Origin of the sequence: Chelativorans sp. M5D2P16 (assembly GCF_034427935.1) — a bacterium.
Taxonomy (GTDB): domain Bacteria; phylum Pseudomonadota; class Alphaproteobacteria; order Rhizobiales; family Rhizobiaceae; genus Chelativorans.
The window spans coordinates 276,523-331,964 of the sequence record NZ_JAXQNM010000038.1; the positions used below are offsets into that span (position 1 = coordinate 276,523).

The window sequence follows — 55,442 nt, forward strand, 5'->3', positions numbered from 1 at the left end:
GGCACGCGAATAGAAGGGAAGAGCAAGGCCGGAGCCGGCGACAAGGCCGACGGCACTGGCTGAAGCGATGAAGCTGCGACGGGTGAGCTTCGTTCTGTTCATGGCTGTCTCCTGGATGGCTGAACGTGACCGATCAGCCATCGCGCGGAAACATTGCAGGACCACTGCGCTTCCGTGACAGTTCGCTGACGCTTCTGCGACTGTGGAAAATATCCGCCAGACGCGGGGCGCCCGGTCGCGTTCAGTCAGCCGGCTCTCCTTGCCCCTGGCACCGGCGCCACCTTTCGATCCCTGCCTCGACCTCCCGCGCGGATTCGTCGCCAAGCCAGCCGATGAAGATCGCCGCCGGGACAAGGATGAAGAGATTCACGGCCCGCGCATAAAGGAGGAGTAAGAGGAGCATATCCAGGAACGCGTCAGATCCGGCGGGCAGGGATGATGATGCCAGGAAGACATCTCGAAAGACGATCACGTTATGAGCCAGGACCGCGGCGGCCCCGAACAGGGTGATCACCGGCTTCGAGAAATGGCCCGCGACAATGCATACAACGTAGGGAAGGCACGACCACAGTAGATACACAGCAAGAAAAACGTTGATATTTCCTATCGGAGAGAAAATGGAAATTTCAAGAAAGATTCCCGAAATCGACACAGTGTATAACAATACATATGATAATTTTCTCATAAAACTCTGAAGTTATAAAAAAAGTTGTAATTATATATCATAGGATTAAATAAAGTATACAAAAGGCCTGCGCCTATGCCAACCTCTTCTTCTTCATCATCGCCTCCGGGTTCGGCAGCTTGCCGCGGAACGCCGTATAGAGTTCTTCCGGATCGGCCGAGCCGCCGGCGGCGTAGATATAGCGGCGAAGCCGTTCCGCCGTCTCCGGATCGAACGGGTCGCCCGCCTCCTCGAAGGCGCGGAAGGCGTCGGCGTCCAGCACCTCCGACCACATGTAGGAGTAGTAACCCGCCGAATAGCCGTCGCCGGAGAAGACATGCAAGAAATGCGGCGAACGGTGGCGCATGGGAATAGCCGCCGGCTTGCCGAGCGTCTCCAGGGTCTCCCGTTCGAATTGCAGCGGGTCTTCCGGTGCTTCCTGCCGCGCATGGAACGCCATGTCGACCAGCGCCGAGGCGGTGAACTCGACCGTAGCGAAGCCGGAATTGAAATTGCGGGCCGCACGCATCCTCTCCACGCGCTCCGGCGGAATGGGCTCGCCCGTCTCCACATGGCGCGCATGGCGGGAGAGCACCTCGGGCACGGTGAACCAGTGCTCGAAGAGCTGCGAGGGAAGCTCGACAAAATCGCGCGCCACTGCGGTTCCGGCAATCGAAGGCCAGGTGACCTCACTCAAAAGCCCGTGCAAAGCGTGGCCGAACTCATGGAAGAGCGTGCGTGCATCCTCCGCCGAAAGCAGCGCCGGCCTGCCTCTCGGCGGCTTGGCGAAGTTCATCACGTTGAAGATAATCGGCTCCTCGCCGCCACCGAGGCGATAGCCGGTGCGCAACGCGCTCATCCACGCGCCGGAGCGCTTGGAGGAGCGGTTGAAATAATCGGCGAGAAAAAGCCCGCGCCGGCTGCCGTCGGAATTTTTCACCAGGAAGACCCGCACGTCCTCGTGCCAGGCGGCGACACCTTTCTGCTCCTCGAAGGTGAGACCGAAGAGGCGATGCGCCACGTCGAAGGCGGCGGCGATCACGTTTTCAAGTGCGAGGTAAGGCCCGACCCCGCCTTCATCGGAGCCGAAGCGCTCGTCCCGCAGCTTCTCGGCATAGTAGCGCCAGTCCCATGGCGCGATCGGATGGTTGTGCCCCTCGCCGGCGGCAATGCGGCTCAGTTCCTTTTCGTCCTCGGCTGCCTTTTCGCGCGCCTTTTCCCAGACGGGCTTCAAGAGGTCCATCACGGCGTCGGCCGTCTTGGCCATGGTGTCGTCCAGCTTGAACGCGGCATAGGTCTCGTAGCCGAGCAGCCGCGCCTTTTCTGCACGAAGCTTCAGAGTCCCCCGGATGATCTCCGTATTGTCGGTCTCGCCCCCGTTCTCGCCGCGGCCGATGAAGGCGCGAAGCACCGTCTCGCGCAGATCCCGTCGCTCGGAGAAGGTGAGAAACGGTTCGGCGACCGAGCGCGACAGGGTGACCGCGTAGCGGCCTGGCCGGCCGCGTGATTGGGCCGCTTCGGCCATTGCGCTCCTGAGCGAGGAAGGCAGGCCGACGAGGTCTTCTTCATCAAGAAGAAGCACCCAGTTGCTCTCGTCGGCCAACACGTTCTGCCCGAAGCGTGCGCCGAGCTCCGCCAGTTTCTCGTTGATCTCGGCCAGCCGCGCCTTGCCCGACGGATCGAGCTTCGCCCCGCCACGCACGAAGCGCTTCCACGTCTTCTCCAGTACCCGCGCCGTCTCGTCGTCGAGGCCGAGCGTTTCGCGCTCCGCGTAAAGCCGGTCGACGCGCGCGAAGAGGTCCTCGTTCATGTAAAGCCGCGAATAGTGGCGCGCCATGCGCGGCGACATGGCCCGCTCTATCTCCTGGATATGCGCATTGGTATGCGCGCCCGCCCTGCACCAGAAGATCGCCGCCACGCGCCCAAGAGCCGTTCCCGAAAGCTCCAGCGCCGCCAGCGTGTTGTCGACGGTCGGTGCCGCCGGGTTCCCGGCGATAGCGGCGATCTCGGTCTCGTGCGCGGCGAAGGCCGCCTCGAAAACCGGCGTGAAATCGGCATCGGTGATGGAGCCGAAACCGGGCAAGCCAAGCGGATCGCCCCAACTCGTGAGCGGGTGTGTCGACAGGTCGATGGCGGACGAATCGCAAGTCATGAAAACCTCGAACAAAACGGGCGGGAGGCCGGAGCCGGTTCGGATGTAGGAGCGCTGCCGCCGGCGCGCAACGCTTGACTTGACCACGCGGCGGTCCCAATTTAATAAGGCTGACTTACTATTTTTCGGAAAAATGGCATCATGACACCCCGGTTGGATCCGGATTCCTTCGGCTTTCTGGTCACCGATCTGGCACGGCTGATCAGGGCGGACCTTGACCGGCGCATCCTGTCCGCCGGGATCGGGGTGACGCCCGGCGAGGCCCGGACCCTGGCCTATGCGGTCCGTTTCGGAACCCTGCGCCAGAACATCCTGGCCGAACGCATGGGGCTCGAGGCGATGACCCTCAGCACCTATCTCGACCGGCTCGAACAGAGAGGGCTCATCGAGCGCAAGGCGGATCCGAACGACCGGCGCGCCAAGCTGGTGCGCGTGACGGCGGAAGGCGACAAGGTCCTGGAATCCGTCTTGCGCGTGGCCGACGAAGTCCGCCGGCGCGCCCGTGGAAAGCTGAGCCAGGAAGACTGGTCGAGACTTCAGAAGCTCCTGAAGGTCGTCCGCGCCAATATTTCCGATCAGCCGTAACACGAGGAGTGCCGGCTGGCCGCCGGCCGCAGCCTGGAAGGCGTCATGCACGATCACGACAAAACCGCGGCAACGGCAAGCCCCGTCATGAGCGAACGCCGGGTAAGCCTTCTGGGCGCGATGCTGATCGCCATCGGCCCCCTGTCCATGGCGCTCTATACCCCGGCCATGCCGCAGATCGTCGAGTTCTTCGGCACGAGCGAAGCCGCCGTGAAGATGACGCTCTCGCTCTATTTCGCCGGCTTCGCCGTGGCTCAGCTCTTTTGCGGCCCGCTCTCCGACGGCCTCGGGCGCAAGCCTGTCACCCTCGCATTCATGGCGGTTTACGCCGCCGCCAGCCTGCTGGCAGTCCTCGCGCCGACGATCGAGGTGCTGATCGTCGCCCGCTTCCTCCAGGGCGTCGGCGCGGCGGTGGGGATCGCCGTCTCGCGGGCACTGGTGCGGGACCTTTTCACGCACGAGCAGTCCGCCCGCATCATGAACCTGATGGGCATTATCCTGGCGATCGGGCCGGCGCTCGCACCGACCATCGGCGGCCTGACCATGGAGTTCGCGGGCTGGCACGCGATTTTCCTGATCATGCTCGCCGGCGGTTTTCTCGTCACGATCGTCGTGCAGTTGGCCATGCGCGAGACCGTTTCCCGTGATCTCGCGCGCATCCGCCCGCGCGGACTAGCCCGTGCCTACGGGACATTGCTCGCCAGTCCGTACTTTATGACCTCCAGCCTGGTGGTGGCCGGCAGCGTGGGCGCCATGTACACGCAGGCAACGGTCCTGCCCTTCATCCTCATGGAGCGGGTCGGGCTCTCCCCGTCGCAGTTCGGTGTCGGCATGCTCATGCAGTCGGGCATGTTCTTTGCCGGGTCGGTCTCGGTGCGCTTTCTCATGCGCCGGACCAGCGCCTATCGCCTGGTTCCTGTGGGGCTCGGCTTCATCGCCCTGGGCAGCACGTTGCTCGCCTACGGGCTCAACACCGCCTCGCCGAGCTTCCTGAGGGTCATGGGGCCCGTCGCCTTCTATGCCTACGGGATCGCCTTCGTCATGCCGGCGATGATGACCGCCTCGCTCGCCCCCTTCCCGCACATGGCGGGTGCGGCCTCCGCGCTCGCCGGCTTCATGCAGATGGGCGGAGGGCTCCTGGGCGGTTCGGTCGCGGCGCTGATCGGCGAGCCGGTGTTCGCCATGAGTGTCGTCATCCCGGCGATGGGCGCAAGCGCCATCCTGTCCTGGATTTTGTGGCGAGGACTGCCGGAGCCGGCGCAGGCGGTCCGCCTGCCCGAAGAGGCCTGAACGGTCTATTTGTCCCTTCGCGCGACAAAACGGGCCGCGTCACGCAGAATGGCCCCATTCTCCCCGAAGGGCTCCAGCAAATCTTCGGCCTGGGCAATCAGGCCTGCAAGCTGGCGTCGGGTCCAGTCCTGTCCGTGAAGCGCGGCGAGCGTCGCCTTGCCTGCGGCGGCGTCCTTGCCCGTCGCCTTGCCCAGGGTCTCTGCATCCGATGTCAGGTCCAGAAGATCGTCGGCGAGTTGGAAGGCCAGCCCGATCGCTGCGCCGAAGGCCGATAGACGCTCCCGGTCGGCCGCCGCGGCGTCGCCGATCACGGCACCCGCCTCGCAGGCAAAGCGTATGAGGGCGCCGGTCTTCATGGCCTGGAGCCTTATGACGCCGTTCTCGCCCGGCCTCTCGCGCTCGGCGGCGAGATCGAGCGCCTGCCCGCCGGCCATGCCGCCGACCCCTGCCGCACGCGCAAGGCGCGCTACGAGCTCAAGGCGAATACCGGCCGGAAGCTCGGTCTCGTCCTCGGCGATGATACCGAAGGCGTAGGTCAAAAGACTGTCACCGGCGAGAATGGCCGTCGCCTCGTCGAAGGCGCGGTGCACCGTCGGCTGCCCGCGGCGCAGATCGTCGTCGTCCATGGCGGGAAGGTCGTCGTGGATCAGCGAATAGCAGTGCACGCATTCGAGGGCCGCGGCGACCCGCAGCACCGCCTCGCCCTCCACCCCGAAGACCCGCGCGCTCTCGATGAGCAGGAAGGGCCTCAGCCTCTTTCCGCCGTTGAGCGCCCCGTGCCTCATGGCCGCGAGCAGCCACTGCGGCCGCGCGATCTCACCCTCGCGCACACGTTCGTCCAGGAGGCGGCGCAGCATGGCCTCTACGGCTTCGCCCGAAACCGCAAGCAGGCCCTCGAATGGGATTGACGGTTCTTCCATGGCGGCAGCGATGCCGGTATTCGCCGCAAGGGTCAAGGCCTCCGTCCCGCATTGAGCGTTGCCAGGCCCGCCCGCTGCCGGTATGCGAGGGCAGGGAAGCCGATCGGGGGCATGCTGTGCCGGCACCTTCAGTGAAAGCGGAGAAACGATCGCACGCTGCGCTAAAGCGCAAGCGGGCGCGCCGGCACACCTGGCGGCGCTGGCTGCGCCGGATCATTGCCGTTATCGTGATCCTCGTTCTTCTGCCGCTGGGCCTGACCGTCCTCTATCGCCTGTCCTTCGTGCATCCGGTCTCGACACTGATGCTCGCCGACCTCGTCAAGCTCGAGGGATACGACCGGCGCTGGATCCCGCTCGACGAGATGGGCAACGTCGTGGTGCACTCGGTGATGATGTCGGAGGACGGCCAGTTCTGCGCCCATTCCGGGGTCGACTGGGGCGCGCTCAACACCGTCGTCAGCGAGGCGCTTTCGGGAGAGCGCACGCGCGGCGCCTCCACCATCCCCATGCAGACGGTGAAGAACCTTTTTCTCTGGCCCGGGCGCTCCTTCGTACGCAAGGCGCTCGAGGCGCCGCTGTCGATCTATTTCGACGCCGTCGTGCCGAAGCGCCGCATCATGGAAATCTACATGAACATCGCCGAATGGGGCCCGAACATCTATGGCGTCGAGGCGGCGGCCCGGCACCATTTCGGCCGCCCCGCCAAGGATCTCACCCGGCGGCAGGCGGCCCTTCTCGCCGTCACGCTGCCCAACCCGAAGGGACGCGACCCCGCAAATCCCTCGAGCGGCTTGAACCGGCTTGCCTCCATCATCCAGGAGCGCGCGCGCATGGCGGGCGCTTATGTTGGCTGCCTCGACCGAGCGGGAGGATAAGATGGTCAAGCGCGGTTCTTCGATCGGCTTCTTCGGCATGTTCGGTCGTTCGCAGGACCTGCGCCGGCTCGATGCCGCCCTTCGGGAAGCGGGATTGCACCCGGTGCAGGTTTCCGAGGGCGCCAAGTTGGCCGCCATCGGGCTCATGGCCAGCGGCCGTGCCGCGGACCCGCCGGCAACCGCCTATCCGCCGGTGGGCGCGCTGATGGCCTATTGCGCGTTGGGGGAAGAAGCGTTCGCGCGCGAAAACGGCGGCGAACGCCTCTCCGAGACGCGCGGGCGCCTGGAGGCGGCGCTGGAGGCGGGCGAGGGGCTCGACGCGGAAATCGTTCTTCTCATGCTGCACGCCAACCTCGTCCACCCGGAGCTTGTGGAGCGCTACGACATCCGCGCGGAAGAGGGATGATCGCGCCGTGGAGCGCGAAAAATCGCCGCGACCCACTGGCCAAAGAGGCAATTGCGGTGTATAGGCGGCGCGAATTTCTCGTTACCCGGCCGGATTGCGGGGTCCCTGTCGATCAGGGCCGCAGGGGCCTTTGACCGAACAGCGGAGAGTACGATGGCTGTACCCAAAAGGAAGACGACGCCGTCCAAGCGCGGCATGCGCCGCTCGGCCGACGCGCTCAAGGCGCCGAAATATGTCGAGGACAAGGATTCCGGCGAGCTGCGCCGCCCGCATCACATCGACCTGAAGACGGGCATGTATCGCGGCCGCCAGGTGCTGGAGCCGAAGGAAGCTTAAGCACTACAGATCTCAGGCAGCACGCGGAAAGGCCGGCCTCGCGCCGGCCTTTCCCTTTTTTGGGAACCGGTTTTTCGCTCGTCTGCACGCTGCGGTGCCGGCACCGGCGCTTCAGGCTAATCCTTCGACATCGAGTCGATCTTGCGCTGCATGGCGGCGATCTGCTCGCGCATCTCGTCGAGATCGTCCTTCCTCTCCGTTCCGCCCTGCGCCTCCTCCCGCGCTCCGTTGCCGCCGGCCGCGGGGACCTGGAACATGCGCATGGCGTTCTGGAACATCTCCATGTTGCGGCGTGTCTGCTCCTCGATCATCTTCATGGGCGCGCCCATTTGCATCATGTCCCCCATCGGCGTGTTGCCGAAGGCATCACGCATCTGTTCGCGCATGCGCTCCTGCTCCTTCGCGAACGCCTGCATCGACTGTTCGAGAAAGGTCGGCACCACCATCTGCATCTGGTCGCCGTAAAATGCGATCAGCTGGCGCAGGAAGGAACTGGGCAGCATGTTCTGCCCGTTCTTGTCGCTCTCCAATTCGAAGATGATCTGCGTGAGGACCGAATGGGTGATGTCCTCGCCCGATTTGGCGTCCTGGACGACAAAATCCTCATCGCGGCGCACCATCTGTGCCAAGTCCTCCAGCGTCACATAGGTGCTGGTGCCGGTGTTGTAGAGGCGCCGGTTGGCATATTTCTTGATAACCACGGGGTCATCCTTTGCCGCCATTTCAGACCTCCCCCTGACGCGACTTCAAGGCGGAGCCCGGCTCCACCAACCCGCAGGATATGCGAAAGTCTGCCGCAAATGAAAGCGCTTTTCGCTGCAACCGCTAACACGCTTCGTTGCGCCGCAATTTCTCGGCGCGAATTCATTCGCCTTGACGCGCCGCCCATTGGACGCAAAAAAAGTGGATCGATTATCCTCGTCCAATCAGGGAGTGAGTTCATGCCGTCCTCCAACGCGATCGTTATCGCCAGCGCGGCACGCACCGCCGTCGGCGCCTTCAACGGCTCCTTCGCCCAGGTGCCGGCGCATGAGCTCGGCGCGGCCGTCATCCAGGCTGTTCTGGAGCGCGCGGGCGTTTCGGCGGAGGAGGTGGACGAGGTCATTCTCGGCCAGGTGCTGACCGCTGGCCAGGGCCAGAACCCCGCCCGCCAGGCGTCCGTCGCCGCCGGCCTGCCCAGGCAGACCACTGCCTGGGGGCTCAACCAGGTGTGCGGCTCGGGGCTGAGGGCGGTCGCCATCGGCATGCAGCAGATCGCCTGCGGGGACGCGAAGATCATCGTCGCCGGGGGCCAGGAATCCATGTCGCTTTCGCCCCATTGCGCGTACCTGCGCGGCGGCGTGAAGATGGGCGACCACGCCATGATCGACACGATGATCCGCGACGGGCTCTGGGATGCCTTCAACGGCTATCACATGGGCGTGACGGCGGAGAACGTCGCCCGCGCCTTCCAGATCACCCGCGAGGAGCAGGATGCCTTCGCCCTCGCCTCGCAGAACAAGGCCGAGGCCGCTCAGAAGGCAGGCCGCTTCAAGGACGAGATCACGCCGGTCACGGTGAAGACGCGGAAGGGCGACGTGGTGGTCGAGGATGACGAGTACATCCGCCACGGCGCCACTTTGGACGCCATGCAGAAGCTGCGTCCCGCCTTCGACAAGGAGGGCACCGTGACGGCCGGCAACGCCTCCGGCATCAACGACGGGGCCGCCGGCGCCGTGCTGATGAGCGAGGAGGAGGCTTCGCGGCGCGGCGTCGAGCCGCTGGCGCGCATCGTCTCCTGGGCAACCGCCGGCGTCGATCCGGCGGTGATGGGCACGGGGCCGATCCCCGCCTCCCGCCGTGCCCTCGAAAAAGCCGGCTGGCGCGCAGAGGAACTCGACCTCGTCGAGGCGAACGAGGCATTCGCGGCGCAGGCCTGTGCCGTCAACAAGGACATGGGCTGGGATCCGGAGATCGTCAACGTTAATGGCGGCGCGATCGCCATCGGCCACCCGATCGGCGCCTCCGGTGCCCGCGTGCTCAACACGCTGCTTTATGAAATGCGCAGGCGCGACGCCAGGAAAGGGCTGGCCACCCTGTGCATCGGCGGCGGCATGGGGGTGGCCTTGTGCGTGGAGCGCTGATCAGGAACCTGCAGGAGCGGTAGGCCGCAGAGATGGCCACCGCCTTTTTCTCGATGGGAGGGAAAAATGGCCAGAACGGCACTCGTGACCGGCGGGACGCGCGGCATCGGCGCGGCGATCTCGGTGGCATTGAAGGATGCGGGATACCGGGTGGCGGCGAATTACGCCGGCAATGAAGAGACGGCCCGCCATTTCACCGAGGAAACCGGCATTCCCGCCTATCGCTGGTCCGTCGCCGACTATGGCGCCTGCGCGGCGGGCATTGCCGAGGTGGAAGCGACGCTGGGCCCGGTCGACGTGCTCGTCAACAATGCCGGCATCGCGCGCGACGCCATGTTCCACAAGCTCTCGCCCGAGCAGTGGCGGGAGGTGATCGATACCAATCTCAACGGCGTCTTCAACATGACCCATCCGCTGTGGCCGGGCATGCGGGAGCGCCGGTTCGGCCGCATCATCACCATCTCCTCCATCAACGGGCAGAAGGGGCAGGTCGGGCAGGTGAACTACTCGGCCGCCAAGGCCGGCGACCTCGGCTTCACCAAGGCGCTTGCCCAGGAGGGCGCGCGCGCCGGAATTACGGTCAACGCCATCTGCCCGGGCTACATCGCCACCGATATGGTGATGGCCGTGGCCGAGCCCGTGCGCGAGAAGATCGTCGGCCAGATTCCCGTCGGGCGCCTGGGGGAGGCCAGGGAAATCGCCCGCTGCGTGGTCTTTCTCGCTTCCGACGAGGCCGGCTTCATCACCGGCTCCACGCTGACGGCGAACGGCGGCCAGTACATCGCCTGAAACCTCCCTGTCCCGCGATGGAACGGATTCGTTAACAGCCCCCTGTCCGGAAGCTGTGTGAATCCTGTGGACGTCGGTGTACAGGTTGTGGAAATCACAATATCTGGTGCGGAACATAAACAGAACGAGAGTTGATCGCTGATTCGTCGCCTGTTCGTTCCGGGTTTGGCCGGAACGTTAACGAATGACAGGCGGACACCGTGATCTGCATTAAGATTTGGTTCATAAAGGTCAATGAAATCTTGGAGTTGTGGCCATAACTGGCAGGGCGCGGCACACGCGCGCACAAAAGGTTAACACGGCAGGCCGGACTCGCCTCCGGCTTCTCCGCCACGATTCATCATCTTCGGCTGCACACCATTCGTCGCGCTAGATGTTGTGGTGCACAAAGCAGGAACACGGACGAGTCAGTGATTCGTCGCCGATTCGTTCCAGACTCGTTCCAATGATTAATTTCGCCCGGTTTTGCCTTTCGCTCCGCCCGACTTTTCCTATATGTCTGCGGTGGTGGCGGTCGACTTGCGCTGCTGCACGGCACGCGACAAGGAACATCCGGGTCCCTTCAAGCACATGAACATTCAGCCAAGAGACAGCGGAACTGCCGTCCTCGACGGACGCGACGTGACGGCGGTTCTGGGGCCGACCAATACGGGCAAGACGCATCTGGCGATCGAGCGGATGATCGCCCATGAGAGCGGCATGATCGGCTTGCCGCTGAGACTGCTTGCCCGCGAGGTCTATGGCCGCGTGGCGGCCCGTGTCGGCGAGGAAAATGTGGCGCTGATCACCGGCGAGGAGAAGATCGTGCCGCCCGGTGCGCGTTATTCCGTGTGCACGGTCGAGGCCATGCCACGCGAGACGGACGTCGCCTTCGTGGCGATCGACGAGGTGCAGCTCGCCGCCGATCTGGAGCGCGGCCACATCTTCACCGACCGCATCCTCAACCTGCGCGGCCGTCAGGAGACCCTGCTCCTGGGCGCGGCGACCATGCGCGGCATCCTGGAAAAGCTGCTCAAGGGCATTTCCGTCGTCACGCGCCCGCGCATGTCGGTGCTCTCCTATGCCGGCTCCAAGAAGATCACGCGCCTGCCGCGGCGCTCGGCCGTGGTGGCCTTTTCGGCCGATGAGGTCTATGCCATCGGCGAGCTGATCCGCCGCCAGCGCGGCGGCGCGGCCATCGTGCTGGGCGCGCTCAGCCCGCGCACGCGCAACGCGCAGGTCGCTCTCTACCAATCCGGCGACGTGGACTATCTGGTGGCCACCGATGCCATCGGCATGGGACTCAACCTCGACGTCGATCACGTGGCCTTCGCCCAGAACCGGAAGTTCGACGGTTTCCAGTTCCGTGATCTGTCGGCCGCCGAACTGGGCCAGATCGCCGGACGCGCCGGACGGCACGTGCGCGACGGCACCTTCGGCGTCACCGGACAGGTCGATCCTCTGCCCGATGCCCTGGTGGAGCGCATCGAGACGCACCAGTTCGAGCCGGTGAAGATGCTGCAGTGGCGTTCCGCCCAGACCGACCTGTCCAGCATCGACGCGCTGAAGGCCTCGCTCGAGGCCCTGCCGCCGGTGGACGGGCTGACGCGGGCGCTGCCGGCGGCGGACCTGCGCGTGCTCGACCATCTCTCGAGAGACGATGACGTGTGTGCGCTCGCTTCCGGGCGGGAGACCGTGGCCCTCTTGTGGGATGCCTGCGCGCTGCCGGACTACCGCAAGATCGCGCCGGCCCAGCATGCCGAACTGGTCGGCTCCATCTTCTCTGATCTTGCGCGCAGCGGCCATGTCGACGAGGATTACATGGCCGAGCAGGTGCGCCGCGCCGATTCCACCGAGGGTGAGATCGACACACTGTCGCACAGGATCGCGCAAATCCGCACCTGGACGTTCGTTTCCCACCGCCCGGGATGGTTGTCCGATCCGACACACTGGCAGGAAAAAACGCGAGAGATCGAAGACAGTCTGTCCGATGCGCTGCACGAGCGATTGACGAAACGCTTCGTGGACCGCAGGACTTCCGTGCTCATGAAGCGCCTGAGAGAGAATGCGATGCCGGAAGCAGAAATCAGTCCCGCGGGAGAGGTCCTGGTCGAGGGCCACCACGTGGGCGAGATGCAGGGATTCCGTTTCACCGCCGACAGGAACGCGGAAGGCGAGGATGCGCGCGCCGTCAAGGCGGCGGCACAGAAGGCGCTGGCCGTCGAGTTCGAAACCCGCGCGGAGCGCTTCGCGGCCGCGCCCAACGGCGACCTGGCGCTCGGCTCCGACGGTGTCCTGCGCTGGCTGGGCGCACCGGTGGCCACGCTGACGGCCGGCGACGACGTCCTGAAGCCGCGGGCGATCCTTTTGGCCGACGAGCAGTTGACCGGTCCCGCGCGCGACAAGGTGGCCGCGCGCGCCGAGCGCTTCGTCAATTATCAGATCGAGAGCCAGTTGAAGCCGCTGGTTGATCTCAAGCAGGCGGAGGCGTTGAACGGCATGGCGCGCGGGCTGGCCTTCCAGCTCGCCGAGAATTTCGGCCTTTTGAACCGGCGCGACGTGGCCGAGGAAGTGCGCGCGCTCGACCAGGAAGCACGCGCGGCGCTGAGGCGCCTCGGCGTGCGTTTCGGCGCCTACCACATCTTCGTGCCAGCACTTGTCAAGCCGGCGCCGGCGAGCCTCTCCACGCTCTTGTGGGCGCTCAAGAACGACGCCAAGGACAAGCCCGGCTACGGCGATGTGGTGGCCGCGCTTGCCGCCGGGCGCACCTCGATCGTCACCGATCCGACCTACGAGCGCGCCTTCTACCGGCTCGCCGGCTTCCGCAATCTCGGCCGGCGGGCGGTGCGCGTGGACATCCTCGAGCGGTTGGCCGACCTCATCCGGCCGGCGCTCGCCTGGAAACCCGGCACGGGCAAGCGGCCCGACGGCGCCTTCGACGGCGGGACCTTCATCGTCACCCCGGCCATGATGTCGATCCTCGGCGCAACGGCCGAGGACATGGAAGCGATCCTCAAGGCACTCGGCTACCGCTGCGAGGCGAAGCCGGCCGCAGAGGTTGCCGCGCGCGTGGAGGCGCTGGACCGCAGCGCCGCACCGGAGCCAGCAACCGCGGGCGAGGCGCCGACAGACACCGCCGCCGCGACGGAGGAAGAGGCCGTCGGCACCGGGCCGGCATCGGATATGTCCGCCCCGACCGGATCACCGGAAACGCAAGTTGAAACTGCGGCACCCGTCCGCGAAGCGGTCGGGGCCGAGCGGGACCAGGCCGCCGCACCGTCCGACAAGGACACGGCGGACGAGGGCCTGGCCGGCGGCACGGGCCCGGCCCAACCTGTCGACGTGGATGAACCGCGGCAGGAGGCCGGAAGCGCCGGGGAAGCTCGGCCGGATGCGGCGGCGCGAGAGGACACTGGGGAGGAAGAAGAGCCGAAACCGGTTCTCGTCTGGCGGCCGGCCCGTTTCGAGCGGCGCCAGGGCCGGCACCCCCGCGACAACAAGCAGGACGGCGGGCGGCAGGCGAAGGGCAAGGGACGGCCGCCGCGCGATGCGGAGAACAGGCCGCCGAGGGACCGGCGCAAGGGGGGCAAGGACGGTTACAAGGGCGGACCGGCAAGGCCGCAGCGCGAGGAACGGCCGCCGAAGGTCGATCCCGACTCGCCCTTCGCGAAGCTGGCCGCACTCCGAGATCAGCTCAGGAAATAGGCGGGCCTCGCGTGGGCGCGGACGGACGGCAGCGTATCGACAAGTGGCTGTTCTTCGCGCGGGTGGTCAAATCCCGCTCGCTCGCCGCCCGGCTGGCCCAGGCGGGCCGGGTGAGGGTCAATCGCAACAAGATCGACCAGGCCGCCCATCAGGTGCGGCCGGGCGATGTGCTCACGATCACGCTCGACCGACGGATTCTGGTCTATCGCATTCTTGCGCCGGGCGAGCGGCGCGGGCCGGCCGACGAGGCCAGGCTGCTCTATGAAGACCTGACGCCGCCCGCACGGCCCGGCAGTGCCGAGCCTCCGGCCCTCCGGCCCCTTCGCGAGCCGGGCGCCGGGCGCCCCACCAAGAAGGACAGGCGGGCGCTGGACAGGTGGCGCGGCGAAGAATAGAGGCCGGCACCGCACCGCCGTTTCCCGGCATTGCACCGGTGAAAAGCTGTTCTCCTGCGACGTTCGGCGGCGGAATGGCGACCCTTGCCACGGCGCTTTAAAGGGTCTACCTCACCCGCCGAAAGTGATTGCGGCCCGAAAGGCCGGGGAGCCCGATATGACCTATGTCGTGACCGACAACTGCATCAAGTGCAAGTATATGGACTGCATCGAGGTGTGCCCCGTCGACTGCTTCTATGAGGGCGAAAACATGCTCGTCATTCATCCCGACGAGTGCATCGACTGCGGTGTGTGCGAGCCGGAATGCCCCGCCGAGGCGATCAAGCCCGACACCGAGCCGGGTCTCGACCAATGGCTGCAGGTTAATACCGAGTATGCCGAGAAGTGGCCGAATATAACAGCCAAGAAAGAACCGCCCGCCGACGCCAAGGAATTCGATGGCGTCGAAAATAAATTCGAGAAGTATTTCTCGTCCGAGCCGGGCGAAGGCGATTGATCTAACGACGCGGCCGTGCAAGGGTCGCGTCACCGTGTCGCATGCTGGGCAGGCGGGCATTTTGCCTTCCGGCCATGAGTGTGCACGTGCAGCAAATTGTTGATTCTTTCAGCCTTTTGTGTTAGATTCCTTTGACATGCCGGTGACAACACGTCTTTTGATGGCGCAGACGCGATAATCACTGAAAGGTGGGGCCTATTTCCGGACCAAGGCGACTTGGGCCAGGCAAGGATGCACGAGCGGCAACCGCTGGCTTCCGGAAGCCTCAAGACCTGCGCACACTTCGACGATAGCCGGCCTGCGGCATGGGCGGGGCGAGGGCACGACTCCGCCCCCAACAAGAACAGGAGTGTTAGGCGTATGGCAACCCAGCAAAAGAAGTCGGCACAGCGCCAGGGTTTCAAGACGGGCGAATACATTGTCTATCCCGCGCACGGGGTTGGACAGATCGTCACCATCGAGGAACAGGAGGTGGCCGGCCACACGCTGGAGCTGTTCGTTATCGATTTCCAGAAGGACAAGATGCGGCTCAAGGTGCCGGTCGCCAAGGCGACTGCCATCGGCATGCGCAAGCTTTCCGAGACGGATTACGTCGATCGGGCGCTGAAGGTGGTTCAGGGGCGCGCACGCGTCAAGCGCACCATGTGGTCGCGCCGCGCGCAGGAATACGACGCCAAGATCAATTCCGGCGATCTCATCTCCATTTCGGAGGTGGTGCGGGACCTTTACCGCGCCGAACACCAGCCGGAGCAGTCCTATTCCGAGCGCCAGCTCTACGAGGCCGCGCTCGATCGGATGGCGCGCGAGATCGCCGCGGTTAACCGCATGTCGGAAACCGAGGCGGTGCGCCTCATCGAGGTGAACCTCAACAAGGGACCGCGCCGCGGCAAGACCGAAGCCGATAACGAGGAAACGGAGAAGGAGGAGGCGGCGTAAGCCACCCTCTTTCACCACCGACAGCTTCGAACCCGGCCGCTTGCGGCCGGGTTTTTTCATTTGTCGGAGTGGTTCATGGCCTGCATGCAGCCATCCACGAAGGGGCTGCAGGCGCAAAAGGGGTCAGGCGAAGGAACGCCGAGGCGATCACAATTGCGCGAGGCATCTCGCGCCATAACCGCTGTGCTCCGTTTCGACCCTCCTACCGGTGGAACTTTTGGCGTTCCACACGGGTTAAGCGATGCGACGTCCGAACGGCCCGGCTCCGGCCGGCCACCGGCCCGCGAGGAGGCTTGGGAGCGCGAGATGCAGCAAGACGCCAGGCGCAAGCTGATCAAGGCGGCGATGAAGGCGCCATATTTGGCCCGGGAGGAGGAGCACGCGCTGGCCATCCGCTGGAAGGAGCGTCAGGACCAGCAGGCGCTGCACCGCATGACCATGGCACACATGCGGCTCGTCATCGCCATGGCGGCCAAGTTCCGCCATTTCGGCCTTTCCATGAGCGATCTCATCCAGGAGGGCCATGTCGGCCTCCTGGAAGCGGCGGCACGCTTCGACCCTTCACGCGAGGTCCGCTTCTCGACCTATGCCACCTGGTGGATACGCGCCTCCATCCAGGATTACATCCTGCGCAACTGGTCCATCGTGCGTGGCGGCACGAGCTCGGCCCAGAAGGCGCTTTTCTTCAATCTGCGGCGCCTGCGCACCAAGCTGCAGAAGGCCGGCGGCGACACGCCCAGCCAGGACGTCTATCGCGAAGTGGCGCAGGCACTCAGGGTTTCGGAAGCCGATGTAGCCCTGATGGACGCGCGCCTTGCCGGCTCCGACACCTCGCTCAACGCGCCCTTGAAAAGCGACGGCGACATGGCCTCCGAGCGCATCGAGTTTCTCGTCTGCGACTCCCCGGCACCGGACGAGGTGGTGGGCGAGGCGATCGACGGCGAGCGCCGCGCGCAGTGGCTGAACCAGGCACTGGGCACGCTCAACGGGCGCGAGCTGACGATCCTGCGCGAAAGGCGCCTGTCGGAGGACGGCGCGACACTGGAATCCCTCGGTGCGACGCTGGGCATTTCCAAGGAACGGGTGCGCCAGATCGAGTCGCGCGCCATGGAGAAGCTGCGCACCGCGCTCGTGAAGCGGCACCCCGAGATCGCCCCGCAGGCCGGCTGAACGCTATTCGTCGGTAACGATCTTGACGCGGTCGCCGGCCGAGATGGTCGACCCGGATCCCAGGCCGTTCAACACGCGGAAGAGCTCGAGCTTGCGGTCCACCCCTTCCATCCGGTTGGCGAAGGTGGCGACGGATTCGCCCGGCCTGACGGTTATCACGCGGATCTTGAGTGGCTTCAGCGCGGCGATCTCGGCCTTGTCGAGGACGCGGAAGCTGCCGGTGATCGCACGGGCCGTGCGTTCGAGCGCATCGCTGTCGCGCGGGGCGCCGGTCAGGAGACGGTAGACCTGCTCGCCGACGCGCACCACCGTCACGTCGAACTGCCATTCCGCCGTATGGGCGCGGGCCGTCGCCGCTTCGCGGCCGTTGATCGTCGTCTCGCGGATAGAGCTTGCATCCAGCCCGCCCAGCCAGTCACCCTGCAGGTAGTCCCTGAGGGAAACGCTGCGCGCAACCGTGGCCCCATCGAAACGGAAGGCCAGGTCGTTCGGCCCGGAGGCAACGACCTCGCCGGCTGAATTGTCGATCACGAACCCTTCCGGCACGGCAAAGGCAACCCCCAGCGTGGGGTGCAGGAACTGGCGCCCGCGCACATAGCCCTGGTCCGCCCGATCGCCGAAGAGCAGTCCGTCGAGCCCGTCGAGGAACGTGTCGCGGTCGCGGGCGCCGGCCCCTGGCGCGCCATGGCCTTGCGCGTGTTCCTGCGCCAGCTCGATACGACGCGGCGCGTTCGGATGGCTTGCCAGGAAATCGAGGCTCTGATCCCGTGCGCCGCTGACGTTGCGATAGCTCTGATAGGCATCCATGGAGCGCAGGAAACGCGCCGCCGCGTAAGGATCGTAGCCGGCGCGCCAAATGGAACGGATACCGATCTCGTCTGCCTCAAGCTCCTGATTGCGCGAGAACTGGGCAAGCCGCAGTTTGCTGCGCACCGCGGCCGCCCGTGCATTGCTGTCGGAGCTTAAAACCCCCTCCACCACGCGCGAGGTCAGGTTCACCTCCGCCTCCCAACGCTGGCGCTCGATCCCGTGATTGGCCGTCACATGCGCCATTTCGTGGGCGAGAACGGCGGCAATCTCCGCCGAATCGTTCGCAAGCGCCAGAAGCCCGCGCGTGACATACAGATAGCCGCCCGGCAGGGCGAAGGCGTTGATGCTGGGCGAATCGAGAATGGTGATGCGGTAGGTCTGGGATGGATTGTCCGGGTCGAGCGTCAATTTGCCGACGATCCGCGCCAGCATGCGCTCCAGCTTCGGATTGGAGTATTCGCCGCCATAGGTCTGCAGGATCTTCGGATGCTGGCGCCGCGCCAGGTCCGCCAGCCGGTCGCCGCGCGTCACCGTGTCCACCGTCACCGGATTGGGGGACGGCACGAAGCCGACCTCCGTCAGTTCCGCCGGCTGGCAGCCGGCCAGACCCGACACCAAGCCGGCGAGCAGCACCTTGCGCAAGGGCTGTATTCCCGCCCCGGAGGTCACGGCCATTCTCGTGGGTAGACGGGGGAACAGGACGATATCCTTTCGACAGCTTTCCGGTTGGCACCTGCGCTCGTTGCCGAGCTAGCCACAGACTTCCCGACAAAACAAGAATCCGCATGCGGAGCCTGCACCCGTGACGGTAAATAATGACCAAATCGGGTTAGGCAACTCAACTTTTGGAAAAGGACCGCTATCTGCGCGCGCCCAGATAGCGGTCGAAAGCGGGCGACTTGCCGCCGGACAGGAAATCGCGCGTGGAGCCGACGGCTGCAACGGTGCCGCTTTCCAGGAAGACCAGTGTCCGGGACAGGCGCTCGGCGTCGCGCGGATCGTGGGTAGCCATGAGCACCGTCATGCCCTGCTCCCCGTGAAGATCGGTGATCAGATCCAGCATCTCGTCGCGCAGCGCCGGTCCGAGCGAGGCGAATGGCTCGTCGAGCAGAAGGACGGGCCGCCGGCGCACCAGAACGCGCGCCAGCGCCACGCGCTGGCGTTCGCCGCCCGAAAGCGCATTCGGCAGCCGCCCCTCCTTGCCGGAAAGCCCAGTGCGCGCCAGGGCCTCGCCCACCGCGGCCCGGTCGCCGGCCGTCAGCCGCAGCGACGGTGAACGGCCGAGCCCGACATTCTGGGCAACGGTGAGATGGGCGAACAGATTGTTCTCCTGAAAGACCATGGAGACCGGCCGGCGATGCGGCGGAAGCGCCGTCACATCATCGTTGCCGATGGTCACGCGCCCCGAATCCGGGCGCTCGAAGCCGGCGATCAGGTTCAACAGCGTCGACTTGCCCGAGCCGCTCGGCCCCATCAGCGCGACGATATCGCCGGCCGCGGCAGACAGCTCGAAGCGCATGCCCGGGCCGCCGGGATAGGCGAAGTCGAGCTTTTCAGCCCGGACCGCCGCGCCGCTGGGTTCTTGCCGCGGTGTCATGGCCGTTCCCTACCCCAACGCGCGGCCGCGAACATCAGCCCGAGGCAAAGAAGCCCCAGGAAAAGCGCAATTCCCGCCGCGTCGGCCGTGCGGTAGCTGCCCATGCGCTGCAGCAGGAGATAGGGCAGGGTCTGCACCTGATCGCTGCCGAACAGCGCGATCACGCCGAGGTCACCGAGCGACAGTGCCATGGCGAAGGCGAACGCGGTGGCCGCCGGCCGCCTGAGGGTGGGCCAATCCACCAGGCGCAGACGGTTCCAGCCGGAAATGCCGAGGGCGGCACACAGTTTCTCGTGCCTGGCGCTCGCCGCGTCATAGGCCGGGCGGATGGCGCGGATCGCAAAGGGCATGGCCATCACCGCATTCACCGTCACCACCATCACGGGCGCGAAGGCGAAAACATTCCCGAAGTGGCGCAGCAGGATGAACCAGCCCGCGCCGATGACGACGGGCGGAACGATGAGCACCATCGCCGCGCCGGTGTCGCTCATCCGCTCCAGGACGCCGGGCACGGGGCCCGCACGCGCGAGTTCCAGCGCCCGCCGCGCCATGACAAGCGCGATCGACAGGGCGAGGCAAAGGCACGCGGCAAGGCACGCGAGCACCAGGCTCGTCGCGGTCGCCGCGCGCACGGCCTGCTCACCAGCAAGCCGCGTGAGGTCTGCCGCGAGCCCGGCGATCACGGTCGCCGCCATCGGCCCCGCTACGAAAAGAAGCGCAAGAACGACGATCGCGGCATTGACGCCCCGCTCGCAACGCCCGGGAAACACCGCCCGACGCGGGGCGACCGGCAGGCTCGCGTCACCCCGCATCGAAGCGCCGAGGCGCGCGAGCCCCATGACGACCAGGCCCGTCAGCGTGATCTGCACCAGGGTGAGCGCGATGGCGCGCGCCGGATCGAAGTCGAAGCGCAACGCCTGGTAGATGGCCACTTCCAGCGTGGTCGCGCGCGGGCCGCCGCCGAGCGTCAGCACGATCGTGAAGGAGGTGGCGCACAGCATGAAGACAAGGCCGGCCACCCCGGGCAGGGCGGCGCGCAGGGCGGGCCACTCGACAAAGCGGAAGGCGGCGAGCGGCCCCATGCCCAGTTGTGCGGCAAGCCTCCACTGGTCGGCCGGCACGGCTTCGAGCGCCCCCAGGAAGAGACGTGCCGAAAGTGGCAGATTGAAGAAGACGTGAGCGACGAGAATGCCGGAAAGCCCGTAAATGCCGGGCCAGCCTTCGCCGGAAAGGGCCGAAAAGAAGGGTGCGAAATAACCCGCACGCCCATAAAGCGCCAGCACGCCGAGGGCGGCGACGATCGCCGGCAGCGCCAGGGGTACCGCAAAGAGCTGGAGAATGAAGGCGCGCCCGGGAAAGCGCGGATGGCGCGCCAGAGCGCGCGCGACGAGGATCGCCGGGACAACCGACAGCAGCGTCGACAGGGCGGCCTGCCAGAGGGTGAAGCGCGCCACGCGCAGAAGGTAACCGTCGAAGGCGTCGAGCGCCCCGCGCCAGTCCGCAACACCCTCCCGGACAAGCCCGAGAAAGGCACCCACGATGAGAATGCCGATCGCCGCCAGCGCCAGCGCGCCGGCCGCAACACGGCCCCGCCCCGCCAGAAACGGCGCTACCGGCTCATCACGGACAGCCACTCGTCGACCCAGGCTTCGCGGTTTTCGGCGACCTCGCGCGGCGAGAACCGGAGGGTCTCGGCGGGCTCCACCAATTCGTTGAAAACCGGGTCCAGCGGTTCGGAAGTCTCGCCTGCCGGGAACATCCAGTTCGTCTCCGGAATGATGTCCTGGAAGCCGGGACCGGTCATGAACGAAAGGAACTCTTCGGCGAGCGGATTGTCTGCCCCCTTCACCGTCCGCGCGGCGACCTCCACCTGAAGATAGTGTCCTTCTTCAAAGCTGGCGGCGCGGTAGCGGTCCGTATCCTCGGCAATGCGGTGATAGGCGGGCGAGGTAGTGTAGGAAAGCACCATCGGCACCTCGCCGCTGGTGAACAGGCCGTAGGATTCGCTCCAGCCGGGCGTGACGGTCACGACATTGTCGCGCAGCTTTTCCCAGGCGCCCGCCGCCTCGTCTCCATAGACGGCCTTCACCCACAGGAGAAGACCGAGGCCCGGGGTGGAGGTGCGCGGATCCTGGATGGCGATCTTCGGATCGCTGCCGGATTCCACCAGTTCCTTCAGGCTTTGCGGAGGCGCCTCGATTGCTTCCGTGTCGTAGACGAAGGCGAAGTAACCGTAATCGTAGGGCACGAAGACATCGTCCTCGAAACCGCTGGGCACCTCGATCCTGCCGGGATCGATGCCGTGCGGGGCGAAAAGCCCGGTCTCCTTCGCCGCGTGGATGAGGTTGGTGTCGAGCCCGAGGACGATATCGGCCTGCGTCCCCTCGCCCTCCAGCCGGACCCTATTGAGGAGTGCCACGCCGTCGGCCACGGAGACGAACTCGAGGTCGCAGCCGCACGCGGTCTCGAAGGCCTCTTCCACCCGCGGGCCGGGCCCCCACTCGGCGGTGAAACTGTCATAGGTGTAGACGGTCAGGGTCTCCTGCGCGTGTCCGCTGTTCATCGCGAGAAGGCCGAAGACAAGGGCAGGACAGGCAAGCAACAAACGCATAGGACGCCTCCTCTCATGGTTCCAGGGGAATGAGGCGCCTGACGGTCAGCGTCTAATCCCTCCGCCGGTGCGAGCCGGATCAGGTTCAGCGGGTTGGCGGGCAAAGCCGTGTCGCCTCTCAGCCGAACCGCCGCATGCGGCCGGCACCCCGTTAGAGCAGGCGCGAAAATAGAGCGCGTCGCCGTGTAACGCAAGGTGCCCCGGCGAGCGCGGACCGCCGCACTTTTCGGCGCCTGGTCTGAAACGGCGGCGGAAACCGCCCATTCTGCCAGCCCGGCCATGCGTCCCGCCGCGCACGGCACCATTGACATTTGCGCGCCGCTTCGCCACCTCACGGGCAACGCGTTGAACATGGGGCGCAGGTCCATGACCGCCGCAGCCGTCTCCGGCTACTTTTCCTCTCCCTTCCCGCGCCGACGCGCCGTCGGCGTCGATATCGGCGGCGTCGTCGTTGGCGGCGACGCCCCGGTCGTGGTCCAGTCCATGACCAACACGGACACCGCGGACGTGGATGCAACCGTCGCCCAGGTCGCCGCCCTCCACCGCGCGGGCTCGGAGATCGTGCGCATCACGGTGGACCGCGACGAGGCCGCGGCCGCGGTGCCGAAAATCCGCGAAAGGCTCGAGCGGCTGGGCCATAACGTCCCCCTGGTCGGCGATTTCCACTATATCGGCCACAAGCTTTTGGCCGACCACCCTGCCTGTGCCGAGGCACTCGCCAAATACCGGATCAATCCCGGCAATGTCGGCTTCAGGGAGAAGAAGGACCGGCAGTTCGCGGCAATTATCGAGACGGCGATCCGACACGACAAGCCGGTGCGTATCGGCGTCAACTGGGGCTCCCTCGACCAGGAGCTCCTGACGCGGCTCATGGACGAGAACCAGGAAAAGGGCTCGCCCATGACGGCCCAGGAGGTCACGCGCGAAGCCATCGTGCAGTCGGCGCTGCTTTCGGCGGAGCTGGCCGAGGAGATCGGCCTGCCGCGTGATCACATCATCCTGTCGGCCAAGGTGAGCCAGGTGCAGGACCTGATCGCCGTCTACACCGAACTTGCGCACCGCTCGGACCACGCGCTGCATCTCGGCCTGACGGAAGCCGGCATGGGCACCAAGGGCATCGTCGCCTCAGCGGCGGCGATGGCAATCGTGCTCCAGCAGGGCATCGGCGACACGATCCGCATCTCGCTCACCCCGGAACCCGGCGGCGACCGCACCCGCGAGGTGCAGGTCGCCCAGGAACTGCTGCAGACCATGGGCTTCCGCCAGTTCCTGCCCGTGGTGGCCGCATGCCCGGGCTGCGGAAGGACGACGTCGACCGTCTTCCAGGAACTGGCCCAGAAGATCCAGGACGATATCCGCAAGAACATGCCGGTCTGGCGCGAGAAATATCCCGGTGTGGAAGCGCTGCAGGTCGCCGTCATGGGCTGCATCGTCAACGGGCCCGGCGAATCCAAGCACGCCGACATCGGCATCTCGCTTCCCGGCACCGGCGAAACGCCGGCCGCTCCCGTCTTCATCGACGGCAAAAAGGCCGCCACGCTGCGCGGCGCAAATATCGCCGCCGAGTTCGAGAAGATGGTGGCCGACTATATCGAACGCCGCTTCGGCGCCGGCCGGGCCGCGGCGGAGTAGCCGTCGCACGGCCCCTGGAGTGGCATGCGATCAACTGGATAGCAGTCATCCCGGAAGCCGGAGCGAGAGCGCAGGCTGTCCGGGATGACGCGCAACAGGATAGGATGCTGCTAAACGCGATCCCTTACCCGTCGATCTCCCGACCGATGATGGCGATGGCCTGCTGGTAGACGCTTGCCGCGTTCCAGCCTTGCAGCGCGACGAAGCTCGGTTCGCCCGGCTGGTACCCCGCGCCGGGCTGCCAGCCATGGGCACGCAAAAAATTGGCCGTCGAAGCCAGTGCATCCGGGATCGAGCCGATCATGTCGACGCGCCCGTCGCCGTCGCCGTCGACGCCGTAGCGCAGTGCATTGCCAGGCAGGAACTGCGTCTGGCCGATTTCGCCATGCGCAGCGCCGACCGCGGCGGGGTCGAGCGTGCCGCGCTCCACGAGCGCCAGCGCGGCATAGAGATGGCCGGTGAAGAACTCCGAACGCCGGCAATCATAGGCGAGTGTCGCCACCGCCGAGAGGATGTTCTGGTTGCCGAGGAAACTGCCGAAGCCGGTTTCCATGCCCCATATGGCGAGAAGCGGTCCGGCGGGCACGCCGTACTGGCGCTCGAGCGAGGCGAGCAGCCCGGCATGGCGTTCCTTCATGCGCCTGCCACGCGAAATGATTGCATCCGCCCCGCGCTTTTGCATGAAGGCATCCAGCGTCAGCTTGAAGCTCTTCTGCCCGCGATCGGCCGCGATCGTCTTCGAGGCGTAGCGGGTGCGCATGAGTGCATCGAGCGCCCCGGGGGAGACCCCGTGCTGCGATGCTTCCTGGACGAACTGTGATTTCCAGTTTTCGAACCCGCCGGCCCCATCGCCGCAGGGCGCGGCAAACGCAGCACCACCTAGAAGAAGCAAGGCGGCGCCCGCCACCGCCGCGAGAAATCGTCCCCTGCCTGCTGAAACCATGCCGTTCTCCCAAAAAACCCGCTCGTTTCACCGGTCATAGCAGAAAATGATTGCGATCACCTTTACCGGCGCACGGCTACGCACTGCTCCTTTCGGGAACGAAACCACGCCCATTTTGTTCGTAGGTCCGAAGCGGGGACAGATTGAAGGAGACCGAGAATGAAGCACTCGAACCTGAAGGCGGCGATCGCAGCGGTCGCTCTGTTTGCATTCACCGGCGTCGCGGCGGCCCAGATGTCCGCCACCGCCACTACGGACCTGAACATACGCTCCGGCCCAGGGCCGCAACACAACGTCATCGGCGTGATCGGAGCCAATGAGCAGACCACCATCAATGGCTGTCTCGAAGGCAGCAAATGGTGCCAGGTCACCCACGCCGGCACCGAAGGCTGGGCCTATTCGGACTATCTGACCGCGAGTGTCGCCGGCCAGGAGCAGATCATCCTGTCCGAGCGCCCGGCGCAGGCCGAAATTCCGACCGTGACGTATGAGACCACGGCAAGCACGGATGACGGCAGCGGCGCACTCGCCGGCGGGGCAACCGGCGCCGTGGCGGGCGCGCTTATCGGCGGTCCCGCGGGCGCGGCGATCGGCGGCGCAGCGGGTGCGGTCGCCGGCGGTGCGATCGACACCGTCACCCCGCCGCGGGAAGTGGTGACCTACGTCGAACAGAATCGCGTCGACCCCGTTTATCTCGAGGGCGAGGTGGTCGTCGGCGCTGGCGTTCCTGAAACCGTCGAGATACGCGAGATTCCCGACTATGACTACCGCTATGTCTATGTGAACGGACAACCGGTTCTGGTCGAGCCGGAAAGCCGCCGCATCGTCTACGTGGTTCGGGACTGAGAACGGAACGAAACGAGCCGGCGCCGTCGAACGGGCGGCGCCGGCTTCCCTGAGCGGCCAGACTTGACTCTTCCCCGCTTTTCAGGGTAGACGCGCCTACTTTCCGCGACGAGTTGTAAACTCCGAGCAGCCGACCGGGACGCCCTTGGCATGCAAGGGTACCGATCCCGGAGGTCAACACCCGGCAGCGCGATGCGCCCCCGGGTGCTTTTCGGCTTTGCGCGAGGTTTAAGCGCGGGCGCGGATATATTACCTCTCGTATCTGAAGTGATGCGAGACCATGAGGAACGCGGATGTTTGAGAACCTGCAGGAGCGCCTTGGCGCAATCCTGAACAATCTCACCGGGCGCGGGACGCTTTCGGAGGCGGATGTTTCGGCTGCGCTCCGCGAGGTGCGCCGGGCGCTGATCGAGGCCGACGTGGCCCTCGACGTCGTGCGTTCCTTCACCGACCGCGTGCGGGAGAAGGCCGTGGGCGCGGAGGTCCTGAAGTCGGTCAAGCCCGGCCAGATGGTCGTCAAGATCGTCCATGACGAGCTGGTCGAGATGCTGGGCGCGGAAGGCGAGACGATCGATCTCAACGCTCCCGCTCCCGTCGTTCTCATGATGGTCGGCCTGCAGGGCTCCGGCAAAACCACCACCACCGGCAAGATCGCCAAGCGGCTGTCCGAGCGCCAGGGCAAGAAGTCCCTCATGGCCTCGCTCGATACCCGCCGTCCCGCCGCCCAGGAGCAGCTCAAGCAGATTGGCGAGCAGACGGGCATCGCCACGCTGCCCATCGTACCTGACCAGAGCCCGGTGGACATCGCCCGGCGCGCCGTCCAGGCGGCGAAGCTCAGCGGCCATGACGTCGTTATCCTGGATACGGCCGGCCGCACCCACATCGACGAGCCGCTGATGGCCGAGATGGCCGACATCAGGCGCGCCGCGAACCCGCACGAGATCCTTCTGGTCGCCGATTCGCTTACGGGTCAGGACGCGGTCAACCTGGCGCAGAATTTCGACGAGCGCGTCGGCATCACCGGCCTCGTCCTGACGCGCATGGACGGCGACGGGCGCGGCGGCGCGGCCCTTTCCATGCGCGCCGTCACCGGCAAGCCGATCAAGCTTATCGGTACCGGCGAGAAGATGGATGCGCTCGAGGAGTTCCACCCCAAGCGCATCGCCGACCGCATCCTCGGCATGGGCGACATCGTCAGCCTGGTGGAAAAAGCCGCCGAGACCATCGACCAGGAAAAAGCCGCGGCGATGGCGAAGAAGATGCAGGCCGGCAAGTTCGACCTGAACGATCTCGCCGACCAGCTTGCGCAGATGCAGAAAATGGGCGGCATGGGCGGCATCATGGGGCTGATGCCCGGCATGGGCAAGATGAAGGACCAGATGGCCGCCGCCGGCTTCGACGACAAGACCTTTGCCCGCCAGATGGCCATCATCCAGTCGATGACGCCGAAGGAGCGCGCAAACCCGGACCTTCTGAAGCACAGCCGCAAGAAGCGCATTGCCGCAGGTTCCGGCACGGATGCCGCGCAGATCAATAAGCTCCTGAAGATGCACCGCCAAATGGCCGACATGATGAAGGCCATGGGCGGCAAGGGCAAGAAGCGCGGCATGATGCAGGGCATGATGGGCGGCATGGCCCAGAAGATGGGCCTTGGCGGTATGGGTGGCATGCCGGACCTGTCGAAGATGGACCCGAAGCAACTCGAAGCCCTGCAGAAGGAGGCGGAGGCCGCGGGCCTGTCGCAGGGCGGCGGATTGCCGAAGGGCCTGCCCGGCCTGCCGGGTACGGGCGGCGGATTGCCGGGTCTGCCGGGCGGCGGTGGCGGCTTGCCCGGCCTGCCCAGGAAGAAGTGAGGGCACGGGCGTGGGCGCGGATACGAGCGAAGTCCGGGCGCAGCTTCATGAGCTGCGCGCATCCATCGACAATATCGACGCCGCGCTGCTCCACATGCTGGCGGAGCGCTTCCGCTGCACCAAGGCCGTCGGGGTCCTCAAGGCGAAGCACGATCTGCCGCCGGCCGATCCCGCGCGCGAGGAGCAGCAGATCGCCCGCCTGCGCCGGCTGGCCGACGAGGCCAATCTTGATCCCGATTTCGCGGAAAAGTTCCTGAACTTCATCATCAAGGAAGTGATCCGCCATCACGAGGCGATCGCCGAGGAGCACGGCAACAGCACGGTCACACCGAAAGAGGCGGAGGCATGATCCCCGTGCTGGAAAGCGAGCGCCTCGTGCTGCGCGGCTGGCGCAAAGACGATTTTCCCGCTTACGCGGCCTTCCGTGCCGACCCTGAGCGCACGCGCTATATCGGCGGGCCGCAAGCGGAGTGGAATGCGTGGACGCGCTTCACCTCCATGATCGGCGAGTGGGCGCTCAACGGCTATGGTCTTTTCGCCGTCGACCGCAAGGAAGACGGCGCGACGGTCGGCTTTGCCGGATTGTGGCATCCGCCATACATCGACGGACCGGAGCTGGCCTGGTCGCTGTACGCGGGCTTCGAGGGCAAGGGTTATGCGCTCGAGGCCGCCCGGTGCGCCCAGGTCTGGGCGCGTGAAAAGGGCCTGCCGCCGCTGATCAGCTTCATGCATCCCGAGAATCTGCCGTCACAGGCGGTAGCCAATAGGCTGGGGGCCACGCCCCTGCCGCCAACCACCCTGCGCGGCGAGCCGCGCTTGTGTTTCCGGCACGTCGTGCCGGTCTGATCGCCATTATCGAAAGGAAGAAGCATGGCACTGAAAATCCGACTGGCCCGCGCGGGCTCCAATAAGCGACCCTACTACCACATCGTCGTGGCCGACGTTCGTTCGCCGCGCGACGGCCGCTTCATCGAGCAGCTGGGCTCCTGGAATCCGATGCTGCCCAGAGACGCCGAACGCGTGAAACTCAACGAGGAGCGCATCAAGCACTGGCTCGACAATGGCGCCCTGCCGACCGACCGTGTCCTGCGCTTCCTCGACCAGGCGGGCCTTGCCAAGCGCCCGGAACGCCAGAACCCGAAGAAGGGCGAGCCGGGCAAGAAGGCCCAGGAGCGCATCGCCGCCGCCAAACAGGCCGAGGAAGAGGCGAAGGCGGCTGCCGCCGAGGCCGAAGCGGCCGTCGCCGAGGCGCCCGCCGAAGAGGCGCCGAGCGAGGAAGCCGCGGGCTGAGAGGAATTGCCGAACAGGCTGTTTCAATGGCGGGCTTCAGCCCGCCATTTTGCTTTCGGCACGCCGAGGTTAGCCGGCAATTCCTCAAGCTTTAGGAACGAAGGTGCTCGATGATCCTGTCCGCACGTTCGACCAGAAATGCGCCGCAGAACAGGTAACCTGCCGGCACCAGGTTGGAATAGAAAACACTTCTGAAGGAGCTGAAAAGAGTAATGGCATCGATAGAAGGGCCCCGCTGAAAGCTCATCATATAAAAATGTATGCCGAAGAGAACGGGCACGAATGCGGCAATGAGCATCACCAGTGCGCCGAAGAATAATATTCGCGGGCCGAGAATCATGCCCGATTTGTAAATTCGCTCAAACATTTATACCTCATAATTATTCAACAATTACCGATCTGATAGGGCAATGCCGCGATCAACCCGTAAGGCCAAGCGGAGAAGAAGGCAAGATATCCGGCCGTGACGCGCCACCGGGAATGCTCGCCTGAACAGGTTGCGAGCCTACGTCTCCTATGGTTCCGTTCGAAGCAATGCCGCTTTTCTCCGTCATGGGCGAATTGCGCAAACTAAGACCTTTTTCCCCGGCGTGATTTGAAATAGGTCTTCACCATCGCTAGCTGCGTGTCGAGGCATACCATACAAGGAAACGTCGAATGAGCACTGCCGCGATGCAGAAAACCGAAGCCGATCAGGATCTGGAATTCCCGATTCCGCCCGGGGTCTTCGCCGAGCGCGTGGTTTCGGTCAAGCATTACACGGACCGGCTTTTCGCCTTCCGCATCACGCGGCCGCAGAGCTTCCGCTTCCGCTCCGGCGAGTTCGTGATGATCGGCCTGCCCAATGCGGCAAAGCCCGTCTTCCGCGCCTATTCCATCGCCAGCCCCGCCTGGGACGAGGAGATCGAGTTCTTCTCCATCAAGGTCCCGGACGGACCGCTCACCCAGCACCTGCAGAAGATCCAGCCGGGCGACACGGTGCTCATGCGCCAGAAGCCGACCGGCACGCTTGTCAACGACGCGCTGACGCCGGGCAAGCGGCTTTACATGATCTCGACCGGCACGGGCATTGCCCCCTTCGCCAGCCTGATCCGCGATCCAGAAACCTACGACAAGTTCGACCAGCTCATCCTCACCCACACCTGCCGCGACGTGGCCGAGCTGAAATACGGCGAGGAGCTGATCGCGGCCACGCGCGAGGATCCCCTGATCGGCGAGCTCACCGAGGGCCGCCTGCACCACTTCACCTCGACCACGCGCGAAGACTCGCCGCAGATGGGCCGCGTCACCACGTTGATCGAGAACGGTGAACTGTTCAAGGCACTGGGCACTCAACCCTTCGATGCGGCGGAAGACCGGGTGATGATCTGCGGCTCCATGGCCATGCTGAAGGACGTGAAGGCGCTGGTGGAGAAAGCGGGCCTTAAGGAAGGGTCCAACGCCGAGCCGGCGGATTTCGTGGTCGAGCGGGCTTTCGTCGGATAACGGCCCGCCGTTCCAGCCAGGAGGCGAGGATGACCGTCACCATCTACCACAACCCGAAATGCGGCACTTCCCGCAACGTCCTGGCCATGCTGCGCCAGGCAGGGGAGGAGCCGGTGGTGGTGGAATACCTGAAGAATCCGCCGAGCCGCGAGAAGCTGGTCGCACTGATCGAGGCAATGGGGATTACCCCGCGCGACCTCCTGCGCCGCAAAGGCACACCCTATGACGAGCTGGGACTCGGCGATGAGAAATGGAGCGATGACGATCTCATCGACTTCATGCTGGCTCATCCGATCCTGATCAACCGGCCGATCGTCGAAACACCGCACGGCACGAAACTGTGCCGCCCCTCGGAAACGGTGCTCGACCTGCTGCCTGATGCGAAGATCGGCACTTTCCGGAAGGAAGACGGCGAGGTGGTCAAGCGCTAGCGTCAATGGCCAATTGTGACCCGATGCGCCCCGGGCGGATCAAAGCGCCCCCTTACGCGTTCATGCCGGGTGTCTACCATCGGAGCCGGCCATGGACGTTTTACGCATACTGCTCGCCATCCTGATTCCGCCACTTGGCGTGTTTCTGCAAGTCGGCATCGGGTTGCAGTTCTGGATCAATCTTCTGCTGACCCTTCTGGGCTACATTCCCGGCATCATCCACGCGGTGTGGATCATCACGCGGCGTTGATACGGCTGGAAACGGTCTTGCACAGCAAAAGCGAAGATGAACGGCTGGCCGAAATGGAGCGGCTGGCAGGGCTGCTCGATTCGCGCTGGCGGATTCCGGGGACCCCGATACGCTTCGGAGTCGACGCTGTGGCCGGCCTGATCCCCGGGATCGGCGACGCGGCGACGGGCATCGTCTCCGCCTATCTTCTCTATCGCGCCGCCCGAATGGGCGTTCCACGCACGACGCTGGCCGCGATGGGCGGCAATGTTCTGCTCGACGTGGTTTTTGGCGCCATCCCGCTGCTCGGATCGGTGTTCGACGTGTTCTTCAAGGCCAACAACCGCAATATCAGGCTTCTGCAGCGCCATCTGGACCGGCAGGCGCGCTCTGAGAAATAGTGGACCGCCGGCGGCTTCCAGCGGGCGGGATTTTATGCGATGCCTTGGGAAATGACGGAGATCCGCACATGGCCGAAACATTCGTCATCGCACAGGGCGGCGGGCCGACCGCCGTCATCAATCAGACGGTCGCCGGCGCGACGCTTCAAGCGCGCAAGCGCTTCCCCGGCGCCAGGGTGCTCGGCGCGCTGCACGGGGTGCGTGGCGTGCGCGACGGGCGCTTCGTCACGCTGTCGGATCTTTCCGATGAAGAGCTGCGAAGAATCGCCGCCACGCCGGGCGCCGGCCTCGGCTCGACCCGCGACAAGCCGGACGAAGCCTATTGCGAGAAAATCCTGAAAGGGCTCGAAAACGCCGGTGCCGACGCCTTCATCTATATCGGCGGCAACGACACGGCCGGCACCCAGGGAATCCTGTCGAAAGCATCGGGCGGGAAGATGGCCTGCGTCCACGCGCCCAAGACCATCGACAACGACCTCGTCGAGAACGATCACACGCCCGGCTTCATCTCCGCGGCGGCCTTCGTTGCCGGTGCGTTCCTCAGCGTCGACCTCGATTTCCGGGCGCTGCCGGGCGTCTATGTCGGCATTGTCATGGGCCGGCACGCTGGCTTCCTCACTGCATCGTCCGCCGCCTGGTCGCTCGATGGCGACGGCGCGCCCCATCTCGTCTATGTGCCCGAGCGGCCTTTCGAGCGCGCGCGCTTTATCGACGACGTGCGCGCCACCCTCGACCGTCACGGCCGCTGCATCGTCGCCATGTCGGAAGGCGTGGTGGGCCCCGACGGCCGCTCGCTCATCGAAACCCTCGTGCCGCCGGAACTGCAAGAGCGCGACCAGCACGGCAATCTGCGCTTGTCCGGCACGGATCTCGGCCAATCGGTCGAACGCATCCTGACGGAAGACCTGCCCGGCACACGGGCACGGGTCGACACCTTCGGTTACCTGCCGCGCGGCAACATCGCCACCATCGAGGCGACCGACGCCCGCGAGGCCTTCCAGGCAGGCGCCTTCGCCGTCGATGTGGCGGAACAGGGCAGCGGCTCGGTAGCGCTGCAGCTCGACGGCGGTCAGACCGTCTGCCGGCGCGTTCCGCTGGACGCCGTAGCAGGCAAAACGCGCCACATGCCCGACGATTTCCTGCATGCCTCCGAAAGCCGGCTTTCCGGGGCCTGTCTCGACTATCTGGCCCGCCTCTTACCGCGCCGGCACGACGTGGCGCGGCCATTCGTCTGAACTCTGTCGAGACTGCGCGGCATATCCGCCGCAGGTGCGTTCGCGCGTTGATGTTCAATACCTGATATCAGGACCGCGGCGGCTCAGGAAAACAGCGCCCGTTCCCGCTCCACGAGCTCGCCGACAAAGGCGGCGACGGCCTGGATGCTGCGGGTCGGGCGCATGGACTCGTGATAGACCAGCCAGTAGCTGCGGCGGATTGGCCGGGCGAAAGGCACGGCAACGAGATCCGGATGCCGGCGCGCGATGAAGGTGTGAAGGATGCCGATGCCGGCACCGGAACGAACCGCCTCCACCTGTCCCATGGCCGAGGAGACGGCAAAGGCCGCCTTCCACGTCTCCGAGACCTCGGCGGCATAGTCGAGGGTCGGGCTGATGACGAGATCCGGCACATAGCCGACAAGCCGGTGGTGGGACAGAGCCTCCGCGCGCTCCGGCAGGCCGTGCGCGGCCGCATAGCCCTTTGAAGCATAAAGGCCCAGCGTGTAGTCGACCAGCTTGCCGGCCACCAGGCGTCCCTCCGTCGGACGGTCGACGGTAATCGCGATATCCGCCTCGCGCCGCGACAGCGAGAACGAGCGCGGCACCGGCACGAGCTGGATGGCAAGGCCCGGATGACGCTCGGCCAGCCCGCCGAGCCTGGGTGCCAGAAAGGCAACGCCGAACCCGTCCGGCGCGCCGATCCGCACGGTCCCGGAAATCTCCTCCGTCTCGCCGGCGATCTCGGCGCGTGCGGAGATCATGTCGGCTTCCATCCGCTCGGCGACCGGCAGCAGCCGTTCCCCCGCTTCCGTCAGTTCGCTGCCCACGGTGGTGCGGCGGATGAGCTTGGCGCCAATCGCCGCCTCGAGCGCGGCGATCCGGCGCGAAACGGTCGCGTGGTTCAAGCCGAGCCGCCGCGCCCCGCCCAGGATCTGCCCGGTGCGCGCCACGCTCAGAAAGATGCGCACATCGTCCCAGTTCATCGCCGGCCCAGTGTCGTGTTTCGCAAAGCCTACTCTATTCGACCTATAATTTCCGCACAACGGATACGCTTTCCCTCGCGTTGCATTCGACCCCGGCAAGCGGGACAATCAAGGCAAGGTCAACGAAGGGAGAGCTTCTCATGGAGGAGATCGGTCATTTCATCGGCGGCAAGCGCGTCGCCGGAACGAGCGGGCGCATGCAGGACGTCATGCAGCCCATGGACGGCTCCGTCCGGGGCAAGGTGGCGCTCGCCTCAGCTGTGGAGGTGCGCCAGGCGGTGGAGAACGCCAAAGCTGCCCAGCGGGCCTGGGGTGCCACGAACCCTCAGCGGCGGGTGCGCGTGCTCATGAAGTTCCTGGAGCTGGTGCACAAGGAGTACGATTCGCTCGCCGAGTTGCTCGCCCGCGAGCACGGCAAGACCATCCCCGATGCCAAGGGCGACATCCAGCGCGGCCTGGAGGTGGTGGAGGTGTGCCTCGGTGCACCGCACATGATGAAGGGCGAATACACCGAAGGTGCAGGCCCGGGGATCGACACCTATTCCATGCGCCAGCCGCTCGGGGTGGTGGCCGGCATCACGCCGTTCAACTTCCCGGCGATGATCCCGCTGTGGAAGATCGCGCCGGCGCTCGCCTGCGGCAACGCCTTCATCCTGAAGCCGTCCGAGCGCGACCCGGGCGTGCCCATGCGGATTGCCGAACTCTTCATCGAGGCCGGCCTGCCGGAGGGTGTGCTGAACGTGGTCAACGGCGACAAGGAAGCCGTCGACGCCATTCTGGACGACCCGGACATCGAGGCGGTGGGCTTCGTCGGCTCGACGCCGATCGCCCAGTACATTTACGGCCGGGCGGCGGCCAACGGCAAGCGCGCCCAGTGCTTCGGCGGCGCCAAGAACCATCTCATCATCATGCCCGACGCCGATATGGACCAGACGGTCGATGCGCTGATCGGCGCCGGCTACGGCTCGGCGGGCGAACGCTGCATGGCTGTGTCCGTCGCCGTGCCGGTGGGTAAGGAAACGGCCGATCGGCTGGTGGAGAAGCTCGTCCCGCGCGTCGAGAGCCTCAAGGTCGGCCCCTCGACCGATGCCTCCGCCGATTTCGGCCCGCTGGTGACCAGGCAAGCGCTCGAGCGCGTGAAGGGCTATGTCGATCTCGGTGTCGAAGAAGGCGCCAAGCTCGTCGTCGACGGGCGCGGCTTCAAGATGCAGGGCTACGAGAACGGCTATTATATGGGCGGCTGCCTGTTCGACGAGGTAACGCCCGACATGCGCATCTACAAGGAGGAGATCTTCGGACCGGTTCTCTCCGTCGTGCGGGCGAACACCTATGAAGAGGCGCTGGCGCTGCCGAGCGACCACGAATACGGCAACGGCGTCGCCATCTTCACCCGCGACGGCGACGCCGCGCGCGATTTCGCCGCCCGCGTCGATGTGGGCATGGTGGGCGTCAACGTGCCGATCCCGGTGCCGATCGCCTATTACACCTTCGGCGGCTGGAAGGCCTCCGCCTTCGGCGATCTCAACCAGCACGGCCCCGATGCCTTCCGCTTCTACACCAAGACCAAGACGGTCACCTCGCGCTGGCCGTCCGGCGTCAAGGACGGCGCGGAGTTCGTCATTCCCACGATGCGGTAGAGCATGATGAAGTGAATTGGAATCGGCCGTGCGTGCCTTTGCCCACGCCCTTCGACAAGCTCAGGATGAGGGCAAAGGCAGATCGGCCTCCATGCAAGCTTCGCGAGCAGCGGCGCAAAACCAGCCCTCATGGTGAGCCTGTCGAACCACGAGGGCGGCCGTGCCTTCCCTCGCCCCTCAGGACATTTCCGCCAGCACTTTCTCGATTTCCGGCCCCAGCTCGTTTTTCAGGCTCGCCGGCGAAAAGGGGCCGACATGCTTGTATCGGATCGTGCCGTCGGGACCGACGAGAAAGGTCTCCGGCACGCCGTAAACACCCCATTCGATGGCCGCGCGGCCGCTTTGGTCCACACCGATCGCATCGAAGGGATTGCCGAGTTCGCCCAGGAAGCGGCGGGCGTTTTCCGGCTTGTCCTTGTAATTGAGCCCGACCAGCCGGATGCGCTCGTCTCCGGCGAGCGCCATCAGGAGCGGATGCTCCTCGCGGCACGGCACGCACCACGACCCCCAGACATTCACCAGCGTGACATTCCCGGAAAAATCCTCCGGCGAGAGGCCTGGCAGGCCGGTCCCCTCGAGCGGGGGTAGTGTCGTCTGCGGCGCCGGCTGGCCGATGAGCGCCGAGGGAACTACGGAGGTGTCGCGGCCCGAGAAAAGCTGCGCCAGGAACACCGCCGACAGCGCCAGGAAGGCCAGAAGCGGCAGGATGAGGAGAAGGCGGCGCCCTTGCGGCCCTCTTTCCTGATCGACGCTCACCGTCGCGCCTCCCGGCCGGCTGAACGGCGCCGTATGCCCCGCACTTCGAGGCCATGAAAGGTGCGTTTCTGCACCCGCTGGTCAATGAGGATCCAGATGACCAGGCCGGCGATCGCCGAGGCGGAGATGGCGTAGGCCGCCATGACATAGGCGAGATGGCTCATGCGGAACCTCCCTCCATGAGCCGCGCTTCAGCCGCGCGCGCCGACATGCGCTGCATCGCCTTCACGCGCCGCCGCCAGATTTCGGCCCGCATGGCCATCAGATGCAGCGTCAGGAACAGAAGCGTAAAGCCGAGCGCAGAAACGAGCAGCGGCCACAACAGGCTCGGATGGATCGTCGGCCCGTCGAGGCGGAAGACCGAGGCCGGTTGGTGCAGCGTGTTCCACCAGTCGACGGAGAACTTGATGATGGGAATGTTGATGAAGCCGACCAGCGTGAGGATGGCCGCCGCGCGCGCCGCGCGGCTCTGGTCCTCCAGCGCCCGCGTGAGCGCGATGATGCCGAGATACATCAGGAACAGCACGAAGACGGAGGTCAGCCGCGCGTCCCAAACCCACCATGTGCCCCACATGGGCTTGCCCCAGATGGAGCCGGTGATCAGCGCGAGCGCGGTGAAGGTCGCGCCGATGGGCGCCGCCGCCTTCAGGGAGACGTCGGCCAGCGGATGGCGCCAAACCAGCGTACCGAGGGCGGACAGCGCCATCACCGTGTAGCAGAACATGGCCAGCCACGCGAAGGGCACGTGGATATACATGATGCGTACGGTGATGCCCTGCTGATAGTCCTCCGGCGCGGTGAACGCCATGACGAACCCGGCCGCCAGCGCCGCGACGGCCATCCCGCCCAGCCATGGCACGAGCCGGTCGGCGAGCGCCAGGAAGCGCGTCGGGTTGGCGAGCGCCGTCAGGCGCGCTGTCACGGTGACATTCTCATTCATTCCGTCGTAAATAGACCTCACCGGCCCTTCCCGCAATTCTTCCTGTTGCCGCAGGACCGTTCAGTCCGATGTGCGCAGCGCGAGCGCGGCCGCGACCGGCCCGATCACGGCGAAAAACAACGTCAGCGCGGCGAGAATGAGGAAGGGCGGCAGAAACGGATCGGGATCGGCCACCGCACCGCGGCTCGCCGCCACGCCGAAGATGAGAACGGGAATTGTCAGCGGCAGGATCAGGACGGAGACCAGAAGCCCGCCGCGCGGCAGCGCCACCGTCAGTGCCGCCCCCACCGCGCCGATGAAGGTGATGGCCGGGGTGCCCACCGCCAGCGTCAGCGTCGCCGCCGCAAGCCCGGCAGCCGGCACGTTCATGAACAGCCCGAGCAGCGGCGCCACCGCGACCAGCGGCATCACGTTCGCCGTCCAGTGCGCAAGGCACTTCACGAAGACGGTCGCTGCCAGCATGTGCCGGTCCTCGGCCATGACGAGCAGATCGAGCGCCCCGTCCTCCCGGTCGGCCTGGAACAGGCGCTCGAGCCCGAGAAGGCTGGCAAGCAGCGCGCCGATCCACAAAACGGCCGGTCCGATGCGCGCGAGCAGGTTGAGGTCCGGCCCCACGCCGAAAGGAATGACGGCAACGACAGCGAGGAAAAAAAGCACGCCCGTCAGCGCCCCGCCCCCGGCGCGCACGCCGAGCCGCACCTCGCGGAGATAAAGGGCGAGCATCAGGGAGCGCTCCCACTGACGAGGAAGCGCCCCGTCGCGCGCGCCTCTGCTCCGAGCTTGTCGAAGGGGGCGCGAAACGCGCGCACAGCGAAGAGCGTCATTCCCGCGCCCCCATCCTCAACTCCGCCGCCCCTTCCAGCCCCAGCGGCAGATGCGTCGCCGCGACGATCATCCCGCCTCCTTGCAAATGCGCCTGCATCAATTCGGAAAACCGCGCCTCGGAAGCCCGGTCGAGGCCGGCGGTCGGCTCGTCCAGGAGCCAGACGGGCCGGTGCGTGGCGAGCAGCCGGGCGATCGCGGCACGCCGCCGCTGCCCGGTGGAGAGATAGCCGAAGGGCAGATGTCCGATCTCCGAGAGCCCCACCGTCTCCAGAGCCGCTTCAACCCCCATCTCTCCTGCACCGAGGAAACGGCGCCAGAAGACAAGGTTCTCCTCCACCGTCAGTGTGTTCTTCATCGCGTTGAGATGGCCGAGATAGTGGGCGGCGGCGGGCAGGTCGGGCCATTCCGCCCCGCCGCCCGTGAGGGTGACATGCCCCTCCACGGGTCGCAGCAATCCGGCCAAAACGCGCAGCAGGGTCGACTTGCCGATCCCGTTCGGCCCCGTGACGACGAGCGCCCGGCCCCCTTCCACCGTGAAGGACATGCCGGAGAAGATGCGCTCCCCCCCGCGCTCGCCGCTCAGATCTTCGGCGGCAAGCCGCATGTTTTTCTGTCCGACGGGCAACGCGCTTTCCTGAAACCTGTTGGAGAACTGTTTTGCAAAAACTCGCTATGGAACTCTCATACGAAATTCTCTATACCCCGGACAACCACGCCAGCGGTCGGCGTGTCAGACTTTGTGCCGATGCCCGCGCGCGCGCCGCCTTGACCGGCCGGGACGCAGGGGAGCGGACACGCGGAAATGACCGTACCCGCACCTACGCGCCTGTCGCCTCAGGAGTCCGTTCCCGTTTCGGATGAACAGACCAGGATAGGATCGCCCGTGTCAAATTCCCTCGACAGTTTCAATTGCCGCCGTACCCTCGAAGTGGGGGACAAGGAATATGTGTATTTCGATCTGAAGGAAGCGGAGAAGAACGGCCTTTCCGGCATCTCCAGGCTTCCCTTCTCGATGAAGGTGCTGCTCGAAAACCTGCTGCGCAAGGAGGACGGGCGCTCGGTCACCAAGGAGAGCATCCAGGCGGTGGCGAGCTGGCTGGAGGACAAGGGCACGGCGGGCGTGGAGATCGCCTATTCGCCGGCCCGCGTGCTCATGCAGGACTTCACCGGCGTTCCGGCGGTCGTCGACCTGGCCGCCATGCGCGACGCGATGGCAGCGCTCGGCGGTGATCCGGAGAAGATCAATCCGCTGGTGCCCGTCGATCTCGTCATCGACCACTCGGTGATCGTCGACGAGTTCGGCTCGCCGATGGCCTTCAAGCGCAATGTCGAGCTGGAATACAAGCGCAACGGCGAGCGCTACCGTTTCCTGAAGTGGGGCCAGCAGGCCTTCAAGAACTTCCGCGTCGTGCCCCCAGGCACCGGCATCTGCCACCAGGTGAACCTCGAATATCTGGGCCAGGTCGTCTGGAGCAAGGACGAGGACGGCGCCACGGTGGCCTATCCGGACACCTGTGTGGGCACCGATTCGCACACCACCATGATCAACGGGCTTGGCGTGCTCGCCTGGGGCGTGGGCGGCATCGAGGCAGAGGCCGCCATGCTCGGCCAGCCGGTCTCCATGCTCCTGCCCGAGGTCATCGGCTTCAAGCTGACCGGCAAGCTGGGTGAGGGCGTGACGGCCACCGACCTCGTGCTCACCGTCACACAGATGCTGCGCCAGAAGGGCGTGGTCGGCAAGTTCGTCGAGTTCTACGGCCCCGGCCTCGATTCGATGACACTGGCCGACCGGGCGACCATCGGCAACATGTCGCCGGAATACGGCGCCACCTGCGGCTTCTTCCCCGTCGACGGGGAGACCGTGAACTACCTCACCACCTCCGGCCGCACGGAAGAGCGCATTGCCCTGGTCGAAGCCTATGCCAAGGCGCAGGGCATGTGGCGGGAATCGGACGCGCCGGAGCCGGTCTTCACCGACACGCTGGCGCTCGATCTCGGTGACGTCGTGCCCTCCATGGCCGGCCCGAAGCGGCCCGAGGGCCGCATTCCGCTCGGCAGCATCGCCTCGGGCTTCGAGGAGGCGCTGGAGAAGGAATACAAGAAGACCGTCGACACCGATAAGCGATATCCGGTCGAGGGCGAGGACTTCGACATCGGCCACGGCGACGTGGCGATCGCCGCCATCACCTCCTGCACCAACACCTCCAACCCGAGTGTGCTGATCGCCGCCGGCCTGCTCGCCCGCAACGCAAACCGCCTCGGCCTCAAGCAGAAGCCGTGGGTGAAGACCTCGCTGGCGCCGGGCAGCCAGGTGGTTGCCGAGTATCTGGAAAGGGCCGGCCTGCAGAAGGAGTTGGACCAGCTCGGCTTCAACCTGGTCGGCTTCGGCTGCACCACCTGCATCGGCAATTCTGGTCCGCTGCCCGAGCCGATCTCCAAGACCATCAACGACAAGGGCCTGATCGTCGCCTCCGTGCTTTCGGGCAACCGCAACTTCGAGGGCCGCGTCTCTCCGGACGTGCAGGCGAACTATCTCGCCTCGCCGCCGCTGGTGGTGGCCTATGCGCTGGCCGGCACCGTGACCATGGATCTTACCAGCGAGCCGCTGGGCGAGGACAAGGACGGCAACCCAGTTTATCTGAAGGACGTCTGGCCCTCCAATCACGAGGTCCAGGAGTTCATCCAGAAGAACGTCACGCGCGAACTCTTCGCCTCCAAATACGCCGACGTCTTCAAGGGCGACGCGCTGTGGCAGGAGGTCAAGGCGCCATCCGGCCAGACCTATGCCTGGGATGCCGAGTCGACCTATGTGCAGAATCCGCCCTATTTCGAGGGCATGGGACCGACGCCGAGGCCTGCCGGCGACATCAAGGGCGCGCGCGTCCTCGGCCTCTTCGGCGACAAGATCACCACGGACCACATCTCACCGGCCGGTTCGATCAAGGCGGCCTCGCCCGCCGGAAAATATCTCATGGACAACGGCGTGGGCGCGGCCGACTTCAACCAGTACGGCACGCGGCGCGGCAATCATGAGGTGATGATGCGCGGCACTTTCGCCAATATCCGCATCCGCAACCACATGCTGGGCGAGAACGGCACGGAAGGCGGCTACACGATCCACTATCCCTCCAAGGAGGAGATGTCGATCTACGACGCCGCCATGCGCTACAAGCAGGAGGGCGTGCCGCTGGTGGTGTTCGCCGGAGTCGAATACGGCAATGGCTCCTCCCGCGACTGGGCAGCCAAGGGAACCAACCTCCTCGGCGTGCGTGCCGTCATCGCCCGCTCCTTCGAGCGCATCCACCGCTCAAACCTCGTCGGCATGGGCGTCATCCCCTTCGTCTTCGCCGAGGACACGAGCTGGCAGGAACTGGGGATGAAGGGCGACGAGACGGTGACCATCGAGGGCCTCGACGACATCAGGCCGCGTGTGTCCCTGACGGCCAGGATCACCTATGCCGACGGAACGGTGAAGGATGTCCCGGTGCTCTGCCGCATCGATACGGAGGACGAGCTGGAATACTTCAAGAACGGCGGCATCCTCCCCTACGTCCTGCGCGACCTCGCCGCCTGACCGGAACCTGTTCAAGTCTCGCGGGAGGAAGCCGCCGGTGCGCCGGCGGCTTCCTTGCGTTCGGGCCTCCCTCGCGATCTAACAATTTGATTCCACGCAATTCCGGACAGAAAACCGTCCTCCACTTTTCCTGGAATTGCTCTCACGGTCGGGAGGGCGACGCAACCGGCGCTCCTACTGGATCACGCCGCAGGCGATGCGGTCCCCAGCATCACCCGAAGGCTGACTGCTGTAGTCATCCGCGCCCGCATGTATGACAACGGCCGAGCCGTCTTCATCCTGCAGCGGGTTCTCGCCGTCTTCACCGATGGAAACCCGGTCCGTGAAGAATTCGACCTTCAGAACGCCGTTCTCCCCGACATGCACATTGGGCAGGTCACCGGGATGCGGCCCGTTCTCGCTCAGGACACCGTGCTCCATGTCGCCGGCATAATGACCGCCAGCCGATTCGAAATTGTTCTCGGTGCTGCATTCGCCCGTCTCATGGATATGGAATCCGTGCGGGCCCGGCGGCAGATCCGTCATCTCCACCACGATGTGCACCATGCCGGAGGGCGTGGCGTTGAACGTCACCGTCCCCACCGCGCTCTCCTCGGTGTTGACCATATTGGCGGAAAGGCTCTCCGCCTCCTGCGCGTGTGCTGCCGTGAGCGGCAGCAATGCCGCCAGCATCGCCGTAACCGTTGCTCGCATGAAAAACGCTCCTGTCTCTCGTGGTCTCTGCTACAGGGCGAACAGACGGCACGGCTTTTTGTTTCATCGCGGGGGCCGGCGATCGGCCCTACAGCCGCTCGCCGGAGGGGTCTTTCATCAGGCGAAGCGGGCAGGACGGCATGGTTTCCAGAACGGCCTCGAGGTCCCTCTCCTCAGCCGCCTGCCGCAGGAAAGCCCGGCGCTCCCGACTGATCAAGGGATCAAGATGGCTCGTGTCGCGTGGACCGACTTCTTCCAGGAAAATCGGCGTCGTCAGATGATGGAAGTAATAAGCGACGTCTGGACTGAGTTCGACATAATCCGACAGTTCATTGGCCAGAAGCAACGTATCGACAGGCCCCTCGATGGCCGATTGCGCGTAAACAAAAAGCTCCTCCATCAACCCAACCAGCTTCTCCTCGAACGCATTGGCGGCCCGGCGCGAGAAACGGCCGCAGAAGTAGAGATCGGTGGGAACCGTCGGAAGTTCGATAAGCGTGTCGACCGCTGCGGCCGATAGGCATTGCGTGAGAGGCCCGCGCCTGTCGAGCGCAATATGGAACTTCCACCTTCTGAACCGCTCATCGAGATCGCTGGTTTCCAAAAATGCGGGATAACGTCGCTGGTATAGGTCAAATTCCGCCTTGGCCCATGCGGTGCAGGCGTCGTCTTGCCTGTTTGCTTTCGTCAGGCGCTCGACCCGCGCGCGTTCTTCGAGGGTTCTTTCGTCATGGGAGGGGTGTGGATATTCGGCAAAGGACCAGACCGCGCGCTCCGCCCTCATCGACGCTGCGAAATGCCCCCCAAAGCCGGCAAAAATCGCGAAGATCAGCGCCGCAAACAGCACGCGCCAGGATGGCAATTTATCCACGCCCGTCAGACCCGCCTTATCCTGCAGAAGGAAGGAAGGCTAACAGGAGACGAAATTGGAGAACAGGGAAAAAGATCCGCAGCGATGCCGCATTCTTCGGCAAAACCAACGGTATGTCACGGGAGAACTGGGCAAAGTGAGCCGGCAGAAGCTCTCTACAGCCAGCACAATCGAGACCATCCGCGTACGCTTAGGGCAGCTGCGCGAGAAGCTTTCCAGGTTGCAGGCGATGAAACGGGCATTGGAGTCCGCTTCCTTCCTTCCGGGCGCGCGGGGTGCGGCGACCGGCTTAAGCGCCGCAACCGTGTCGGTCCAGATATCAACCGTCGAGGCACAGATCAGCATTGCCGAGGCCAAGCTAGGCGAATCCGAGTTCAGATTGGCCGGACTTCGCGAGCAACAGCAATGGCTTACGCAAAGCTTGGGCGAGAATGGGCGTGAAATGACCGCGCTTGAATGCGTCGGCTAACCAGCAGCTCCGTCACGCCGGCAGGATGGCGCCTTCCAGCGTTGTCAGCTGGTCCAGAAATTCCTCGGCCCGCGTGCGGGTCTCGTGATCTTCGGCATCCTGAACGTCCTCGCGCGCCTCCTGAATGCGGCGGGCGAGATCCTCGCGGTTGAGTTCGTTCACATGCACGGCCGACTCGGCAAGGAGCGTGCAGCCTTCCGGCAGGACGTCGGCAAAGCCGCCGAAGACGACGTAGCGGTCTTCCCTGCCGCCGTGGGAAATGACGATGACCCCCGGTCTGATGTTGGTCATGGTCGGCGCATGGTTGGCCAGCACCGTCATCTCGCCCTCGGTGCCTGGGATAACCACCTGATCGACGTCCTGCGAAAACAGGAGCCGTTCGGGCGAGACCAGATCGAACTTGAATGCTTCTGCCATATGCAACCCAGTGAACAGCGAACGGTGAATAGTGAATGGCCGGAAAGACCGGCCGTCACCAAGCCACGATTCCCTATCCGCTACTCCCTATTCACCATTACGATTGACCGTCGGCCCAAATCACGCCGCTTCCGCCGCCAGGCGCTCGGCCTTCTCAACCGCATCCTCGATCGTGCCGACCATGTAAAAAGCCGCCTCCGGCAGGTGGTCGTACTCACCGGCCACCAGGCCCTTGAACCCCTTGATCGTATCGGCGAGGTCGACCAGCTTGCCGGGCGAGCCGGTGAACACCTCGGCCACGAAGAAGGGCTGCGACAGGAAGCGCTCGATCTTGCGGGCGCGGGCCACCGTCAGCTTGTCCTCTTCGGAAAGCTCGTCCATGCCCAGGATGGCGATGATGTCCTGCAGCGACTTGTAACGCTGCAGCGTCTGCTGCACATCGCGCGCTACCTGATAGTGCTCTTCGCCGACGATCATCGGGTCGAGCATGCGCGAGGTGGAATCGAGCGGATCCACCGCCGGGTAGATGCCCTTCTCGGAGATGGCGCGGTTGAGCACCGTCGTCGCGTCTAGGTGGGCGAAGGAGGTGGCCGGCGCCGGGTCGGTCAGGTCGTCGGCCGGCACGTAGATGGCCTGCACCGAGGTGATCGAGCCGGTGGTGGTCGTCGTGATGCGCTCCTGCAGGGCGCCCATGTCGGTGGCCAGCGTCGGCTGATAGCCCACGGCCGAGGGAATGCGGCCGAGCAGCGCCGACACTTCCGAACCCGCCTGAGTGAAGCGGAAGATGTTGTCGACGAAGAACAGCACGTCCTGGCCCTGGTCGCGGAAATACTCGGCGACCGTGAGCCCCGTCAGGCCGACGCGGGCGCGGGCGCCGGGCGGCTCGTTCATCTGGCCATAGACGAGCGCGGCCTTGGATCCCTCGCCGCCGCCGGCCTTGTTCACGCCCGATTCGATGAACTCGTGATAAAGGTCATTGCCCTCGCGGGTGCGCTCGCCGACACCGGCGAACACCGAGTAGCCGCCGTGGGCCTTGGCGACGTTGTTGATCAGCTCCTGGATGAGCACCGTCTTGCCCACGCCGGCGCCGCCGAAAAGGCCGATCTTGCCGCCCTTGGCGTAGGGCGCGAGCAGGTCGAGCACCTTGATCCCCGTGACCAGGATCTCGGACTCCGTCGACTGCTCCACATAGGTGGGTGCGGGCTGGTGGATGCCGCGCATCTCCGTCGCCGTGATCGGCCCGGCCTCGTCCGTCGGCTCGCCGATCACGTTGATGATGCGGCCAAGCATCTCCGGCCCGACGGGGACGGAGATCGGTGCGCCCGTGTCGGTGACCTCCTGGCCGCGGACAAGCCCTTCCGTGCCGTCCATGGCGATGCAGCGCACCGTGTTTTCGCCGAGGTGCTGCGCAACCTCAAGCACCAGCCGGTTGCCGTGATTATCGGTCTCCAGCGCGTTCAGGATGGCGGGCAGATGATCCTCCTCGAAGCGCACGTCGACGACGGCGCCGATCACCTGCCGGACGGTCCCGACGGCACCGCTCGACTTGGCGCGGGTCGCGGGCGTGGAGGTGGTCGCACTTGCCTTGGCGGCGCCTCTTCTGGTCGGCTTTGCGGCCGGCTTGGACGCGGCTGTGCTCCTGGCGGAACCTTTGCTCGCCGCGGTGGTCTTGGCCGTACCTGCCGAGGCCCTCTTGGGGGTCGCTGCTTTAGCCATTCTTCTACCCTTCTTCAGTCCGTTAAAGCGCCTCGGCGCCCGAAATGATCTCGATCAGTTCCTTGGTGATCTGCGCCTGACGCTGGCGGTTGTAGGTGATCGACAACTTGTCGATCATCTCACCGGCATTGCGTGTCGCGTTGTCCATGGCGGTCATCCTCGCCCCCATCTCGCCGGCGGCATTCTCGAGCAGCGCCCGGAAGATCTGCACCGCGATGTTGCGGGGAATGAGATCGGCCAGGATGGAAGCGGCATCCGGCTCGTACTCGTAGTGCGCGTCCGTATCCGCGCTCTGCGTTTCCGGGACGGCCGCCGGGATGATCTGCTGTGCGGTCGGAATCTGGCTGATGACCGACTTGAACTGCGAGTAGAACAGCGTGCAGACGTCGAAGCCACCTTCCTGGAAGAGTCCGATCACCCGCTTGGCGATCTCGTTGGCGTTGCCGAAGCCGATCTGCTTGACCTCGCGCAGGTCGATCCGGTCGATGATGAGCTGGCTGTATTCCCGACGCAGGATGTCGTAGCCCTTCTTGCCGACGCACAGGATCTTCACCTGCTTGCCGTCGGCGAGAAGCTTGCGCACATGCTCGCGTGCGAGCCGCGCGATCTGACTGTTGAAGCCGCCGCACAGCCCGCGCTCGGCGGTGCACACGATCAGAAGATGCGTGTCCTCCTTGCCCGTGCCGGCCATCAGCGGCGGCGCATCGCTGCCCGACACCGAACCGGCGACATTGGCGAGCACGTCGTCCATGCGCTCGGCATAGGGCCGGGCGGCCTCGGCCGCGTCCTGCGCGCGGCGCAGTCTCGCCGCGGCGACCATCTGCATCGCCTTGGTGATCTTCTGCGTCGACTTGACGGAAGCGATCCGGTTGCGGAGGTCCTTGAGCGAAGGCATGCGCGATCAGCCCTCTTAAGCGAAGTTCTTGGCGAAAGCGTCGATCTCGGCCTTGAGATTGCCGCGCAGTTCGTCCGAGAGCGCCTTCTCCTTGCGGATCGCCTCAAGCACCTCCTTGCCTTCCGAGCGCATGTGCGACAGGAGGCCTTCCTCGAAACGCGTCACATCGTCGAGCGCCAGCTTGTCGAGATAACCCTGCACGCCGGCAAAGATCACCGCCACCTGCTCCTCGGTCTTGAGCGGCGAGAACTGCGGCTGCTTCAAAAGCTCCGTCAGGCGGGCGCCGCGGTTGAGCAGGCGCTGCGTGGCCGCGTCGAGGTCGGAACCGAACTGGGCGAAGGCGGCCATCTCGCGATACTGCGCCAGCTCGCCCTTGATGGAGCCGGCCACCTGCTTCATGGCCTTGATCTGCGCGGCCGAACCCACGCGGGAGACCGAGAGGCCCACATTCACCGCCGGACGAATGCCCTGGAAGAACAGGTTCGTCTCGAGGAAGATCTGGCCGTCGGTGATGGAAATCACATTGGTCGGGATATAGGCCGAAACGTCGTTGGCCTGCGTCTCGATGATCGGCAGCGCCGTCAGCGAGCCCGCGCCGTTGTCCTCGTTCATCTTGGCCGCGCGCTCCAGAAGGCGCGAATGCAGGTAGAACACGTCGCCGGGGTAGGCCTCGCGGCCGGGCGGCCGGCGCAGGAGCAGCGACATCTGGCGGTAGGCGACGGCCTGCTTGGACAGGTCGTCATAGCCGATCACGGCATGCTTGCCGTTGTCGCGAAAATATTCGCCCATGGCGCACCCGGCAAACGGCGCCAGGAACTGCAGGGGTGCGGGGTCCGAGGCCGTGGCAGCGACGATGATGGAGTATTCGAGCGCGCCGCGCTCCTCCAGCACCTTCACGAACTGGGCCACCGTCGAGCGCTTCTGGCCGACGGCGACATAGACGCAGTAGAGCTTCTGGCTCTCGTCGTCGCCCTCGTTGAGCGGCTTCTGGTTGAGGAAAGTGTCGAGCACGATGGCGGTCTTGCCGGTCTGGCGGTCGCCGATGATCAGCTCGCGCTGGCCGCGGCCGATCGGGATCAGGGCGTCGATGGCCTTGAGCCCCGTCGCCATCGGCTCATGCACGGATTTGCGCGGGATGATGCCCGGCGCCTTCACGTCGACGCGGCGGCGCTCGACGCCCTTGATCGGGCCCTTGCCGTCGATCGGATTGCCGAGCGGGTCGACGACGCGGCCGAGCAGATCCGGTCCCACCGGCACGTCGACGATGGCGCCGGTGCGCTTGACGGTGTCGCCTTCCTTGATGTCGCGGTCGGAGCCGAAAATCACGACGCCGACATTATCGACCTCGAGGTTCAGCGCCATGCCCTTGATGCCGCCGGGGAATTCGACCAGCTCGCCGGCCTGGCAATTGTCGAGGCCGTAAACGCGAGCGATGCCGTCACCGACGGAAAGCACCTGGCCGACCTCCGAGACCTCGGCCTCCTTGCCGAAATTCTTGATCTGGTCCTTGAGAATTGCGGAAATTTCCGCCGCGCGGATATCCATCAGCCGACCTCTTTCAGTGCAAGCTTGAGCGAATTGAGTTTGGTTTTGAGCGACGTGTCGATCTGGCGCGAGCCGAGCTTAACGACGATGCCGCCGAGCAGCGAGGGATCGACGGTCAGCTTCACCGCCACGTCCTTGCCGGCAACCTCCTTGAGGCTTTCTTGCAGCTCCCGCTCCTGAGCGGCGGTCAGCGCATGAGCGGAGGTCACCTCCGCAGCCACCTCGCCGCGCGCGTCCGCGGCAATCTCGCGGAAGGCGCGAATCATCTGCGGCACGGCAAAAAGGCGTCGGTTTCTCGCCACGACACGAAGAAAATTGCCGGTCAGCCCACCGATCTCCGCCTTGTCCAGGACGGCGCCGAGGGCCCTGAACTGATCGTCGGCTGAAAAGGCCGGGCTCCTGACCAGCCGCTGGAGATCCTCGCTCTCCTCGAGCAACGCCTCAAAACGGGCAAGATCGCTCTCCACGGAGGCAACGGCGTTCGATTCCTGGGCCAGTTCGAACAGCGACCGCGCGTAGCGCCCTGCCACTCCGGAGATCATCGAGCCAGATTCTGCCACGGGATGGTCTCTTCTCTTGAGCTTGGGTCGAGAGATCCGATGCTGGAGCGCGAAGACTCGGGCTAAATCTCTGACCTTGTTGATAGTTATTCAACACAGGCGAACGGGCGCCGCCGTCCCCCGGCCGAAAGCCGAATGCCGTCTAGCACAGGCCCGCGGGACTCGCAACACGCGGGCCCCCGGGATTTACGGCCCCATTGTCGCATCCCCGTTTCGCGGCCGCGCGCGGCAATCAGGGCACGAAACCCAACGCGAAGGCAAGCGGCAATGCCGCCAGCGCGAGCATGAGGGCGAGCCCACCCCAGTTGCGCAGGGTGTTACCACGATCGGACATCATGGAGACGATGCACCCGAAGGCGGCCAGCGCCCAGGAGAGCCCCAGGGTCAGATAGATGAGCGGCTGAGCGAAAAGGATCGCTGAGGCCCCAACGCCGATATAGAAACCTCCGAGCTGCGCCCGCGATGCGGCAAGGGCATCCGGGCGTCCCTCCATCGCCGCCAACCGCAGCGCGCGCAAGGCCAGTCGCGGCGCGAACATGGCGACAAGACCGAGGAAAATGGTGAAAGCAGCCGCCCCCCAGGCGAGCCACTCGCCCTGGCTATAGGGCCAGGGAAAGGCGAAGTTCATCTGCAACATCTCCGAGCGCAAGTTGAGGCCCAGCCTAATACCCCGTCTGGGCCTTCTCTGTCAGCGGACGAATAAGATGAATTCTTTAAAGAAAGCTCTGCGGATCGATATCCACCTGCACGCGCACCGACCCCCGCGGCTTCGGCGCGGCCTCCAAGAGCGTCCGCAAATATGCCTGAATGTCGGCACGCCGCGTGCCGTGCACCAGCAGGCGGAAGCGGTGCCGGCCGGCGACCAGCGCCAGCGGCGCCTCGGCGGGGCCGAGGACGGCGATCTCGTTCACCACCGGCGCGGCGCGGCGCAGAGCGCGGGCATGGCTTTCGGCCTCCGCGCGGCTGGCGGCACTCACGATCATTGCCGCCAGGCGGCCGAAGGGCGGCAGGACAGCGCGCTCGCGCTCGGCAATCTCGCGTTCATAGAAGGTCTCGGCATCGCCGCAGACCAGCGCCCGCATGACCGGATGCTCCGGCTGGTAGGTCTGCAGGAGACCGGTGCTCTTCCTGCCCGAGCGGCCGGCACGGCCCGTCACCTGGGAAAGGAGCTGGAAGGTGCGCTCGGCGGCACGGGGGTCGCCATTGGCAAGCCCGAGATCCGCATCCACCACGCCCACCAGCGTCATGCCCGGGAAGTTGTGCCCCTTGGCGACGAGCTGCGTGCCGACGACGATATCCGCCTCCCCTTCGGCGATGGCTTCAAGCTCCAGCCGCAGCCGCTTCACTCCGCCCATCATGTCCGAGGAAAGCACGATGGTGCGGGCGTCCGGAAAATGCCGGTCCACCTCCTCGGCGATACGCTCCACGCCGGGCCCGCAGGGAACCAGATGGTCTAGCGTCCCGCATTCCGGGCAGGCCTCCGGCTGCGCCTCGTTGTGCCCGCAATGATGGCAGACGAGCTGCCGGCGGAAACGGTGCTCCACCAGCCAGGTCGAGCAGTTGGGGCATTGGAAACGGTGCCCGCACACCCGGCACAGGGTCAGCGGCGCGTAGCCGCGGCGGTTGAGGAAAAGCAGCGCCTGCTCCTGGCGCGCCAGGGTCTGGCCGATCGCCTCGACGAGAACCGGCGAAAGGAAGCCGCCGCGTTCCGGCGGGGCCTTGCGCATGTCGATCGCCGAAAGGTCCGGCATGGCCGCCTCCGCGAAGCGCGCCGGCAGCACGATGCGGTCGTAGCGCCCCTGGTCGGCGTTGACGCGGCTTTCCAGCGACGGCGTTGCCGAGGCGAGCACCACCGGGAAATCCCCGAAGCGTGCCCGCACCACGCTCATGTCGCGGGCGTTGTAGAAGACCCGGTCCTCCTGCTTGTAGGCGGGGTCGTGCTCCTCGTCGACGACGATCAGGCCCAGTTCGCAAAAGGGCAGGAAAAGCGCCGAGCGGGCACCGGCGACCACCCGCACCTGGCCTTCGGCCACCTGCCGCCAGACGCGCTCGCGCTTTTTCGGCGCCAGGTCCGAGTGCCATTCCGCCGGCTTCGCCCCGAAGCGATCGTGAAAGCGCTCGAGGAACGCCTGGGTGAGCGCGATCTCCGGCAGGAGGATGAGCACCTGGCCGCCTCTTTCCAGCGCCGCCGCCACGGCCTCGAAATAGACCTCGGTCTTGCCCGACCCGGTCACCCCGTCGAGAAGGGTGACGCCGAAGCCGTCGGCAGCCGCCTTCTCGCGCAGGCGCTCGGCCGCCGCTTGCTGGTCGGGCGTCAGCTCCGCCCGGCCGAACGCCGGATCGGGCCGCGCTACCAGCGGCCGCGGCGGGATCTCCACCCGCTCGAACACGCCCTGGCCGGCAAGCCCGTCCACCACGGAAAGCGAAACACCTGCCGCATGCGCCAGGCCGGAGCGCGTCCAGGCCTGGCCATCGGCGGCTTGCGCGAGAACGCGTTCGCGGGCCGCCGTCATCCGGTCCGGCCGGTTGCCGGTCAGGCGCAGGCCTTCCACCGGCGGCTCGGGGTCGAAGGCCGCCGGCGCGCGCAGCGCCATGCGCGCCACCATGCCCGGCGGCGACAGCGTGTAGGCGGCGACCCACTCGATGAAGCGGCGCATCTCCGCCGGCAGGGGCGGACAGTCGAAGACCTGCGAGATCTCCTTGAGCTTTTTTGAATCGACTGCCTCGCCGTCGCCGTCCCAGGCCACGCCCGCAACTTCGCGCGGCCCGAGCGGCACGCGCAGAATGGCCCCTGGCGGTACTTCTACCGCTTCCGGGACGGCATAGGAATAGGGCCGGTCCGTCGGGACGGGCACCATGACGGGAATCACATGCTTGCGCGGCGAATCTCGATTCATCGGACGTGACCTTGCCGGTTTCTTGGTTTAGAGCAAGGCCGAGCTTAAATGAGGGGCGGGCGCGACCGGGCCCGGCCAGCCAGAAGGAGACAGACATGAAGTTTTTCGTCGACACGGCAGACGTCAACGAAATCCGCGAACTCGGCGAAACCGGGCTCCTGGACGGGGTGACGACCAATCCTTCCCTCATCATGAAATCCGGCCGGCCGATCCTCGAGGTGACAAAAGAGATCTGCGACATCGTTGACGGCCCGGTCTCGGCAGAGGTGACGGCGGTCGAGTTCAAGGAGATGATGCGCGAGGCCGACATCCTTTCCGAGATCGCCGACAACATCTGCATCAAGGTGCCGCTCACGATGGACGGCCTCAAGGCCTGCAAGGCGCTGACCGACAGCGGCCGCAACGTCAACGTCACGCTCTGCTTCTCCGCAAACCAGGCGCTGCTCGCGGCCAAGGCCGGCGCCACCTTCATCTCGCCCTTCATCGGCCGGCTGGACGACACCGGCATCGACGGCATGGAGCTGATCGCCGAGATCCGCACGATCTACGACAATTACGACTTCGAGACCGAGATCCTCGCCGCCTCGATCCGCACCATGAACCACGTCAAGCAGGCGGCCCTCATCGGCGCCGACGTGGCGACGGTTCCGCCGTCGGTGCTGAAGGCGTTGGTCAAGCACCCGCTCACCGACAAGGGGCTCGAGGCCTTCCTCGCCGATTGGGCCAAGACCGGACAGAAGATCGGTTAAAAGATCAATCCAAATGGAATCGGCAGTGCGTGCCTTCGCCATCCGCGTGATCTGAATCGCCCGATTCCGAGATCTTGGGGCAGGCAAAGAGAAAGGGCCGTCCCGAACGGGACGGCCCTCCGTGTATCCGTTCCCGGCGCGGTCAGCGAGCAGGCTTCTTTGCCCGCACCGCGCGTCATGCACTTCAACCGAGAGGCTGCTCCCGGGAAAGGCAATCCGCCGAGACCACACTGGAACTGAATTCACTCGACATTGGATCACCTCCTTTCGTTTCGTTGCACACGGCGCCCAATGTGGAGGCTGCGGCGGGACGGTGCAAGGGTGCCGGGTCGTTTTCGCTAAAGCAGGGATTAGATGCAGCACCGCTGTGAAGACAGACGGCCTTCGATCCAATGAGGAGGCCTTGCCGCTTACATCGAAGCCGCCATTCAAAGAAAACGACGCTTCAATCTTGATCCGCGCACGTGGCCGCTGGCATGACTGTATGAGGAGGCCATTTTATGCTCACTCGACGAAGCGCACGACCGAAGCTCGGGATCGTTTTGCCGGACGATCCAATCAAGTCCGAGCTGCATGACCTCGATACATGGTTTTTGGCGAGGGGGCACCACGACGTGACCGCGCTCACCCTTCTGTCGAAGATCACCGGCGGGCACTTCGAAGTGGACCTTTATCAAACGGGTGATCCGAACGTTATCGGACCTGTCGCGCGCGAGCTTGCGGCGCAAGGCTGTGACGCCATTGTCTGGGCATGCACCAGCGGCAGCTTCATCGGAGGCCTGTCCTGGGCACGGGCGCAGGCGAAGGCAGTAAGCGAAATGGCCGAGCGTCCGGTCACCAGCACGACTCTGGCCTTCATCTCCGCCTTGCACTCCCTTCAAAGGAAAAACGTGTATCTCCTCGGAGCGTATCCGGAACCGGTAACGCAAGCCTTTGCAACATGCCTCGGCTCAGCCGGGATCACCGTGGAACGGTGGCACGCACTGGGCTCACCCGACGGTCCAAGTTCATTCCGTCTCTCGCTCATCGAGGAGGTCGATCGTTTCGCCAAGTCGCTGCCGGCCGGATCCGATGAGCCGATCCTCATCCCGGACACGGCAATCAACAGCCTCGATCTGGTGGAACATCTCGAAGAACGGACCGGCCGCATGGTTTTGACGGCCAACCAGGTTACAGTTTGGCATGGGCTGTCGCTGCTTGGCGCCGGCAGGGCTATCGCCAATGCGGGCAAGTTCCTCGCCATGGAACCCGACAAGCCTGCCCCATAGCAGACGGGCGATTCCCGACGCCGCCCGCGGCAGTACGGCCACGGGCGGCGGGGCATTTTTCAGCGCCGGCTACTTCCTGTTCTGCCGGTTTTCCACCAGGTCCTCGACGACGGCCGGATCGGCCAGCGTCGAGGTGTCGCCCAGCGCCTGGTAGTCGTCCTCGGCGATCTTGCGCAGGATGCGGCGCATGATCTTGCCCGAGCGCGTCTTCGGCAGGCTCGGCGCGAACTGGATCTTGTCGGGCGAGGCGATGGGGCCGATCTCGCTGCGCACGTGGGCGACCAGTTCCTTCTTCAATTCCTCGGAGCCCGTCTCGCCGGCCATCAGGGTGACATAGCAGTAGATGCCCTGCCCCTTGATGTCGTGCGGATAGCCGACAACGGCGGCCTCCGACACCTTGTCGTGGGAGACGAGCGCCGATTCCACCTCGGCCGTGCCCATGCGGTGGCCGGAGACGTTCAGGACGTCGTCGACGCGGCCGGTGATCCAGTAAAAGCCATCCTCGTCGCGGCGGCAGCCGTCGCCGGTGAAGTACTTGCCCTTGTAGGTGGAAAAGTAGGTCTGCACGAAGCGGTCGTGGTCTCCGTAGACGGTGCGCATCTGGCCGGGCCAGGAATCGACAATGCAGAGATTGCCCGCGCCGGCGCCTTCGATCTCGTGGCCTTCATTGTCCACGAGCTGCGGCTTCACGCCGAAGAAGGGCTTGGTGGCGGAACCGGCCTTCAGGTCGATGGCGCCGGGCAACGGCGTGATCAGGATGCCGCCGGTCTCCGTCTGCCACCAGGTATCGACGATGGGCACTTGTCTCTCGCCGACCACGTTGTAATACCATTCCCAGGCTTCCGGATTGATGGGCTCGCCCACCGTACCGAGAACGCGCAGCGACTTGCGCGCGGTCTTCGTCACGAACTGGTCGCCTGCGCCCATCAGCGCCCGGATCGCCGTCGGCGCGGTGTAGAAAATGTTGACCTGGTGCTTGTCGATCACCTGCCAGAAGCGGGAGGCGTCGGGATAGTTGGGCACGCCCTCGAACATCAGCGTGACAGCGCCGTTGGCGAGCGGTCCGTAGACGATATAGCTGTGGCCGGTGACCCAGCCGACATCGGCCGTGCACCAGTAGATGTCGCCGTCGTGATAGTCGAAGACGTATTGATGCGTCATTGAGACGTAGACGAGATAGCCGCCGGTGGTGTGCAGCACGCCCTTCGGCTTGCCGGTCGAGCCGGAGGTGTAGAGAATGAAGAGCGGGTCCTCCGCGTTCATCTTCTCGGGCGGGCACTCGGTTTCCGCCGTTTCCGTCTCCTCATGATACCAAAGATCGCGGCCACCCGCCCAGTCGACATTTCCGCCGGTGTGGCGAACGACGAGCACGTGGCGCACCTTCGCACCCGCCTTCTCGGCGATGGCAATCGCCTTGTCGGTGTTTTCCTTCAGCGGAATCTTCTTGCCGCCGCGCACGCCCTCGTCGGCGGTGATCATGAAATCCGACTGGCAGTCCTCGATGCGCCCGGCCAGCGAATCGGGCGAAAAGCCGCCGAAGACCACCGAGTGAACGGCGCCGATGCGCGCGCAGGCCAGCATCGCGTAGGCCGCCTCGGGGATCATCGGCATGTAGATTGTCACCCGGTCGCCCTTCTTCACGCCGCGCGACTTGAGCACATTGGCCAGCCGGCAGACATGCTCGTAAAGTTGTCGATAGGTAATCTTCTTGTCGTCGGAGGGGTCGTCGCCCTCCCAGATGATCGCCGTCTGGTCGCCGCGCTTTTCCAGGTGCCGGTCGATGCAGTTGTAGGCGACGTTGGTCACGCCGTCCTCAAACCACTTGATCGATACATCCCCTTCAAAACTGGTGTTCTTCACTTTCGTGAAGGGCGTGAACCAGTCGATCCGCCTGCCGTGCTCGGCCCAGAACACCTCCGGATTTTCGATGCTGTCCCTGTACCATTTCTCGTAGGTTTCGCTGTCGATCAGCGCGCGTTCTTTCCACGCGGGCTGGACAGGATGAACATGCACGTCGGACATTTTTTCTCCTCCGGATGGGATGGTCTGGCAGGCACCGCGGGGACGCGGCGCGGCTCCTGCCGGCATTATTACCATTCTGACGGCAACGACAATATGAGACGAGGGACGCACCATGCAACCCTGTAGCAGCAATGCGCTTATGCTGCTAACAAACTGAATCTGAAGGAACTTTTTCGTGAGATGGCGCATTTCCGAGTGGACGGCAAGGCGTGAGCGACGCCAAAATCGCCGTGCATGGAACAAGACAAGGAATTGTCATGCACACCAGACGCGAAACCGAACTGATGCTGGAAGGCTATGGCCTTACCACGGCAAAAGTCCTCTATCACCTTCCCGATCACCCACACCTGCTGCAGACCTTCGTCTGGCAGCAATACGACATCGCGCCCAAGTTCCCGGCGCTGCGCGGCTTCATCGATTTCTGGCGCGACACGCTCGATGGACCGCTGCACTCGGTCA

The 55,442-nt window shown here is 65.2% G+C and carries 56 protein-coding genes and 1 riboswitch (2 of these 57 only partly in view); of the genes, 29 read left to right on the plus strand and 27 right to left on the minus strand.

Annotation, left to right across the window (positions count from 1 at the left end; all coding sequences use genetic code 11):
- The 3 genes from SIN08_RS19100 to SIN08_RS19110 all read right to left on the minus strand — a co-directional run.
- Nucleotides 1-102, minus strand: the 5' end (the start) of a protein-coding gene (locus SIN08_RS19100) for an alkaline phosphatase (RefSeq protein WP_322453187.1). 1,461 nt of this gene lie to the left of the window's left edge; 102 of the gene's 1,563 nt are visible here — the first part of the coding sequence; its start codon is at nt 100-102; its stop codon lies beyond the left edge, outside the window.
- A gap of 139 nt (nt 103-241) precedes the next feature.
- The gene (locus SIN08_RS19105; protein WP_322453188.1) at nt 242-514 is read right to left on the minus strand and encodes a hypothetical protein; all 273 of its coding nucleotides are present in this window, start codon (nt 512-514) and stop codon (nt 242-244) included.
- A gap of 244 nt (nt 515-758) precedes the next feature.
- Nucleotides 759-2,816 carry a M3 family metallopeptidase gene (locus SIN08_RS19110; RefSeq protein ID WP_322453189.1) on the minus strand — a complete coding sequence of 686 codons (2,058 nt, stop codon included), beginning with the start codon at nt 2,814-2,816 and terminating at the stop codon, nt 759-761.
- Nucleotides 2,817-2,957: 141 nt separating this feature from the next.
- Here SIN08_RS19110 and SIN08_RS19115 point away from each other — a divergent pair, with 141 nt between their 5' ends.
- Complete coding sequence (locus SIN08_RS19115) at nt 2,958-3,401, plus strand: MarR family winged helix-turn-helix transcriptional regulator (protein WP_322453190.1); 444 nt, start codon at nt 2,958-2,960, stop codon at nt 3,399-3,401.
- Nucleotides 3,402-3,446: 45 nt separating this feature from the next.
- Nucleotides 3,447-4,691 (plus strand): multidrug effflux MFS transporter, encoded by a 1,245-nt coding sequence (locus SIN08_RS19120; protein ID WP_322453191.1) that lies wholly within the window; start codon nt 3,447-3,449, stop codon nt 4,689-4,691.
- Nucleotides 4,692-4,696: 5 nt separating this feature from the next.
- Here SIN08_RS19120 and SIN08_RS19125 read toward each other — a convergent pair whose 3' ends face one another.
- Nucleotides 4,697-5,611, minus strand: coding sequence for a farnesyl diphosphate synthase (locus tag SIN08_RS19125; protein WP_322453308.1), 915 nt, complete (start codon nt 5,609-5,611; stop codon nt 4,697-4,699).
- Between the two features lie 131 nt (nt 5,612-5,742).
- Between SIN08_RS19125 and mtgA the strand changes: the two genes are divergently transcribed.
- From mtgA to rpmF, 3 genes are all read left to right on the plus strand, one after another.
- Nucleotides 5,743-6,486 (plus strand): monofunctional biosynthetic peptidoglycan transglycosylase, encoded by a 744-nt coding sequence (gene mtgA, locus SIN08_RS19130; RefSeq protein ID WP_322453192.1) that lies wholly within the window; start codon nt 5,743-5,745, stop codon nt 6,484-6,486.
- 1 nt (nt 6,487) lies between these two features.
- Nucleotides 6,488-6,892, plus strand: coding sequence for a hypothetical protein (locus SIN08_RS19135; RefSeq protein WP_322453193.1), 405 nt, complete (start codon nt 6,488-6,490; stop codon nt 6,890-6,892).
- A 153-nt stretch (nt 6,893-7,045) separates the two neighbouring features.
- A complete protein-coding gene (gene rpmF, locus SIN08_RS19140; RefSeq protein WP_322453194.1) occupies nt 7,046-7,228 on the plus strand; it encodes a 50S ribosomal protein L32 in 183 nt (60 codons plus the stop codon).
- Between the two features lie 116 nt (nt 7,229-7,344).
- Here rpmF and phaR read toward each other — a convergent pair whose 3' ends face one another.
- Entirely contained in the window at nt 7,345-7,950 is a 606-nt protein-coding gene (gene phaR, locus SIN08_RS19145) for a polyhydroxyalkanoate synthesis repressor PhaR (RefSeq protein ID WP_322453195.1), read from the minus strand.
- Nucleotides 7,951-8,169: 219 nt separating this feature from the next.
- Between phaR and SIN08_RS19150 the strand changes: the two genes are divergently transcribed.
- The 7 genes from SIN08_RS19150 to SIN08_RS19180 all read left to right on the plus strand — a co-directional run bounded on the left by SIN08_RS19150 (nt 8,170) and on the right by SIN08_RS19180 (nt 16,821).
- Nucleotides 8,170-9,351, plus strand: a complete 1,182-nt coding sequence (locus SIN08_RS19150) for an acetyl-CoA C-acetyltransferase (RefSeq protein ID WP_322453196.1) — start codon at nt 8,170-8,172, stop codon at nt 9,349-9,351.
- Between the two features lie 66 nt (nt 9,352-9,417).
- On the plus strand, nt 9,418-10,140 hold the full coding sequence (gene phbB / locus SIN08_RS19155) for an acetoacetyl-CoA reductase (protein WP_322453197.1): 723 nt from the start codon (nt 9,418-9,420) through the stop codon (nt 10,138-10,140).
- A gap of 570 nt (nt 10,141-10,710) precedes the next feature.
- Nucleotides 10,711-13,824 carry a helicase-related protein gene (locus SIN08_RS19160; protein ID WP_322453309.1) on the plus strand — a complete coding sequence of 1,038 codons (3,114 nt, stop codon included), beginning with the start codon at nt 10,711-10,713 and terminating at the stop codon, nt 13,822-13,824.
- Nucleotides 13,825-13,835: 11 nt separating this feature from the next.
- Entirely contained in the window at nt 13,836-14,219 is a 384-nt protein-coding gene (locus SIN08_RS19165; protein WP_322453198.1) for an RNA-binding S4 domain-containing protein, read from the plus strand.
- A 157-nt stretch (nt 14,220-14,376) separates the two neighbouring features.
- Complete coding sequence (gene fdxA / locus SIN08_RS19170) at nt 14,377-14,715, plus strand: ferredoxin FdxA (protein ID WP_322453199.1); 339 nt, start codon at nt 14,377-14,379, stop codon at nt 14,713-14,715.
- A gap of 360 nt (nt 14,716-15,075) precedes the next feature.
- Nucleotides 15,076-15,651 (plus strand): CarD family transcriptional regulator, encoded by a 576-nt coding sequence (locus tag SIN08_RS19175; RefSeq protein ID WP_322453200.1) that lies wholly within the window; start codon nt 15,076-15,078, stop codon nt 15,649-15,651.
- Nucleotides 15,652-15,957: 306 nt separating this feature from the next.
- Complete coding sequence (locus SIN08_RS19180; RefSeq protein WP_322453201.1) at nt 15,958-16,821, plus strand: RNA polymerase factor sigma-32; 864 nt, start codon at nt 15,958-15,960, stop codon at nt 16,819-16,821.
- A 3-nt stretch (nt 16,822-16,824) separates the two neighbouring features.
- On the opposite strand, the gene SIN08_RS19185 is transcribed toward SIN08_RS19180, so the two are convergent.
- From SIN08_RS19185 to thiB, 4 genes are all read right to left on the minus strand, one after another.
- Entirely contained in the window at nt 16,825-18,306 is a 1,482-nt protein-coding gene (locus SIN08_RS19185; protein ID WP_322453202.1) for a M48 family metalloprotease, read from the minus strand.
- A gap of 184 nt (nt 18,307-18,490) precedes the next feature.
- On the minus strand, nt 18,491-19,228 hold the full coding sequence (thiQ, locus tag SIN08_RS19190; protein WP_322453203.1) for a thiamine ABC transporter ATP-binding protein: 738 nt from the start codon (nt 19,226-19,228) through the stop codon (nt 18,491-18,493).
- The gene (gene thiP, locus SIN08_RS19195) at nt 19,225-20,862 is read right to left on the minus strand and encodes a thiamine/thiamine pyrophosphate ABC transporter permease (protein WP_322453204.1); all 1,638 of its coding nucleotides are present in this window, start codon (nt 20,860-20,862) and stop codon (nt 19,225-19,227) included. Before thiP ends, thiQ begins: the two co-directional genes overlap by 4 nt.
- Nucleotides 20,838-21,839, minus strand: coding sequence for a thiamine ABC transporter substrate binding subunit (gene thiB, locus SIN08_RS19200; RefSeq protein ID WP_322453205.1), 1,002 nt, complete (start codon nt 21,837-21,839; stop codon nt 20,838-20,840). The genes thiP and thiB overlap by 25 nt, the downstream gene beginning before the upstream one ends.
- Before the next feature lie 39 nt (nt 21,840-21,878).
- Nucleotides 21,879-22,000: riboswitch (TPP riboswitch) on the minus strand.
- A 205-nt stretch (nt 22,001-22,205) separates the two neighbouring features.
- Here thiB and ispG point away from each other — a divergent pair.
- Nucleotides 22,206-23,471, plus strand: coding sequence for a flavodoxin-dependent (E)-4-hydroxy-3-methylbut-2-enyl-diphosphate synthase (ispG, locus tag SIN08_RS19205; RefSeq protein ID WP_322453206.1), 1,266 nt, complete (start codon nt 22,206-22,208; stop codon nt 23,469-23,471).
- A 124-nt stretch (nt 23,472-23,595) separates the two neighbouring features.
- On the opposite strand, the gene SIN08_RS19210 is transcribed toward ispG, so the two are convergent.
- Nucleotides 23,596-24,414 (minus strand): lytic murein transglycosylase, encoded by an 819-nt coding sequence (locus SIN08_RS19210; RefSeq protein ID WP_322453207.1) that lies wholly within the window; start codon nt 24,412-24,414, stop codon nt 23,596-23,598.
- A 159-nt stretch (nt 24,415-24,573) separates the two neighbouring features.
- Here SIN08_RS19210 and SIN08_RS19215 point away from each other — a divergent pair, with 159 nt between their 5' ends.
- The 5 genes from SIN08_RS19215 to rpsP all read left to right on the plus strand — a co-directional run bounded on the left by SIN08_RS19215 (nt 24,574) and on the right by rpsP (nt 28,403).
- Nucleotides 24,574-25,260, plus strand: coding sequence for a DUF1236 domain-containing protein (locus SIN08_RS19215; protein WP_322453208.1), 687 nt, complete (start codon nt 24,574-24,576; stop codon nt 25,258-25,260).
- 293 nt (nt 25,261-25,553) lie between these two features.
- Entirely contained in the window at nt 25,554-27,113 is a 1,560-nt protein-coding gene (gene ffh, locus SIN08_RS19220) for a signal recognition particle protein (protein WP_322453209.1), read from the plus strand.
- A 10-nt stretch (nt 27,114-27,123) separates the two neighbouring features.
- Complete coding sequence (locus SIN08_RS19225) at nt 27,124-27,462, plus strand: chorismate mutase (RefSeq protein ID WP_322453210.1); 339 nt, start codon at nt 27,124-27,126, stop codon at nt 27,460-27,462.
- Complete coding sequence (locus tag SIN08_RS19230) at nt 27,459-27,959, plus strand: GNAT family N-acetyltransferase (RefSeq protein WP_322453211.1); 501 nt, start codon at nt 27,459-27,461, stop codon at nt 27,957-27,959. The genes SIN08_RS19225 and SIN08_RS19230 overlap by 4 nt, the downstream gene beginning before the upstream one ends.
- Nucleotides 27,960-27,983: 24 nt before the next feature.
- Nucleotides 27,984-28,403 (plus strand): 30S ribosomal protein S16, encoded by a 420-nt coding sequence (gene rpsP, locus SIN08_RS19235; RefSeq protein ID WP_322453212.1) that lies wholly within the window; start codon nt 27,984-27,986, stop codon nt 28,401-28,403.
- Nucleotides 28,404-28,494: 91 nt separating this feature from the next.
- Here rpsP and SIN08_RS19240 read toward each other — a convergent pair whose 3' ends face one another.
- The gene (locus tag SIN08_RS19240) at nt 28,495-28,770 is read right to left on the minus strand and encodes a hypothetical protein (protein ID WP_322453213.1); all 276 of its coding nucleotides are present in this window, start codon (nt 28,768-28,770) and stop codon (nt 28,495-28,497) included.
- 290 nt (nt 28,771-29,060) lie between these two features.
- Here SIN08_RS19240 and SIN08_RS19245 point away from each other — a divergent pair, with 290 nt between their 5' ends.
- The 5 genes from SIN08_RS19245 (at nt 29,061) to SIN08_RS19265 (ending at nt 32,184) form a co-directional block, all read left to right on the plus strand.
- A complete protein-coding gene (locus tag SIN08_RS19245; protein WP_322453214.1) occupies nt 29,061-29,888 on the plus strand; it encodes a ferredoxin--NADP reductase in 828 nt (275 codons plus the stop codon).
- A 29-nt stretch (nt 29,889-29,917) separates the two neighbouring features.
- On the plus strand, nt 29,918-30,319 hold the full coding sequence (arsC, locus tag SIN08_RS19250; RefSeq protein WP_322453215.1) for an arsenate reductase (glutaredoxin): 402 nt from the start codon (nt 29,918-29,920) through the stop codon (nt 30,317-30,319).
- Nucleotides 30,320-30,410: 91 nt separating this feature from the next.
- On the plus strand, nt 30,411-30,569 hold the full coding sequence (locus tag SIN08_RS19255; RefSeq protein WP_322453216.1) for a YqaE/Pmp3 family membrane protein: 159 nt from the start codon (nt 30,411-30,413) through the stop codon (nt 30,567-30,569).
- On the plus strand, nt 30,548-30,949 hold the full coding sequence (locus tag SIN08_RS19260; RefSeq protein ID WP_322453217.1) for a DUF4112 domain-containing protein: 402 nt from the start codon (nt 30,548-30,550) through the stop codon (nt 30,947-30,949). Before SIN08_RS19255 ends, SIN08_RS19260 begins: the two co-directional genes overlap by 22 nt.
- A gap of 68 nt (nt 30,950-31,017) precedes the next feature.
- Nucleotides 31,018-32,184 (plus strand): diphosphate--fructose-6-phosphate 1-phosphotransferase, encoded by a 1,167-nt coding sequence (locus SIN08_RS19265; RefSeq protein WP_322453218.1) that lies wholly within the window; start codon nt 31,018-31,020, stop codon nt 32,182-32,184.
- Between the two features lie 83 nt (nt 32,185-32,267).
- Here the strand turns inward: SIN08_RS19265 and SIN08_RS19270 are convergent, their stop codons facing one another.
- Nucleotides 32,268-33,149 carry a LysR family transcriptional regulator gene (locus SIN08_RS19270; RefSeq protein ID WP_322453219.1) on the minus strand — a complete coding sequence of 294 codons (882 nt, stop codon included), beginning with the start codon at nt 33,147-33,149 and terminating at the stop codon, nt 32,268-32,270.
- Nucleotides 33,150-33,289: 140 nt separating this feature from the next.
- On the opposite strand from SIN08_RS19270, the gene SIN08_RS19275 reads away from it, so the two are divergent.
- On the plus strand, nt 33,290-34,786 hold the full coding sequence (locus tag SIN08_RS19275) for a CoA-acylating methylmalonate-semialdehyde dehydrogenase (RefSeq protein ID WP_322453220.1): 1,497 nt from the start codon (nt 33,290-33,292) through the stop codon (nt 34,784-34,786).
- Between the two features lie 177 nt (nt 34,787-34,963).
- On the opposite strand, the gene SIN08_RS19280 is transcribed toward SIN08_RS19275, so the two are convergent.
- From SIN08_RS19280 to ccmA, 5 genes are all read right to left on the minus strand, one after another.
- On the minus strand, nt 34,964-35,542 hold the full coding sequence (locus SIN08_RS19280) for a DsbE family thiol:disulfide interchange protein (protein WP_322453221.1): 579 nt from the start codon (nt 35,540-35,542) through the stop codon (nt 34,964-34,966).
- Nucleotides 35,539-35,706 (minus strand): heme exporter protein CcmD, encoded by a 168-nt coding sequence (gene ccmD / locus SIN08_RS19285; RefSeq protein WP_322453222.1) that lies wholly within the window; start codon nt 35,704-35,706, stop codon nt 35,539-35,541. The genes SIN08_RS19280 and ccmD overlap by 4 nt, the downstream gene beginning before the upstream one ends.
- Nucleotides 35,703-36,482: a heme ABC transporter permease gene (locus tag SIN08_RS19290; protein ID WP_322453310.1), complete on the minus strand. Its 780-nt coding sequence runs from the start codon at nt 36,480-36,482 to the stop codon at nt 35,703-35,705. Before SIN08_RS19290 ends, ccmD begins: the two co-directional genes overlap by 4 nt.
- A 60-nt stretch (nt 36,483-36,542) precedes the next feature.
- Nucleotides 36,543-37,205 (minus strand): heme exporter protein CcmB, encoded by a 663-nt coding sequence (gene ccmB / locus SIN08_RS19295; protein WP_322453224.1) that lies wholly within the window; start codon nt 37,203-37,205, stop codon nt 36,543-36,545.
- A 97-nt stretch (nt 37,206-37,302) separates the two neighbouring features.
- Nucleotides 37,303-37,911 carry a heme ABC exporter ATP-binding protein CcmA gene (gene ccmA, locus SIN08_RS19300; RefSeq protein WP_322453311.1) on the minus strand — a complete coding sequence of 203 codons (609 nt, stop codon included), beginning with the start codon at nt 37,909-37,911 and terminating at the stop codon, nt 37,303-37,305.
- A 279-nt stretch (nt 37,912-38,190) separates the two neighbouring features.
- Between ccmA and acnA the strand changes: the two genes are divergently transcribed.
- Nucleotides 38,191-40,881: an aconitate hydratase AcnA gene (gene acnA, locus SIN08_RS19305; RefSeq protein ID WP_322453225.1), complete on the plus strand. Its 2,691-nt coding sequence runs from the start codon at nt 38,191-38,193 to the stop codon at nt 40,879-40,881.
- A 174-nt stretch (nt 40,882-41,055) separates the two neighbouring features.
- Here acnA and SIN08_RS19310 read toward each other — a convergent pair whose 3' ends face one another.
- Together SIN08_RS19310 and SIN08_RS19315 are read right to left on the minus strand one after the other, a co-directional pair.
- Nucleotides 41,056-41,574, minus strand: a complete 519-nt coding sequence (locus SIN08_RS19310; RefSeq protein ID WP_322453226.1) for a superoxide dismutase family protein — start codon at nt 41,572-41,574, stop codon at nt 41,056-41,058.
- 88 nt (nt 41,575-41,662) lie between these two features.
- The gene (locus SIN08_RS19315; RefSeq protein WP_322453227.1) at nt 41,663-42,445 is read right to left on the minus strand and encodes a hypothetical protein; all 783 of its coding nucleotides are present in this window, start codon (nt 42,443-42,445) and stop codon (nt 41,663-41,665) included.
- A gap of 55 nt (nt 42,446-42,500) precedes the next feature.
- Here SIN08_RS19315 and SIN08_RS19320 point away from each other — a divergent pair, with 55 nt between their 5' ends.
- Nucleotides 42,501-42,914, plus strand: a complete 414-nt coding sequence (locus SIN08_RS19320) for a hypothetical protein (protein WP_322453228.1) — start codon at nt 42,501-42,503, stop codon at nt 42,912-42,914.
- Nucleotides 42,915-42,926: 12 nt separating this feature from the next.
- On the opposite strand, the gene SIN08_RS19325 is transcribed toward SIN08_RS19320, so the two are convergent.
- From SIN08_RS19325 to SIN08_RS19355, 7 genes are all read right to left on the minus strand, one after another.
- Nucleotides 42,927-43,331, minus strand: coding sequence for a F0F1 ATP synthase subunit epsilon (locus SIN08_RS19325; protein WP_322453229.1), 405 nt, complete (start codon nt 43,329-43,331; stop codon nt 42,927-42,929).
- A gap of 120 nt (nt 43,332-43,451) precedes the next feature.
- Complete coding sequence (gene atpD, locus SIN08_RS19330; RefSeq protein WP_322453230.1) at nt 43,452-45,047, minus strand: F0F1 ATP synthase subunit beta; 1,596 nt, start codon at nt 45,045-45,047, stop codon at nt 43,452-43,454.
- Between the two features lie 22 nt (nt 45,048-45,069).
- On the minus strand, nt 45,070-45,942 hold the full coding sequence (locus SIN08_RS19335) for a F0F1 ATP synthase subunit gamma (RefSeq protein ID WP_322453231.1): 873 nt from the start codon (nt 45,940-45,942) through the stop codon (nt 45,070-45,072).
- A 15-nt stretch (nt 45,943-45,957) separates the two neighbouring features.
- The gene (gene atpA / locus SIN08_RS19340) at nt 45,958-47,487 is read right to left on the minus strand and encodes a F0F1 ATP synthase subunit alpha (protein ID WP_322453232.1); all 1,530 of its coding nucleotides are present in this window, start codon (nt 47,485-47,487) and stop codon (nt 45,958-45,960) included.
- Nucleotides 47,487-48,047, minus strand: coding sequence for a F0F1 ATP synthase subunit delta (locus SIN08_RS19345; protein ID WP_322453233.1), 561 nt, complete (start codon nt 48,045-48,047; stop codon nt 47,487-47,489). The genes atpA and SIN08_RS19345 overlap by 1 nt, the downstream gene beginning before the upstream one ends.
- A gap of 232 nt (nt 48,048-48,279) precedes the next feature.
- A complete protein-coding gene (locus tag SIN08_RS19350) occupies nt 48,280-48,675 on the minus strand; it encodes a DUF4345 domain-containing protein (protein WP_322453234.1) in 396 nt (131 codons plus the stop codon).
- Nucleotides 48,676-48,760: 85 nt separating this feature from the next.
- Complete coding sequence (locus SIN08_RS19355) at nt 48,761-50,944, minus strand: primosomal protein N' (protein WP_322453235.1); 2,184 nt, start codon at nt 50,942-50,944, stop codon at nt 48,761-48,763.
- Nucleotides 50,945-51,039: 95 nt separating this feature from the next.
- On the opposite strand from SIN08_RS19355, the gene fsa reads away from it, so the two are divergent.
- Nucleotides 51,040-51,693, plus strand: coding sequence for a fructose-6-phosphate aldolase (gene fsa / locus SIN08_RS19360; RefSeq protein ID WP_322453236.1), 654 nt, complete (start codon nt 51,040-51,042; stop codon nt 51,691-51,693).
- Nucleotides 51,694-52,193: 500 nt separating this feature from the next.
- Nucleotides 52,194-52,961, plus strand: a complete 768-nt coding sequence (locus SIN08_RS19365) for a hypothetical protein (RefSeq protein ID WP_322453237.1) — start codon at nt 52,194-52,196, stop codon at nt 52,959-52,961.
- A gap of 69 nt (nt 52,962-53,030) precedes the next feature.
- Here SIN08_RS19365 and acs read toward each other — a convergent pair whose 3' ends face one another.
- The gene (gene acs, locus SIN08_RS19370) at nt 53,031-54,983 is read right to left on the minus strand and encodes an acetate--CoA ligase (protein ID WP_322453239.1); all 1,953 of its coding nucleotides are present in this window, start codon (nt 54,981-54,983) and stop codon (nt 53,031-53,033) included.
- A gap of 257 nt (nt 54,984-55,240) precedes the next feature.
- Between acs and SIN08_RS19375 the strand changes: the two genes are divergently transcribed.
- Nucleotides 55,241-55,442: the 5' portion of an usg protein gene (locus SIN08_RS19375; RefSeq protein ID WP_322453312.1), read on the plus strand. Its footprint extends 71 nt past the window's final position; only the first 202 of its 273 coding nucleotides appear in the window; the start codon lies at nt 55,241-55,243; the stop codon falls past the right edge of the window.

What these genes read in the sequence shown, in the direction of transcription:
- SIN08_RS19110 (WP_322453189.1), bottom strand. Translation starts at nt 2,816, where the DNA reads ATGACTTGCGATTCGTCCGCCATCGACCTGTCGACACACCCGCTCACG.
- SIN08_RS19115 (WP_322453190.1), top strand. Translation starts at nt 2,958, where the DNA reads ATGACACCCCGGTTGGATCCGGATTCCTTCGGCTTTCTGGTCACCGAT.
- SIN08_RS19120 (WP_322453191.1), top strand. Translation starts at nt 3,447, where the DNA reads ATGCACGATCACGACAAAACCGCGGCAACGGCAAGCCCCGTCATGAGC.
- SIN08_RS19125 (WP_322453308.1), bottom strand. Translation starts at nt 5,611, where the DNA reads ATGGAAGAACCGTCAATCCCATTCGAGGGCCTGCTTGCGGTTTCGGGC.
- SIN08_RS19135 (WP_322453193.1), top strand. Translation starts at nt 6,488, where the DNA reads ATGGTCAAGCGCGGTTCTTCGATCGGCTTCTTCGGCATGTTCGGTCGT.
- rpmF (WP_322453194.1), top strand. Translation starts at nt 7,046, where the DNA reads ATGGCTGTACCCAAAAGGAAGACGACGCCGTCCAAGCGCGGCATGCGC.
- phaR (WP_322453195.1), bottom strand. Translation starts at nt 7,950, where the DNA reads ATGGCGGCAAAGGATGACCCCGTGGTTATCAAGAAATATGCCAACCGG.
- SIN08_RS19150 (WP_322453196.1), top strand. Translation starts at nt 8,170, where the DNA reads ATGCCGTCCTCCAACGCGATCGTTATCGCCAGCGCGGCACGCACCGCC.
- phbB (WP_322453197.1), top strand. Translation starts at nt 9,418, where the DNA reads ATGGCCAGAACGGCACTCGTGACCGGCGGGACGCGCGGCATCGGCGCG.
- SIN08_RS19160 (WP_322453309.1), top strand. Translation starts at nt 10,711, where the DNA reads ATGAACATTCAGCCAAGAGACAGCGGAACTGCCGTCCTCGACGGACGC.
- fdxA (WP_322453199.1), top strand. Translation starts at nt 14,377, where the DNA reads ATGACCTATGTCGTGACCGACAACTGCATCAAGTGCAAGTATATGGAC.
- SIN08_RS19175 (WP_322453200.1), top strand. Translation starts at nt 15,076, where the DNA reads ATGGCAACCCAGCAAAAGAAGTCGGCACAGCGCCAGGGTTTCAAGACG.
- SIN08_RS19180 (WP_322453201.1), top strand. Translation starts at nt 15,958, where the DNA reads ATGCAGCAAGACGCCAGGCGCAAGCTGATCAAGGCGGCGATGAAGGCG.
- SIN08_RS19185 (WP_322453202.1), bottom strand. Translation starts at nt 18,306, where the DNA reads ATGGCCGTGACCTCCGGGGCGGGAATACAGCCCTTGCGCAAGGTGCTG.
- thiQ (WP_322453203.1), bottom strand. Translation starts at nt 19,228, where the DNA reads ATGACACCGCGGCAAGAACCCAGCGGCGCGGCGGTCCGGGCTGAAAAG.
- thiB (WP_322453205.1), bottom strand. Translation starts at nt 21,839, where the DNA reads ATGCGTTTGTTGCTTGCCTGTCCTGCCCTTGTCTTCGGCCTTCTCGCG.
- ispG (WP_322453206.1), top strand. Translation starts at nt 22,206, where the DNA reads ATGACCGCCGCAGCCGTCTCCGGCTACTTTTCCTCTCCCTTCCCGCGC.
- SIN08_RS19210 (WP_322453207.1), bottom strand. Translation starts at nt 24,414, where the DNA reads ATGGTTTCAGCAGGCAGGGGACGATTTCTCGCGGCGGTGGCGGGCGCC.
- SIN08_RS19215 (WP_322453208.1), top strand. Translation starts at nt 24,574, where the DNA reads ATGAAGCACTCGAACCTGAAGGCGGCGATCGCAGCGGTCGCTCTGTTT.
- ffh (WP_322453209.1), top strand. Translation starts at nt 25,554, where the DNA reads ATGTTTGAGAACCTGCAGGAGCGCCTTGGCGCAATCCTGAACAATCTC.
- SIN08_RS19230 (WP_322453211.1), top strand. Translation starts at nt 27,459, where the DNA reads ATGATCCCCGTGCTGGAAAGCGAGCGCCTCGTGCTGCGCGGCTGGCGC.
- rpsP (WP_322453212.1), top strand. Translation starts at nt 27,984, where the DNA reads ATGGCACTGAAAATCCGACTGGCCCGCGCGGGCTCCAATAAGCGACCC.
- SIN08_RS19240 (WP_322453213.1), bottom strand. Translation starts at nt 28,770, where the DNA reads ATGTTTGAGCGAATTTACAAATCGGGCATGATTCTCGGCCCGCGAATA.
- SIN08_RS19245 (WP_322453214.1), top strand. Translation starts at nt 29,061, where the DNA reads ATGAGCACTGCCGCGATGCAGAAAACCGAAGCCGATCAGGATCTGGAA.
- arsC (WP_322453215.1), top strand. Translation starts at nt 29,918, where the DNA reads ATGACCGTCACCATCTACCACAACCCGAAATGCGGCACTTCCCGCAAC.
- SIN08_RS19255 (WP_322453216.1), top strand. Translation starts at nt 30,411, where the DNA reads ATGGACGTTTTACGCATACTGCTCGCCATCCTGATTCCGCCACTTGGC.
- SIN08_RS19265 (WP_322453218.1), top strand. Translation starts at nt 31,018, where the DNA reads ATGGCCGAAACATTCGTCATCGCACAGGGCGGCGGGCCGACCGCCGTC.
- SIN08_RS19270 (WP_322453219.1), bottom strand. Translation starts at nt 33,149, where the DNA reads ATGAACTGGGACGATGTGCGCATCTTTCTGAGCGTGGCGCGCACCGGG.
- SIN08_RS19275 (WP_322453220.1), top strand. Translation starts at nt 33,290, where the DNA reads ATGGAGGAGATCGGTCATTTCATCGGCGGCAAGCGCGTCGCCGGAACG.
- ccmD (WP_322453222.1), bottom strand. Translation starts at nt 35,706, where the DNA reads ATGAGCCATCTCGCCTATGTCATGGCGGCCTACGCCATCTCCGCCTCG.
- SIN08_RS19290 (WP_322453310.1), bottom strand. Translation starts at nt 36,482, where the DNA reads ATGAATGAGAATGTCACCGTGACAGCGCGCCTGACGGCGCTCGCCAAC.
- ccmB (WP_322453224.1), bottom strand. Translation starts at nt 37,205, where the DNA reads ATGCTCGCCCTTTATCTCCGCGAGGTGCGGCTCGGCGTGCGCGCCGGG.
- ccmA (WP_322453311.1), bottom strand. Translation starts at nt 37,911, where the DNA reads ATGCGGCTTGCCGCCGAAGATCTGAGCGGCGAGCGCGGGGGGGAGCGC.
- SIN08_RS19310 (WP_322453226.1), bottom strand. Translation starts at nt 41,574, where the DNA reads ATGCGAGCAACGGTTACGGCGATGCTGGCGGCATTGCTGCCGCTCACG.
- SIN08_RS19325 (WP_322453229.1), bottom strand. Translation starts at nt 43,331, where the DNA reads ATGGCAGAAGCATTCAAGTTCGATCTGGTCTCGCCCGAACGGCTCCTG.
- atpD (WP_322453230.1), bottom strand. Translation starts at nt 45,047, where the DNA reads ATGGCTAAAGCAGCGACCCCCAAGAGGGCCTCGGCAGGTACGGCCAAG.
- SIN08_RS19335 (WP_322453231.1), bottom strand. Translation starts at nt 45,942, where the DNA reads ATGCCTTCGCTCAAGGACCTCCGCAACCGGATCGCTTCCGTCAAGTCG.
- atpA (WP_322453232.1), bottom strand. Translation starts at nt 47,487, where the DNA reads ATGGATATCCGCGCGGCGGAAATTTCCGCAATTCTCAAGGACCAGATC.
- SIN08_RS19350 (WP_322453234.1), bottom strand. Translation starts at nt 48,675, where the DNA reads ATGAACTTCGCCTTTCCCTGGCCCTATAGCCAGGGCGAGTGGCTCGCC.
- SIN08_RS19355 (WP_322453235.1), bottom strand. Translation starts at nt 50,944, where the DNA reads ATGAATCGAGATTCGCCGCGCAAGCATGTGATTCCCGTCATGGTGCCC.
- fsa (WP_322453236.1), top strand. Translation starts at nt 51,040, where the DNA reads ATGAAGTTTTTCGTCGACACGGCAGACGTCAACGAAATCCGCGAACTC.
- SIN08_RS19365 (WP_322453237.1), top strand. Translation starts at nt 52,194, where the DNA reads ATGCTCACTCGACGAAGCGCACGACCGAAGCTCGGGATCGTTTTGCCG.
- acs (WP_322453239.1), bottom strand. Translation starts at nt 54,983, where the DNA reads ATGTCCGACGTGCATGTTCATCCTGTCCAGCCCGCGTGGAAAGAACGC.